A 57,301-nucleotide genomic window follows, 5' to 3' on the forward strand; every position below is an offset into this window, starting at 1 on the left:
CTCCTCCATGACTGCTCCGGTTGCTTCCGGCTGGAGCGGTTGCCGGGTGGGCCTCGCACCCACTGGAAAGCGCCGCCTTTCCACGGCGCACACCCGTTATCAGACATCGAATTCTCCCGTCCGGCAGGACAAGCAACGCGCCGGCACGTAATCGCTCAAATCACCCAGCTTGAGAGACTTCGACGCGATGCCGCCCCGATTGCCGGTAATGCCGACAGACGCCTCAAGCCCTGGACGTTTCTATTGATTAAAATACCATTAAAATGCAACGCCGTACAATCGTTGGTTGACGGATGGTTAAGATGTCATACGGCCGATCGCGTCTGTGTGAGGTGGTTCACAGGAATCACGGGTTGTTGCTGTTTTTTCGCTTTTGGTTAAAGGAGGTTGTGGCCAATTCCGGCCCCGGAATAGGCCCACTGTCGGCGCCGCGTTCGTAAGGGAAGGCCAGATGACGACCGACATTGCCCAGTTGACGGCGGCCGATTTCGAACGCCGGATCGAGGACGAGTTTCGCGTTTCCGCACCTGCCGGCGAAGTCTCACTCAGGCTCGTCGAGGTTCGCAGGCTGGGAAAAGGGCTTCGGCAAGGCGATGCCTTTTCGCTGACGTTCCTCTCGCCTCCTGGCCCCTTCCTGCCGCAGGCGATCTATCCCCTGCAGCACCCCGGATTCGAGACGCTGGATCTGTTTCTGGTCCCGATCGGCCCGAAGGATGGCGGCAACAGCTACGAGGCCGTATTCACGTAGAGCTACGTTACCAAAGTTTGGATCATATCAGGACGCTTCTCCTCCCTCATCCCGGGAGGTTGTGAAGCTGAGAGGACGTGAAGCTATTTTGGACGTCACCTGAGAGGACGTGAAGCTATCTCGGCCGTCATCCTGAGGTGCGCGTCGTCTTCGACGCGCCTCGAAGGATGGTGTTCAGCATCGTGCTTGCGGCCATCCTTCGAGGCTCGCACCGGACAGCGCAAGTGCGCTGCCGGGAGAGCTCGCACCTCAGGATGACGGCCGAAATGGCTTCACAGACTCTCGCGATGGGGCCGAGTATCAACCATTCGGTTTTACGGAATCGATCTACTGGGCGCCGCGCTCCAGTGCATCAGATCGTAAACGCCCTTGTCCTCGACGGTCTGGAATCCGAGCCGCCGATAGAGGTGCATGGCGGGATTGAATTTCTCGACATGGATCGCCAGCCGCTTGCCGGCACGGCCGGCCTCATCCATCAGATCGCGCATGATCGCGGCGCCAAGCCCGTGGCCGCGATGTTCGGGCAGCAAAGCGATATCGATCACGCAGTGCTCGATATTGCCGCGACCGAGATAGAGCCGTCCGGCCGGTTCGCCGGCCCGCAGGATCACGAGCCACGCGGCATCGGGATAGCTTCGCTGATATTCGGTATGTTGCGCCTGAAACTGCATGGTCAGGAACGCCGCCTTCTGCGCCTCGGACCATGGCACGGGCGCAAGCTCCTCGGCGCGGGTCGAGGCATAGACCCGATACAGGAACGGCAGGTCGGCCTCCGCAATGGAGCGAAAACGCACGCCCGAAGCAGCCGCACGTTGCCAGCCGAACGGTGCCGGCGACGCGGCGTCGAGCGTGCTCATCGGGATGCGATCGTCAACCGCGCGGCGGGAATATGCCCTGCAACGCGATGCAGAAGTTGAGCGTGAGATATGGCATCATGTTGTTGTGCGGCTGACCGCCACCGGCCGGTGCGATCGTGTTGGCGGACATGGTCGCGTTGGCGCTGGTGCTGGTCTGATAGGGCGCACCGCTAGCAGTGCGCGAAAACGCTGCGTTTGGACTTGGCGCGCCGGTGTTCGCGTCAAACCGCGCTTCGGAATTCAACGCGTGCCCGTGTGACGGCATCTCCGACTGCAGCAGCGTCACCGTGCTCGATCCGCCGGTTTCGCCGAGATCGTGCAGCGTCAGACCCGGACCCTGGCCCGGATGCATCGGCGCATTGCCTTGCATGTTGGGCAGCCCGAAAGTGGTCCTGCCGTCGCCGCCATAGGTGGTTCCGAGCAGCGAGAAAAGGGCAGTGTTCTGCGAGAGCGGCAGGAGCTGCCCGTTGCAGAACGCCCATCCCTTGGGGGCGAAGTTGAACGGAAAGATGCGCACCTCGGCAACAAATTGGTTGGACATGGTCTGGTCCTAGGTTGGGGAGGGGAAGATGCCGAACAGCGAAATGATAAAATCGAGACAGAGATATGGCTGGAAATTATCGTGCGGCTGGCTGCCGCCTGTGGGTGCGATGCTGTTGGGTCCCATGGCGTTAGTTGGAATCGCCTGATAGTAAAGCGCCACGGTGGTCGCTTTAGCGGCCACGTTGGCCACCGGCGTGCTGGCGTTGCCGTCCGCGGTAGACGCCAGAAACGCATGCGAATGCGCCGGAATTTGCTGCGTGGTCAACGTCACCGTCTCGACGCCGCCATTTTGCGACAGCCCAAAGCCGCCACCTTGATGGATCGGGACACGACCGCGCAGGTCGGGAAGCTGGAAAGTGTTTTGGCCGTCGCCACCATAGGTGGTGCCAATGAGATTAAACAGGGTGTCGTATTCGTTGATCGGCAACAACTGGCCCTGGCAGAACATCCAGCCGGCCGGCGCAAAATTGCCGGCAAATATGCGTATCTCGCCGACGTAAGGCTGTGACACGGGTGCCCCCTCTTAAGTCTGTGACGGAAAAATGCCCTGGAGGGCGATGCAGAAATTCAGGGTCAGATAAGGCTGCATATTATTGTGAGCCAGACTGCTTCCGGTCGGGCCGACTGTGTTCGGCTGCATCGGGGTCAAAGTCGCCGCGGAATGGTAGAGATTGTTGAAACCGCCGAAATAGTTGTTGGCCGGATTGAAGCCCCCATTGGTGGAGACCGACGACACATTTACCGAATGCACATGGGTCGGCAACTCGGAGATTGTCAGCGTATGGTTCTGCTCTCCGCCGAGCTCGCCCAGCGTCAGGCCGCCGCCCATGTGGGTTGGCGCGCGTCCCTGCAGGTTGGGCAGGCCGAAATTGGTTCGCCCGTCGCCCCCATAGGTCGTGCCCAACAGCGAAAACAAACCCTGGTTCTGATTGATGGGCAACAACTGCCCGTTGCATTGCGCCCATCCCCTTGGCGCAAATACAAAGGACATGATCTTGATTTCGGACAAAAATGGCTCGCTCACGCCGTCCCCCCTGTGCCAACAACCCCGCGCACAAACCTATCGTCGAAATTCTTTTTCCGGACTAATTCTTGTTCCACGCCACTTGTCGAGGCAAGGTGTGCCTTTGTCAAGATACAACTAAAGCCATATTGGCCGCATTCGTAACGGACGGCGCCGCACTCCAAAACAAACGATCAGAACAACTATCAGAAAACGTGCGTCAATCGTGTAACGGCAGTGAGCCTTACAGGATTTTTAGTCGGCGCTGTCCGCTCGAGCTTACGGCAAACCGGTTGTCATTCGCTGCAACTGCCGAAGCGGGATTGAGCGGCGCCAGGGGAATAAGCTCGAAGCTCATCAGATGAACGCCTGACAGTGGGCCGAAGCGTATCCGGATGCGAAGGACGGCATCATGCCGGTTGTTGCCTTTCCGACCAAGGTGTCGGGACGCAATCTGCTGTGGCGTCGGATGGTCGCAAACGCGATCGAATCCGACCCGGATTGGAACGGCGGAAACTACCTCCATCAGCCGCGCAGTCTGGCGGAAGGCTACGGCGTTCTCCGGCTCATGATCGACGGCGTTCCACGCCTGCAATCCGCCATTCCGGACGAGGCGGCCGCGGACAAGTTCGTCGCTTCGATCCGAAAGCAGGCGGAAAGCCTCGATGCGAACGACGATCCGGAGCGTGATCTCGCAAAAATAAAGACCAGGGTATATGCGCTGAATTTCGATGACGACGAGTTCAATCCGGCGCGGCTGCTCATCCTCGAAAGTTTGCTGAAGCGTGTTCCACAGGCGAAATATGCGGTGCAAGCCGGCTCGGAAAAGTCATATGGCCATCTCACGATGGCCTTCCCCTCGCTATGGGCGGATCATGTCGCAGCCTTCACCCGATTGCTCGGCGATGACGGCACTTCAGGCAAAGCAAAGGACTGATGCAGCAGGCTGCAGAACTCGTCCGAAAGTATGAGGGATCGCGTTTGCGTTCGCCCGACCCACAGGCCGGCCCTCGGTGGACCGGCAGAATGCGACCGGACAGGCCGTGGGATCCCGTTTCGGCCTGCGTTGCCAGCGAATCCTGCCCGGATTGCCGGGATCGACCGCAAAACCACGATTCGGGTAAGTCGTGCTGACATAGATCTCGCCATTTGCCGACGCACGGGGCGTTTCCCCGCAACCGCCGGGAACCCGGTTGAGGATAGCAAGGCCTTCTCCAAAGCCCTGTCTCAACGAGAGGTTTTCCTTGACGCCGCCTGAACTTGGTCGGAGGATCGATGAGGGAGGCGGAGCTGCTTCGCGATCCCGGCTGGCTCCGTTAGATGCTCCGTTAGATATCATTTCCCGTGACCGGCCGCGAGCGCCGCGCGGTTGACCTCAAATCGGTGGTGAGAAATGTCCGACGCTGTCCATTCGCTCAGCACTGTCGGGTTGGGGCCGAAACGGCAGATCCAAATCTGGTCGGATGCGCTGGCGGATCTCTGCGGCCATTTCGACATCGACCCGCTCGAGAGCTCAAAGCTGGACGCGCGGATCAACTACACCATCGTTTCGCAGCTGAAGCTGTGCCAAATCGAGGTAAGCCAGCACAGAATCGCTCAAACGGTTTCGCGCAGCAAGGGTAGCAAGCATCCCTATGTCAAACTGCTGTTCCAGACCTACGGCGTCTCCTACTTCGAGCAGAACGGCTGCCAAATCGAGATCAATCCCGGCGACTGCCTAGCCTACGATGTTTCCTGTCCCCATACCATCGTCAGTCCGGCGCTGACGCGGCATGAGGTCGTGATCGTGCCGAAGGCATTGCTGCGTGAACGCGGCTTCCAGTTCGGCAAGATGCATGCGTGCAAGCTGTCGGCGCGCACCGGCACCGGCCGGATCGCCTATGACTTCGTGCATGCGGCATTCAACGAAGCCACCAAATTGTCGGCGAACAGTGCGGTCGGCGTCGCTGATTCGCTGATCGATCTGCTGCTGTTGCCGCTGCGCGAAGCCGACTCGTCCTTTGACCGCGCAGGCCCCGAGGCGATGTATGTACGCGCGCAGGCCTTCATCAACGAGCATTTGCGCGATCCGGATCTCAGCATCGACCAGATCTCGTCGGCGCTCGGTTGCACCAAGCGCTATCTGCACATGCTGTTCAGCGAGCGAGGCATGACCGTCAGCGATCATATCTGGCGGGAGAGACTGTTGCATTGCCGCCAGGAACTGGAAGCGCATGCGGGCAAGACGATCACGGACGTCGCTTTCTCCTGGGGTTTCTCCAGTTCCTCGCACTTCAGCCGCGTGTTCCGGAAATGCTTCGGCATTGTCCCGTCCGCGGTCCACAAGAGCCTGCATGGCGGTCTGCCCTCGGACGCCGCCTGATCGCGAGCGACCCATCACTCGGGAAACGCTCTAATTCGGCAAACACTCTAGGTCGGGAAACGCTCTAGGTCGGGGAAGGCTCTAGGTCGGGGAAGGCCTGGGCCGGGGAAGGCCTGGGCCGGCGCCCGGTCGCGGCCTGGTGCCGCGCCTGCCGATCGGCAATTGTCCCGCAAATCTTTATCGGATTTGGCCGCTGCCGGCTGGTAGACTTGCGAAAACAGGTTGCAGCGGAGGAAACGATGAAGGCCCCCCAAGCCCTCAAGGGTACGGGCGAACATGATATCACGCCCGCCGTGCTCGCGATCGGGCGCCCCTTGTTCCCGCAAGCCCTGATCGGTGCGCTACGGCGCGTCGGCGGCGTCGGCCACTGCATGGTCTTCACCTTCGAGGGCGAACGTTCCGCGCGCTGCCTGCTCGACATCGGCAATATCCCGAGCGGACCGGATCTCGGCGCGGCCTATTCCGAACATTTTCATCTGGCCGATCCCAACCGCGACACGATTTTTCGCGAACGCAGCAGCGCGCCGTCGATCGTGCTGCCGACATTCGCGCGCCGCATGTACAGCACGAGATACGCCAAGATTTTCTTTGAAGACGCCGAGATCGTGGACAAGTTCGCCACCGCGATCTGGGCCGAGCGCGCATGTTTCTACGTCAATTTTTACCGGACCGTGGCTCAGGGCCGCTTCAGCTCCGAGCAGGTCGAACGCCTCAACGGGATTGCGCCCGCGATAGGTGCTACCGTGGCGCGGCACTTTCAGGCGGTGAACCCGCCGGACCACGACCCCTATCGCAAACTTGAACTGCTGTTCTCGACCAGCGATCCACTCACCCGCCTGACCCATCGCGAAAGGCAGGTGAGCCTGCGCATTCTCTCCGGCTTCAACTCCGAAGCGATTTCGATGGATTTGGGCATCAGCCTGCAGTCGACATTCACCTATCGCAAACGCGCTTACGCCAAACTCGGCATCTCCTCTCAAAATGAACTGTTCGCCATCGTGCTGCGTCTGTTGGCGTCGCCACACCGGCTGAATTAAGCCCAACGCGCGTTCAACGCTGATAGCGGCAAGCGGAGCGGTGCCTGTCCCTCTCCTTGGGTACAGACGCGCCGCCGTTCCGGCTTTAATATGGCCCGGAACAGGGAGGACCGGACTTGAGCACCGCGCCGCATATCGATATCGACGTCGCCGCCTTCTGGAATGACCCCTATCCGACGCTCGCAGCGCTGCGCAAGGAGGCGCCGATCGCCTATGTGCCACAGCTTGGCAGCACGTTGTTGTGCCGCCGGGACGACATTTCCGTTTCCGAAAAGCAGATCGACGTTTTCAGCTCCGATCAGCCGAACGGGCTGATGACCCGGCTGATGGGCTACAACATGATGCGCAAGGACGGCGCGGCGCATAGCGTCGAGCGAAACGCGTTTTTCCCAGCGGTCTCGCCACGCACGGTCAAGAACCATTGGAGCTTGCAGTTCCAGGCGCACGCCGACCGTCTGATCGATACGCTTCCTTCGTCCGTGACGATGGACTTCATTGCCGATTTTGCGCTGCCGTTCTCGGCAGAATGCCTGAAGTCGGTGACCGGTTTGACGAAGATGCGCTACCAGGACATGAACGCCTGGTCGCAGGCGATGATCGACGGCATTGCCAACTACGTTGGCGATCCGAAGGTGGAAGCAAGGTGCCATGAAGCGACGGCCGGAATAGACGCCGCGATCGACGATATGCTGCCCAGCCTCGAAGCAGACGACAAAAGCCTGCTCGGCGTCATGGTTGCTTCCGGCATGCCGATGGACGGCGTTCGGGCGAACATCAAGCTCGCCATCAGCGGCGGACAAAACGAGCCGCGAAAAGCGCTTGCCGGGACATTATGGGCGCTGCTCACGCATCCCGAGCAGCTCGACCTCGTTCGAGCCGGAGCGGTGTCTTATCTACAGGCGTTCGAGGAATTCGCACGCTGGATTTCGCCGATCGGCATGTCGCCCCGACGGATCGCAAGACCATGGACCATTCGCGATGTCGATTTCGAGCCGGATGACCGGGCATTCCTGATGTTTGGCTCCGGCAATCGCGACGAGCAATATTTCGCAGGCGCGGACCGGTTTGATATCCGTCGCGACGCTTCGAAGAGCATCGCATTCGGCGCGGGACCGCACTTCTGCGCCGGCGCCTGGGTGTCGCGCGCCATGATCGCCAACATTGCGCTGCCGACGGTGCTGGCGCGCTTGCCGAATCTGCGGGTCGTCACTGACGCGCCCGTCGAGATCGGCGGCTGGGCGTTCCGCGGCCTGCTCAATTTGCCGCTGGCCTGGGATGCCGTATTGCCGCGCGCCTGACGCCGCATGCCGTGCTGACGCATCGGCGCCAGCAAGCGCGCCAGACTCTGATCCCATATCAAATCCTGTTTCAATGGAGGCATTTGGTTGTTACGTTTCGAGCCATGAACCATCTTTCCTGCATTCGCATTTTCAAACGGGTGGTCGAGCTCGGGAGCTTTTCCAAGGCATCCGACGAGCTCTCGATCTCGCAATCGAGCGTCACCAAGTCCATCACGCAGCTCGAACAGCACCTTGGGACAAGGCTGCTCAATCGCAACACCCGCGGGATAAGCCTCACCGAAGATGGGCTGACCTACTACGAACGCTGCACCAACATCATCGCCGAGATTGACGATGCCGATGCCGCGGTCGGCCAGCGCAGCAAGACCCTGGTCGGCACGCTGCGCATTTCGACCTCGGTGGCGTTCGGGCGCAGGATCCTGGCCCCGCTGCTGATGGATTTCATGCGGCAGCAGCCTCATCTGAAGATCGACCTCACCTGCGAGGACAGCTACCTCGACCTGGTGACCCACGGCATCGATGTCGCGCTGCGGATGGGCCGGCTGACCGATTCGTCGATGGGCTGCCGCTATATCGGCCACAATCCATGGGTGATGGTGGCCTCTCCCCGATACCTTGCCGGCCGGCCTGCGCCCCAAAACCCTGCGGACCTCAAGGCGCATGATTGCATCGTGTATTCCAGCGTTCAGGGCGATGCGGTTTGGCAGCTTCGACCGCGAACCGGCGATCCGCAGTCCGTCGTCGTCGACGGGCCCTTGCGCTCGAACAATTTGTCGACGCTGCTTTCCGCGGCGAGGTCCGGCATGGGCATTGCGATACTGCCGCGCTACGTGGCGTCGGCGTCATTGGCCGCCGGCGAGGTCGTGACCGTGCTGGAGGACTTCAGCCTGCCCGGTCAGGAACTGCACGCGGTGTTCCCGTCGCCCAAGCAAGTGCCCCGGAAAGCGCTGGCCCTGATCGACTTCCTGATTCCGCAGTTCAAGGCGGACTGGTGGGAGCGTCGATCACCGGCCAAGGCCGTCGAAACTCCGAAGCACAAACGGCCGCCTAAGACTCGCCAATCTCGTGGGAAGCCAGGCATTCAAGCGCCTTGACCATCGCGGAGTGATCCCACGATTTGCCGCCGAGCGCCGTGCACGAATTGAATAATTGCTGCGTGGCGGCGGTGTTCGGCAATGCCAATCCGAGGGCGCGCGCGCCCTCCAGCGCCAGGCCGAGGTCTTTTTGATGCAGTTCGATTCGGAACCCCGGTTCGAAATTGCGTTTGATCATGCGCTCGCCGTGCACTTCGAGCACACGCGACGAGGCGAAGCCTCCCATCAACGCCTTCCGCACCAACGCCGGATCCGCGCCGGCCTTCGATGCGAAAAGAAGTGCCTCCCCGACCGCTTCTATCGTGAGCGCGACGATGATCTGATTGGCCACCTTGGTGGTCTGGCCGTCACCGTTGCCGCCAACCAGGGTTACATTCTTGCCGAGCTTGTCGAACAACGGCTTCACCGCGTCAAAACTCTGCTGCGAGCCGCCGACCATGATGGTGAGGGATGCCGCCTTGGCGCCAACCTCACCGCCCGACACCGGAGCGTCGAGATATTCAGCGCCGAGATCGTTTATCTTCCTGGCGAACTCTTTTGTCGCCAATGGCGAGATCGAACTCATGTCGATGACGATCTTGCCTTTTGAAATGCCCTCCGCGACGCCATTGCGGCCGAATAGAACGTCGCTCACCTGCGGCGTATCGGGCACCATGATGATGATGACCTCCGCCTGTTCCGCCACAGCCTTGGCGGATTTGCAGGCGATCGCGCCGGCCGACACGAAATCTCCGGCGGCGGCGGACGACTCCAGGACAAAAAGCCGATGTCCCGCAGCCTGCAGATTGGCGGCCATGGGCCGGCCCATGATTCCAAGGCCGATAAAGCCGACGTCGCTCATGTCCCGGTTTCCTTCAGCAATTATGCCGCCGCGGTTGCAGCGATGTGCCAACGCATACCGTCCATGGTATTCGTCTTCGGCTTGTACTCGCAACCGACCCAGCCGCGATATCCGATCGCATCGAGATAGCGGAACAGGAACGGATAGTTGATTTCTCCGGTACCCGGCTCGTTGCGCCCGGGATTATCGGCGAGCTGGATATGGGCGATCCGATCGAAGTGCCGCTTGATCGTGGGCGCCAGATCACCCTCCATGATCTGCATATGGTAGATGTCGTATTGAATGAAGAGATTGTCCGAGCCGACATCCGCGACAATGGCAGCCGCCTGCTCCGTGCCGCTCAGGAAGAATCCGGGAATGTCGCGGGTGTTGATCGGCTCGATCAACAGCTTGATGTGGTTCTTCCGAAGAACTTCGGCCGCATAGCGCAAATTCTCGAGCAAGACATTGCGCAATTCCGCAGGATCCGCCTCTTTGGGCGTGATGCCCACGAGGCAATTGAGCTGCGGGCAATTCAGCGCCTTGGCGTATTCGATGGCGCGCTGCACGCCTTCGCGAAATTCCGACCTGCGCTCCGGCAATATGGCAATGCCGCGCTCGCCCGCCGCCCAGTTGCCGGCGGGAAGATTGTGAAGCACCTGGGTCAAGCCATGCTCCCGCAGCAGTCCTGCGAGCACGTTCGGTTCGTACTCGTACGGAAACAGGGATTCCACGCCGGCAAAACCCGCTTTTCTTGCCGCCGCGAAGCGATCAAGGAACGGCATCTCGTTAAAAAGCATCGTCAGATTGGCGGCGAACTTCGGCATGACGGTTCTCTTGCATGTATTCGAGTTTGATTCAGGCCGGCTCGACGAGGGATTTGTCGACAACGCCATCGAGCGGCAGATCGAGCACCTCCTCGAATTCGATGACGTTGTCGATCTCTGTCCCCATCGCGATATTGGTCACCCGCTCGAGAATGAATTCGACGACGACCGGAACGCGATGTTCCGCCATCAACTCGCGCGCCCTCGCAAAGGCCGACTGGGCGTCGCGGGGATCCGTCACCCGGATCGCCTTGCAGCCGAGACCTTCCGCAACCGCGACATGGTCAACGCCGTAACCGCCGAGTTCGGGCGCGTTGATGTTCTCGAACGACAATTGGACGTGGTAATCCATCGCGAAACCGCGCTGCGCCTGACGAATAAGGCCAAGATAGGAGTTGTTCACCACGACGTGGATGTAAGGCAGCTTGAACTGGGCGCCGACCGCCAGCTCCTCGATCATGAACTGAAAATCATAGTCGCCCGAAAGCGCGACGATTTCCCGTTCCGGATCTGCCACGCGCACGCCAAGCGCGGCCGGCAATGTCCACCCAAGCGGACCCGCCTGCCCCGCATTGATCCAATTGCGCGGGCCGTAAACTTTAAGAAACTGGGCCCCGGCAATTTGCGACAGGCCGATCACGCTCACATAACAGGTGTCACGGCCGAAGGCCCTGCTCATCTCCTCGTACACACGCTGCGGCTTGATCGGCACGTGGTCGAAATGACTTTTGCGCAGCATCGATCGCTTGCGGTCCTGGCATGCCGCCGGCCAGGCCTGACGCTTCCTCAGCTTACCCGACCCGCGCCATTCCTTCGCGACCGTGACGAACAGCTCAAGCGCCGCCTTGGCGTCGGAAACGATGCCGAAGTCGGGATTGAAGACGCGACCGATCTGCGTCGGCTCGATGTCGACGTGAACGAAGGTGCGATCCTTGGTGTAGGTCTCGATCGAACCGGTATGACGGTTGGCCCAACGGTTGCCGATGCCGAGCACGAAGTCGGACTCCAGCATCGTCGCATTTCCGTAGCGATGGCTGGTTTGCAGCCCGACCATTCCCGCCATCAGCACGTGGTCGTCCGGGATGGCGCCCCATCCCATCAGCGTGGGAACCACCGGCACATTGACGGTCTCCGCGAACTTCACCAGCAACTCGGAAGCGTCCGCACCGATCACGCCACCCCCGGCGACGATCAGCGGCCGCTCCGCCGCGTTGAGCATGTCGAGGGCTTTTTCGATCTGCTGGCGCGTCGCCGCCGGCTTGTAGACCGCGAGCGGTTGATAGGTCTCCTCGTCGAACTCGATTTCGGCAAGCTGAACGTCCAGCGGCAGGTCGATCAACACCGGACCTGGCCGGCCCGATCGCATGATGTGAAAGGCTTGGGCGAACACCCGCGGCACCAGTCCCGGTTCGCGCACCGTGACCGCCCATTTGGTCACCGGCTTGGCGATCGATTCGATATCGACGGCCTGAAAGTCTTCCTTGTAGATCCGGGCGCGCGGCGCCTGGCCCGTGATGCACAGGATCGGAATCGAGTCCGCGATCGCCGAATAAAGCCCGGTGATCATGTCGGTGCCGGCAGGCCCGGACGTGCCGATGCAGACGCCGATGTTTCCCGCCTTGGCCCGGGTGTAGCCTTCCGCCATATGCGAGGCGCCCTCGACATGCCGGGCCAGGATGTGACTGATCGAACCGCGCTGCTTCATCGCGGAATATAACGGATTGATCGCAGCACCTGGGACGCCGAAAGCGTGAACCACGCCTTCCTTTTCCAGCACCCGTACCGCAGCGTCGATTGCCCGCATTCTGGCCACAGCATTTCTCCCCTGGGGTTTACCTACCCATCGGGATGCGCCCTGCGGCTCGAAAAGAGAATGCGCGCGCGGCGATTTTACTTATTCCTTTTTGGAAACCGGCCTAAGGCGGCCGGAGATCGTGCCTCTCCCGATGAATGAAATTGTCGGCTACCAAGCGGATCGCGGCCGCATGGATGCATTGATATACACGCACTACTCGATCGACGCGCCGCCGGTCTATACGTCACCGTCCGGATCGCCCGGCGACCCACGGTCGCATGAGTTGAGCCCGGATTTCCTCCGGTCCCGCCATCGATGCCGCGATCTGATTTCTCCATCCATCGCTTGAGGCGTCATGACCGAGATATTACCAGGCACATGGTTCATCCATCCCGGCTGGTTCGCCGCGGTAGCCATCGTGCTCTGGGCCACCAACGCGCTGCCCGAATATCTGACCGCGCTGCTGTTCTTTGCAGCACTGACCATATTCCGATCGGCGCCGGCCAGCGTGGTGTTCGCCGGCTTCGAGTCGGCGGCGTTCTGGCTGGTGCTGAGCGGCTTCGTCCTCGGCGCCGCGATCAAAAAAGTCGGACTCGCCGACCGCATCGCCAATTCGCTATCCGCCTTCCTCACCCAATCCTGGCCCTCGATGGTGCTCGGCGTGGTCTGCCTGACCTACGCGCTGGCGTTCGTGATGCCGTCGAACATGGGACGCATTACGCTGCTGATGCCCATCATCATGGCGCTCGCCGACCGCACCGGACTTGGCGAAGGAACGCGCGGCCGGATCGCGCTGGCGCTCGCGGTCGGGCTTGGCACCTACGAATTGTCGGCCAGCATTCTGCCGGCCAACGTACCCAATCTGGTGATGACTGGCGCGGCGGAGCGCGCCTACGGCCTCCATTTCGGCTACCTGCCATACTTCATCTTGCACGCGCCGATCCTCGGCATCGTCAAGGGCGCGTTGATCACGGGCTTTCTGGTCTGGATGTTTCCCGCACAGCCGAAGCGCGTCGAAAGCGCAGCTTCCCAGGAGAAGATGAGCCCGGCGGAATGGCGGCTGTCGATCATCCTCCTGGTCACGCTGGCGCTGTGGATCACGGATTCCCTGCACGGGATTCAACCGGCCTGGGTCGGGCTGGTGGCCGCGTGCATCTGCCTTTTGCCGAAAGTAGGCTTCCTGACCGGCGAGGAGTTCGCCGTCGGCGTCAATGTCCGCACCTGTATCTACCTCGCCGGCATTCTCGGGCTCGCGGCTGTCGTCGCCTGGTCGGGGCTCGGCGACCTGATCGGAAACGCGATCATTCCGCTGTTGCCGCTCGATCCCGCCTCGCCGGCGAAAAGCTTCGCATCGATGGTCGGGCTGGCGAGCCTCCTGAACTTCGTCGTGACGGCCAACGGCCTGCCTGCGGTATTCACGCCGCTCGCTAAATCGCTTGCCGATCACAGTGGTTTCCAGCTTGTGACGGTGCTGATGTCCCAGGTGCTGGCCTACGCCACGCCATTCCTGCCCTATCAGGCGGCCCCGATCGTGGTCGCCGCCGGCATCGCGAGGGTACCGATGCGCTACGCCGTCCTGACCTGCGCAGCCGTCGCCATGATCTCCTACGCGGTTTTGGCGCCGATCGATTTCTTCTGGTTTCGCGCGCTCGGCTGGATCAACTAGATCGGCGCTAGATGCTAATCAGGGCGATACCCAGCTCGGGGCGTTTCTTCCTGCGCAGATGCGCCACCGTTTCCCGGATCGTCACCTCGAGGGTCGGACACACCGAGCCGGAAAGAAGATGGCCTCCTCGCACCGTGCCGTCCTCTAGTCCAAGCACGGCGTGAAGATGGAGGCTGGCCTTGCCGTCGTCACCCTGCGCCACGTCACCGAGCAAACTCAGAACCTCGCATTGCTCGCTGACGCCGATCGGCCGGTAGGTTTTGGCCGAGAGGTCGAACCAGCCGACTTTGGCTTCGGCAAAGGCGCCGACCGCCGACACCGAGGCGCCGCTGATGTTTTGCGTGTTGGCGAAGTCGGTGATGGCCTTGAAGGCTTCCTCGCCCTGGTCGAGGATCAGCACAAAGGTCCGCTCCTCGCCACTCGCGACGGATTTCGATCTCATCAAACGCTCCCGAAAAAGACGAATTCCCGCCAACGCGCATGTGGCACCTCAAGGTCCGCCCCGGCGATAAACGCCGCCGGGGCGATCCCTGGGATCTCCGCCGTTCCGGGGGGACGAACGGCGAAGTCGCCGGGGTTACGCTTGGCGACGGCAAACGTTCCAAATCTTCCGCGACTCGGAAACTGGGTTCCGTCGGAACTTCGTCGTGGAGCTGACGTTGGATTGCGATCGAACCATTTGGAGGACACAGCATATGAAATATTTAGTTATCGCAGCGCTTCTGGTGGCCCCGGCTTTGGTCAGTCCCGCATTGGCAGACGAAGTCGGCGTGCATGTCGGCCCCGTCGGAGCCGGCGTGACCGTGGGCGAGGCCCCCGATCGTGACCGCGATCGCGATCGCACCACGGTGATCAAGGAAAACCAGCCGCGCGATACCGATCGCACCACGGTGATCAAGAAGGAACGGGATGACGGTAGCGAAACCAAAACCATCATTCACCACGACAACTGATCGAACCTGACAAGCGAACAAAACTTAAAGGCCGTACGCCAACCGCGTGCGGCCTTTCGCTTTCGTCGATCGATGCCGGGCGATCGGCCTCAATGTTCCGCGTAGACTTTCGATGCAGAGCAGTTGGTTCTAGATATCGAGCACGAGTCGCTTCTCGCGACTGAGCGAGCAGCAAATCATGAACGTCTTGCGCTGCTGATGTTCTTCCGGGCTGCGCACCGCGTCGCGGTGCAGCGGCGTGCCTTCCAGCACCGTGGTCTCGCAGGCGCCGCACACGCCCTCCTCGCAGGAATAGGCGACGTCGATGCCGGCGGCGATCAATGTGTTGAGAATGGTCTCGCCGGCCGCGACTTCGATGTCGCGTTTCTTGCGCGCCAGATGCACCGTGAATCCGGTAACGCCATCCTGCGGCTCGGACGCGCCTAGATCCTTTGCCGCATTGGCAAAGCGTTCGACATGCAAATGCTGCGGCCGCGGGGCGCTGGCGATGCACTGGTCCAGCATGCGGCTCGGTCCGCAGCAATAGATCTCGGCGCCAGGGGGTGCCACCTTCAGGACGTCGCTAGCCGAAACAGCGCGGCCGCCTGACGAATGGATCAAGGTCGCGTCGGGGTGACGTTCCAGCCGTTCGCGAAACAGCGCATGCTCCGCCGAGCGGCTCCAGTAATGCAGCCGTACCGGGCGGCCGAGTTGTTGCAGCCGCTCGAACATCGCGTAGATCGGCGTGATGCCGATACCGGCGGCCAGCAGCACGGTTTGTTCCGCCGTCTCGTCAAGTTCGAAATTGTTCCGCGGACGCCCGATCAATAATTCGGCGCCGACCCGCGCCTCATCGTGCAGCCAGACCGAGCCGCCCCGGCCGGTCGCCTCGCGCTTCACCGCGATGACATAGCGCGTTGCCGAGCAGAGCGGCGTGACCAGCGAATATTGCCGCAGCCCGCCACTCGGCAGATGCACGTCGATGTGCGAGCCGGGCGTGGCCGGCGGCAGCGGCCCCTGCAACGATGCGAATTCGAGCAGCCGCGCATCTGTTGCGATCGGGACGCTGCGTTCGAGCCGAACCGCAAGGCCCGCGGTTTCGTCGCGCGCTTCAGAGATTGCCAAAGGTGCCATAGGTCACACCCATGTTCTTCAGCCAGCTGCGGTACTTCTGGCCGATCAGATCGCTGCGATGGTGCAACTCATAGCGAAGATCGACGGGAATACGCTCCGGCCGCTGCGTATCGACGATCGCACCGTCCTGCGCATAGACCAGGTCCTGGCGCCGCCGCACGTCCGCGTCGGAGGGCTGCGGCGAAAAATTGGTCCCGCAGACGATGCGCACGATGCTGGTGACTTCGTCGACCGGCTGCGCGGTCAAATACGTGCAAAACCGATCGTTCGGATTGCCCTCCGCCTCGCGTGCCGGATCCGAGATCACGAGCCGCTTCTTCAGATAAGCCACCAATGGGCGCATCAACTTGTAACTATAGTAGGAGATCACCGGCACGCCGCGCGGATCGCCATAGGGCTGCGTCACGCGCACTTCCGTCGAAGACAACCCCTCCTCGCTCTCATGCACCTCGTAAGGTGCGATCGGATCCGGATCGCTGAAAACACCGTTGACGCCGGCATGAACGAACGGAAAGTGCGTCGGATCGACGAAATTCTCCACGGCACGGTACCCCGACCGGAATGGGTAGGGGCCGCAGGTCACCTTCTGGTAGCTCGGGTCGTCCCATTCGGCGAATTCGGGAATCGCGCGGGCCGGCGTGCCGATGCACGCCCAGATGAATCCATACTTGTCCTGGGCGTGATGCGGTATAGCGCGCGCCTTCTTGAGCGGCGTTTCCTGCGGCGCCGCCGGCATCAGCACGCATTTGGCGGAGCCGTCGTAATTCCAGCCGTGATACGGGCAGACCACCTTGTTGTCCTGGATAAATCCCTTGGAAAGCCGGGCGCCGCGGTGGATGCACAAATCCTCCCAGACGTGAATTTGCCCCTCAAGATCGCGCCACGCGACCAGATCCCGCTCCAGCAGGGTGACCGGGTGCAATTTTCCGTAAATGACTTCTTCCGAAAACGCGACCACGTGCCAATCATTGAGCAGAACCTGATCCTGGCATCCGTCGGAAGGCAGTAACCCTGGCTTTGGATTTGGGCCGGAAGAACTTGGGCCGGAGGGATTCGGGCTGACATAGTTCATCGACGTACTCCGCTCTGTGTCGTCATCGGATGGTTTTGGCGGCGCTGACCGATGCGGCTGCCGAGGTGGCAACGGCCATACGGTGAAAGGTGATGCTCCGGATCTCGACCCGGGATGTTTCGATATGGCGCCGGATCAACCGCTCGGCTTCGACACCATCGCGGTTTTCCACCGCGCGCAGGATCTCGGCGTGTTCCTGATAGGCCTTCACGATCCGCGCCGGGCTGACGAAATCGAGCCGGCGGATGATACGGATACGGTCGGTCAGTTCGTCGAATGAGCGAAGCATCGCGCGGTTGCCAGCGAATCCCACCAGGGTGCTGTGAAACACCTCGTCATGCTGGGCGACGAGATGGCCCTGCAATTCGCGCTTTGCCTTCGGCACGCACCAGAAGGCCCGCAGCGCCATCAGCGGCGGTGGGCTATCCGCCGCGCAGAGCCGGCGCAGCGCGAGCGCCTCAATCTCCACGCGGTAATCATAGAGATCCTCATAGAACGCAAGATCGAGCGGGCGAACCTGCCAGGACGAATGGCCGCCGACATTTTGCAGATAGCCTTCGTGGGCGAGCACATGCAACGCCAGTCGCAGCGGCGTTCGCGACACCTGCAGCGTCGCGGCCAATTCATGCTCCGAATAGCGCTGACCGGGCGGCATCCGGAAATCGAAGATGTCTTGCTTCAGGCGGCCGTAGACTTCCTGCGACAACGTGCTCTTGGCGCCCGCGGTATCTACGGCGGCATTGATCGGCGTAACGATCGTCGGATCAGATGTCATCTAGCTAAACCCAATTGGGATCCCAATTGAGATGCAAGGCTAAACCTAGATGTGGAACTGACAAGGCCGTAGTTTGAGCAAGTCCTGCCCAGGATTTGCTCAAACAGGAAAACGCAATCGGGAAAGATATTCGCGGTGGCCGAGCGAGCGAGCCTTTAGCTCGCACTCTGCCGCACGATGTCGTCCACCGTCTGGCGCGCGCCGAGCATGAACTGATGGACGCCATCGGCGATCACGACATGGCGCTCCTCGCCTTCCGGAACCGGCGTGCCGTACACGAACTTGCGAACTGCGATGTAGAAGATACGGCCGTGCAGGCCCCAGAACAATTCCTGCTCCCGCGAGGTGATCGGCAACTGCGACGGCGCGGCCAGTCCAAGTTCATGCCGCATTTCCAGCATGGCCGGCGCGCCGATCGTCTCCATCACCACTTTGAGATAACGCGCATTGATGTCGAAGGATTTCAGGCCTGAGAAAACGAAGATGCGGACCCAGTCGAAGTTGAAGATCCGATCCGAATATTCACAGTAGAACTGCGTCAGCCGGGATTCCAGCGGACGCGACCGGTCCAGGATCAGCCCGGCCCAGTGCTTTTGCCAGCCGCCGAGATAGACGTGCTCATACACCCGCTCGATCAGCGCCTCCTTGCTCGGAAAATGCCGATAGATCGCCGAATGAGTGATGCCGATGCGCTTGGCGAGTTCACGCGTCTGCCCCCCGAAACCATGTTCGGCAAAGAAGCGGATCGCCTGATCGAGAATGACCTTCTCACGCTCGGCCGCCCGCATGTTTTTGCGAGGCGGTGCGGCTTTCCGGGCTGCACCGGTTTTCGCCACGCGCTTGCTCAGCGGCCGCTTTTTGACCTTTACAGCCTTAGCCTTGCGCATCGTCGCCCGAATCCGTTTTGAGTTTCATATTTATCAACATTTTCAAACTCTTGCTATAGATAAAGGAAAACAGACCAAATGGTAATTTCTGTTGACATGAGGCGGAAGCGGCTCCAAACATAATTTGAGACCGATTGGTTACAAAGTCTGCCAGGGATTGGGAGGCCGTGCGTGAAAGCCCGCGCTTTCAAATATTTTCGAACGCAATCTCTAGAGGATGCGTTGCAAGCCTTTGATCGGGCCGGCGGCGAAGGCTGCTATCTGGCCGGCGGCCAAAGCCTGGTGCCGTCTCTGTCATTGCGGTTGCAGGCGCCGGAACTGCTGATCGATATTTCGCGCATCGAGAGCCTGACTGGAATATCGCGGTCCGGCAATGTGCTGCGCGTCGGCGCGCTGACGCGGCACGCGGAAATGCTGACGTCCCCGGAGATCGCGCGCCACGCGCCGTTGCTGCGTCGGGCCGCACCCTTCGTGGCGCATCCCGCCATCCGCAACATGGGAACGTTCGGCGGCACCATCGCGCTGGCCGACCCCTCCGCCGAGTTTCCCGCGATGACCTTGGCGATGGATGCCGAATTCGAGATCGCAAGCCTCGCCGGCACCCGAACCACAAAGGCCGACGGTTTCTTTCGAGGGCTTTTCGAAACTGGCTTGCAGCCCGGCGAAATCCTGACCGCGATCAACATTCCATGTTTTGGGAACGCCGATCGCTGCGTGTTTGACGAACTGGCGCGTCGGCGCGGCGATTACGCGCTGGTCGGCGCCGGGGTCCAGGGAAATTTTGCGCAAGATCTGGTCTCCACAATCCGGATTGCGTTTCTCTCGGTCGGTTCGACGCCGCTGCGTGCCCGCCACGCCGAAGCGGCGATCACTGGGCGCGCGCTTTCGGCCGACGCGATTTCCGACGCCCAGGCAGCACTCGGCGACGATCTCGATCCCGAGGACAATGAAGAAACCAGCGCGACCATGCGGATGCATCTGGCGCGGGTGTTGCTGGGGCGGCTGCTCGGCCGCTTGAGCCAACCCGATTGTATGCGCCAAGACGAGGTCACATGAACGAACGTGTCCCGATCGAGCTCGAGGTCAACGGCGAAGCGGTCGCGAAATATGTCGAACCGCGACTGTCGCTGGCGGATTTCCTGCGCGAGGAGTTGGAGCTCACCGGCACGCATCAGGGGTGCGAGATGGGGGCGTGCGGCGCCTGTCTGGTTCTTCTGAACGGAAAAGCCGTGCATTCCTGCCTGATGTTCGCGGTGCAGGCCCACGGCGACCATGTCGAAACGGTCGAGGGGCTGAGCCAGCGCAAGGCGATCGCCGATATTCAGCAGGCGTTTCACAACAACAACGCGCTGCAATGCGGATTCTGCACCGCGGGCATGCTGGTCACCGCGCATGAATTGTTGAGCCGCAACACGACCCCGACCCGCCATGAAATTCGCGACGGCCTGTCTGGCAACTACTGTCGCTGTACCGGTTATCAGGCGATCGTCGACTCGATCGTATCAGTAGCGCGGTCAAGAGCCGGGAATGTCGACACGCCTGCGAGCCCAGGTGAGCGCGGGACAGCATCATGAACAATGCCCTTGGCAAGCTCGACCGTCCCAACAGCTACATCGGACGCTCGGTGACGCGTCCGAACGCCAAGCGTTTGCTGGCCGGCAAAGGGCGATACGTCACCGACATGAAGCTGCCGCGAATGCTCCATGCGGCCTTTGTGCGCAGCCCCTACGCCCACGCCAAAATCATGTCGATCGATATCAGTGCGGCCGCCGCGATGCCGGGCGTTCATCTGGTCGCCACCGGCGCGGATCTCGCCAAACTGTGCAAGCCATGGGTCGGAACCCTCGACCATTTCCGCGGCATGAAATCGTCACCGCAACTGCCGCTGGCGATCGACAAGGTGGTTTGGGCCGGACAGGCCGTCGTCGCCGTGGTCGCGCAGAGCCGCGCGTTGGCGGAAGACGCCGCCGAGCTCGTCGAAGTCGCCTATGAAGAACTCGGCGTGGTGACCGACATCGACTTGGCGCGCCAGGAGGGCTCCGAGATCATCAATCCCGATCTCGGAACCAATTTGTCGTTCACGCTCAAAGTGGAAAGCGGAGATGTCGAGGCCGCTTTCAAGGACGGCGCCGTCGAGATCGAGGATGTCTTTCATTTCGGCCGCCATACCGCGGTCACGCTCGAGCCGCGCGCCATCATCGCCGACTACAATTCCAGCGAAGAGCAACTGACGGTTCATCACGCGACCCAGACGCCGTACCAGTTCCAGGATCTCTATAGCCGCTACTACGGAATTGCCGAATCCCGCGTCCGGGTAGTCGCCCCCGACATTGGCGGTTCCTTCGGCATGAAGCTGCATGTCTATCACGAGGACATGGCCGTCGTCGGCCTGAGCATGCTGACCGGTCGGCCCGTCAAATATGTCGCGGATCGGATGGAATCGTTTCTTTCCGACATTCACGCCCGCGACCATCGCGTCACGTCCAGCATGACGGCGGACGCTTCGGGAAATATCCTGGGCATGAAAGTAGATGACGTCACAGCGATCGGTGCCTTCTCCAGCTTTCCGCGCACCAGTGTCGTCGAAGGCAACCAGGTGGTGCGGCTGATGGGAGCGCCGTACCGGTTCAGGAATTATCGCGGCGATTTGAGCGTGGTTTTCCAGAACAAGGTTCAAACCAGCCAGTATCGCGCGGTCGGTCACCCGATCGCCTGTTCGGTAACGGAGTCGCTGATCGACGGCATCGGCCGGCGTCTCGGGCTCGATCCCTTTGAAATACGCCGGCGAAACATCATCACCCAGGACATGTATCCGTACACCTCGCCGACCGGGTACAAATTCGAGCGGCTGTCGCACGAGGTCTGCCTGGACAAGCTCCACGCCGAGATGGATTACCCCCGGCTGCTAAAACAGCAGGAGGAACTTCGCGCCAAAGGTGTCTATCGCGGTATCGGGATTGCGATGTTCGTCGAGATCACCAATCCCTCGCCGGCGTTTTATGGCGTCGGCGGCGCGCGCATTTCTTCGCAGGACGGCGCCATCGTGAAGATCACGCCATCAGGGGAAGTGCAGTGCCTGGTCAGCATCGGCGAGCATGGCCAGGGCACCGAAACCATCATCGGCCAGATCGTTGCGGAGAATTTGGGCGTCGATCGCGAGACCGTGCGCGTCATCACCGGCGACACCGATGTGACGCCGTATGGTGGCGCCAACTGGGCCTGCCGCGGCGCCGGCATCGGCGGCGAAACCGCGTTTCAGGCGGCAAAGAAACTCAAACAGAATGTGCTGGCGGTAGCCGCCGCGATCCTGCAAGCCAAGCCGTCCGACCTGGATATCCAGAACGCCCAGATTGTCGACGCCGGGACCGGCAACATCCGCATCGCCTTGTCGGAGGTCGCCCGCATCTCCTACTTCCGTTCGGATACGCTGCCGGATGATGTCTCGCCACAACTGACCGTGGCTCACCATTATTCTCCGAAAGGATATCCTTTCGCGTTCACCAACGGCGTTCAGGGATGCCACGTCGAGGTCGATGTCGAGACCGGATTCGTCAGGCTGATCGATGTCTGGGTGGTCGAAGACTGCGGGCGCATCATCAATCCGATGCTGGTGAACGAGCAGGTCCGCGGCGGCGCCATCCAGGGCCTGGGCGCGGCGTTGTTCGAAGAGTGCCGCTATGGCGAGACCGGCCAGCTCGAGAACGGCTCGCTCGCCGATTATCTGGTGCCGATGGCCTATGAGATGCCGGACATCAAGATATTCCATGTCGAAACGCCGACGCGTGATACCGAACTCGGCGCCAAGGGATGCGGTGAAGCCGGCACCGCCGCGGCGTCGGCGGCCGCGATGAATGCCGTCAACGACGCGATCGCGCCGCTAGGCGCACATGTCTCGCAAATTCCCATGACGCCTCAACGCCTGCTGCGAGCTTTGGGCAAGGTCTGAGCGATCCGTTTGCGCGGCCGAACGTGGGCGGCAATTAGGTTGTGACTACGATATCGTCGCCGCTCAGCGCCTGGAAATCGACCGTCACCCAGGTGGCGAACTTCACCGGCAATGTGGTGGTGGTTCCCGGAGCGGGCTTGGTGCCGAGCAAATCATAGACGATGGCGTGGCTCTCGCAGTTGGTGATCTCCAGCGAGAACGTGTCCCAGAGCAGGCCGCCACCGATGAAGCGCGTCATTTCGATCGGCGAATCCACGATCGCCTGGAAGCAGGCGCTTTGCGGCGCACCGGCGGCGCGAAACTGCTTCAACACCACACTGGGAAGCTGCGGTTGCAGCGCATCGAGAAGATCGCCCGCAAGGCTGCCGAAGATGCCGCCGATCAGTCCGGCCCGCGCTTCGCCGGCGCTTTGCCAGACCGGCGGCTGTTGCGTCGCCGCCTGCTGCTGGACGATCCGATAGAGAACCCCGTGCTGGCCTTTGGTGGTGGCCGCCATGGTCGGAAAGAATGTCGTCGTGCAACTGAATTGCGGATTGGTCGGCGTATCCGATGCGACACCGATTTCGGCCAGCACCTTGGGCCAGCCCCAGGCCTCACGCCCGGTCACCATGCCGATGGTGTAGCTGATGAAAATATAGGGCGACCAGAACACCAGCCGGCTCGGCAGCAGATGTCCGTCGCGAAATTCAAGCAGCGGAATCCAGATCGCGCATTCCCGTCCGGGCAGCCAGCCCAGGATGTCGGTCGACGACGTGCATTGTGCGATGTCCATGAAACTCAGCATCGCCACCGGCAATGCTACCTGGTAACGAACCTTGCCGGCGCCCGCGGGATTGAGCAGCGTATCGACGGTCCGCTGCATGGCCTTGGTATCGGCATCGATCACGAACGCATTCGCCTTGGCGTCGGTGAATACGCCTGATGGCGCAAGGCTCGCCGCGCCGTGGCCCAGCCACGAGATGAACGGCACGTTGCTCATGCGCCTGGACCTTGCGAAAACCGGCGTTGCAGGAAATCGTAACCGACGATCCTGGTGGGTTCGCCGCAGATCGCCCGCGATGCGGCGGCGCCCGACATTACCGCGCCTTCGAAGGTCGTGGTGTTGAAGCCATGCCGCGTGCCCTCGCCGGCAAGGATGAGATTCGTGAAGCCGGATTGATCGGGATGCAGCCGGTACTGCGTGGTTCCCGCGGCCGACAACGTGCAACACTCCGTCGGATCGATATTGGCGCGCCAGAACTGGGCGTCGAAGCGCGCCTCGCCCACCGCGCCGGCCGGCGCGGTCAGCACGTTCCAGTCGAACTTGCCGCCGACATCGGCCACCGGCCACACCGCGCCGGAGGATGCGTTGAGCCAATCGATCGATTGCTGGCGTATTTCGGCGCGCGCCGTCGCCGGCACGCCGGTGTTGGATGACGGCTGCTGGTACAGGGTCGTTTTATAGGTCCCGGTCAAATAATGAAGCGAGAGCGGCTTCGGCGCCGGCCACGGTTCGAAGCCGAGCACCTGGGTCATGTCGGCCCAGATGTTGAGATATTCCGGGCCGGCCACGGTCGCCGGCTTGCCGGTGGTCCAACCGAGCTGGCTGGTCGTGCAGTTGCACCAGAGCTGAAGCGCCTGCGACGGCACGATGCCGATGTTTCGAACGAACGCGTCGAAGGCCGGGCTGCGCGTCATCAAGCCGGCGCACATGCTGACATCCTGGGTGTTGAGCGGCTTGTAGGCCCCGAGCGAAATCGCCTGGATGACGATGTCGAAATCCACGCCGCGGGTCAGCACCACCTTCCCGGCCGCCGGCCAGTTGGACCAGTAGCTCTCGAAATTGACTCCCGCCGCCTGCATCGCGGCGCCGTTCTGAAGCTGGTCCCAGAATGGCTGCGAAGGCCAGAAGGCCGTGCCATCCTGGCTGGTCGTCGGCGCATAAGCGCCATTGAGTGTGTCCGCCTGTCGATCGAGCCGGATGGTTTGCACCGCCGGCCTGTCCTCGGCCGGCTCGACACTCGTGATCTTGGAGAAAAACTGAAACTGAACCCCTGCATCCAGCAGATGTTCATAGAGCGGGGCAACGATCACCTCGCCCATGCCGGCCTGGACGTCCCACATCATCGACCCCTTGTAGGTGCCGACCAGGCGCATGATGACGCCCAACGCGGTGCCGGCGGCGTAAGACGGGTCGGCGGTGTCGCCATCCTTGTACTGGAACATGGTGTCGTAGAGCACGCGCACGACGCTGGATGACGCAACGACTTTCGGATCGGCGCCGTGATCGAGCAGCCAGGCGCGGAAATCGCTGCCATCCAGCGATTCCAGCGTGGCATCCGGCAACCATAGATCCACCATGATGCCCTGCGCGACGGCGGCGAACACATCGAGCACTTCGAAGATGATGGCGTCCTTGCTGCCCGCCGCGGCCGCGGCCCCGCGCGTTCTGGCATGCGCATCGCGCACCCAGCGCAGGATATCGGGCAGGCGTTGCAGGTCCTCGTCGGCCTGCCCTTCGAGATGAGGCCCCAGCGCGCGGAGATGATCGATCGCCGCCTCCAGTACGGAGCTGGGCTGCGGCAGCGTCGGCGTCCGCGTTGGCGGTGGTCCCGCCACGGCCGTGGCCTCCGCCGGGCTGGGCTCGTTGCCGTTGTCAAAAATTTCCTTGAGCCAGCCGATGACGGTTTCCAGCATTTGCGCGATGGTCGGCATCAACGTGCCGTCGCCCGGCGTGCCGCTGTTGGTCGGCCAGGTCAGCGGCAGATAGTGCCAGCCGCCCTTGTCGTCCAGCATGCCGATCGGCGTGTAGTCCTGCGGCTTCACCGCGTCCTGCCAGATCCGCAGCTTCGAACCCGGCGGCGGGGTGCGCGCCGCGTAGATTTCCTGAAGCATCTTGAAGGTGTTCTCGTAACAGCCGAACCAGACATGCAGCCCGTGTTCGAGGTTGCGTCCGATCGCATCCCGCCCGCTCGCCGCCTTGCCGCCGAGCCGCCAGCCGAGCTGATAGATGGTCACCTCGTATCGATCGCGCAGCGCCTGGGTCTTGCTGAGCTGGTAGGCCGCACTGAGGCCGGCCATCCCGCCGCCGAGTATCGCGATTTTGGTTTTCGACATTGCTTCCCCTTCGATCGGCGAATGGCGCAGGCGGGCTAGGCGCGAATTGCTTCAAATTCGTCCGGACGCCGCAAGGCCACACTGGATACCCCAAGGATCTGCGCCCAGTTCCTGGAGCACCGCCGCGCCGCGCGCGGCATGGCACTCCCGGACCGGCGTTTCGCCCGGTATCTTTGCCAACCACAGGTAGCATATTCCCCGTTCGAGTGGCATAGCCAACCGCTCGGCTTCCACAAGTGCTAACCGGAATTGTGCCGCGGCACGGCGGTTGCGATGACCCAGCAGCGCCAACCTTCCCGTCAGCAGATGAGCACGCGGGCGACAGATTCGGGTCTTCGCCGCGTATTGCCAAACGCGGCGGCAAGCCTCGCGCGCTTGCGCCGTCAACGCCTCATGCGGTGCACCTTGCAGCATCGCCTGCTCCGCCAGCGCCAGATGCACCTCCGCCACCGCGCAGACGCTGAAGAACGCGATGCCCATGGTGCAAACGCTTTCGCGCATGCTGTCGAGTGCCCTTGTCGCGGCGTGCCCGGCCTGCTCGAACTCGCCCGCGCGCAGCCGGGCCGCCGCCTCAAGTCCGTCGCACAACAGCCGCTCCGCGGGATGCAGGGTTTCATCGGCCGCCGCCTTCATGTGCTCGAGCGTGCGGCGCGGCGGCAGCCCTCGCAACATATCCAGGATTCCCATGCCGGCCAGCACCCAGGCACGAACCGGCGCGTTGTCGACCGCTTCGGCCAAAGGGCCGAATGCCTCCAGTTCCAGCGCGGCGCGTTCGAACTCGCCGGTCACCAGCGCGGTATAGCCGACCAGCACATGGCAGGTCTGATAGCGAAAGCGATCGCCCAGCCGCTCGAAGATCGAACTCCCGCTGGCGCAGTAGGCCCGGGTTGCGTCCCAATTACCCGCCTGGAACGAATAGACCGCGGCGAACAACTGGGCCACGCCCTGGTCGGCCAGTTCGCCGGCCTGCTCCGCCAGCCCGATGGAGCGGTCGCGATAATAGCGGGCCGCGCCATGCATGCCGGCAATCCCGAGACCGATCGCCAGAGCGCCATAAGCCCCGGTTGCTTCCGTGACCGAGCCGATGCTTTCCGCCTGGTTCAGCGCGGTCAGATTTGCATGCACCATCGAGAGCGTGTCGTTCATGAAGTAGGCATGCTCGGCAAAGCGGGTATGAACGTGGGCCGAGAGTTTCAACCGATGCCGGCGCATCGGGTCGCTGGACTTTCGTATCGCGCCGAGGCGATGCAACCCTTGCAGCACCGCCTGTGCAAGCGCTGCAACCACCATTTGCGCCGCGGTCGCGGGGCGATGGACGTCGCTCAGTTGCAGGCACTCGCTGAAATGCTTGGCCGATTCCGGAAAGCGCGACAATGCGTGCAAGGCCTCACCCCGGACATACGCCAGCTGCGCGCGTTCGGCAGTCGGAAGCGCGAAGCTGGTTCGCGCGGCCAGCCGTTCGGCGCGCTCGACATGCATCAGCGCGTCGTCATTGGCATAGCCGCGGATCGCGAGCGAAGCGGCTTGCAGCCGATAGTCCAGCGCCTTACCGGTATCGGAAGCGCGCTCCCAATGATGCGCCAGCTCGGCGAAATGCGGCTGCAAGGCCGCGTGGCGCCGCTCGATCGATTCGGCGACCTGCCGGTGCAACGGCCGGCGCTGGGCGAAACTCAGCAGATCGTAGGTTGTTTCCTGGGTGATGACATGACGAAAGGCGTAACCCGTGCCGGCGTTGCCGTCGGCGGTCGCAAGGAAGCCGGCGAGCACCAGGCCCCGCATGCTTGCATCGAGATTGCCGGGCTCGGTCGGCACCGGAAAAATTTCCCGCAGCGCCTCCACGTCGAACACCCGGCCGATCACGCTCGCCACCTTCAAGGCCAACTGGTCGGTCTGGCTCAGTCCGTCGATACGGCTGACGATGATATCGCGCAGCCGGTGCGGCACCGCCGCGGTGGCAAGATCCGCAGCCCCGACGCTGCAGCGCTGGTCGGCGGTCTCGATCAGCCCGAGCCGCAACATCGATAGTGCCAGTTGTTCGGCATGAAAGGGCAGGCCTTCAGACTGCTGGTGCACGAACTCCGCCAGTCGTCGCGGGATCGATCGCACCTTCAGCACTTCGGATATTATCCGCGCGGTCGAGCCGGCGTCCACACGCCGAAGCGCGATGCGCTCCGACGCACGCAGCAGCACGCGCGCTCCGGGTGCCGAGCCGGCGCCGTCGAGAGGCCGCGATGCCGCGGCGATCAGGAGCTTCGGCAACCGGCGCCCCACCGCCAGCAGCAGATCGGCCGATGCGGCGTCGATCCAGTGCAGATCATCGACCACCAGCATCAGCGGTCGTTGCGCAGCCCGGCGCGTCACCAGGATGACGATGATGTCCTCGATGCCGGTCTGGCGGGCCGCGCCTCTGATCTGCGATGCCATACCCGGATCCTCGATACCGAGCTGCACGATATCCTCGACCAGCGCCGCGCGCGGCGCGAGGCTGGTTTCCGCCAAGGCATCGGCGAGGCGCTCGCGCAGCAGCGCCGGCGCGGCATCGTCGGGATCGCCGGGCTCGCACAACAACTTCCGCAGAATCTGGCGAAAGGTGAAATAGGCGGTGGCCTGATCGATCTCGCGGGTGCCGGTCTCGACGACGGTGCAACCATTCCACCGGGCGGAATCGGCAAACTCGGCCAGCAGCCGCGACTTGCCGACGCCCGGTTCGCCTTCCAGCGCGGTCAGGCCGCCTTCGCCGCCGCGAAAGCGCTCCAGCACCGCCGCGAGCCGGGCCAGCTCATCGTCCCTGCCATGCAACGCCGTGGCCTGGGTTTCCGGCAGCCCCGGCGCGCTTCGCGGCTCGGCAAGCCGGTAGACCGTCAGGGGCTCGCTGCGCCCCTTGAAGACAATCGCTTCGGGCGGCGAAAAATCGAACTGCCCCCGGGTGACCTCCATCGTCGCGGCGTCGTACAACGCCTCGCCGCCGGCCGTCTGCATCAGGCGGGCGCCGTAGTTCATCAGCGGGCCATTCAGCACGTATTCGCGCCGGATCGCGTTGCCGACGTCACCGCAGAAGGCGCGTCCGGTGGTCACGCCCACCGAGCAGGGAACGCCGAGGCCGGCCAGCGTTGCGCTGATGCGCCGGGCAATCTCCACCGCGCGCGCGGCGTTATTTTCGAGACTGAACGGCGGGATACCGCAAGCGATCCGCGCGGTGATGCCCTTTTCGCTGGCCATCACGTCGAAGATCTCGACGCCCAGCGCCTCGGTGACCTGCTCCACCAGACCGAACGTCGCGAGCAATCGTCCGGCGGCCGCGGCGTCCGGCATGTCGGACTCACCGAGCCGGGCATAGACCATGCTCAAGACGCGGAATTCCGCGAGCCACCCCGACAGCTTCGAGGCGCCACGTTCGATGACGATCCGCGGAACGAAGGCAGCGACCGAGGCCGGCTCGAGCGGCACAGCTTGTGGCACCGTTTGCGGCGGCAACGCGACAGGCGGTGGCGCCGTCGCATCGAGCAGATCGTCGCGCCGCAGATCGTCCAACCGAACCGCGCGGTGTGCCGCCGCGCCCGCGACCGGCTCGATCACGGCCGACGGCCCGAGCCTGCGGGCGATGGCTTCATCCATCGCGACCTCGCCGGGCTCGACGCTGTGCAAGATCTCGCCGATGGTCCGTAATGCCTCGCCGGCGAGGACAAGAAAGCTGCGTTTGCCGCGGCCGCGCAGGATCACCGTGCTGAACGTACCGGCGGCCAGCGCCAACCGATGTTGCAGCGGTCCCAATCCGACCGGCCATTGGTGGCGCAATCCCCGCAATGCGAGCGCGGCGCGCGCCGCCTGAAGATGCGGCGTCTGCGACGGCGTGTCGTCGCGCCATAGCGCGATCACGGCGTCCCCATCGATGCGGATCACGTCGCCGCCATGCGCCAGAACGACGTCGATCACGTCGCTGAAATAATCGCTGAGCGTGCCACCGAGCAGTTCAGCGCCATCGGGCCCGGAAGCTGCGACCAGATCGGTCATCGATGTCGAGCTGACGATATCGATAAACAGGACGACCCCGCGGATATGGTCGCTATGCGGCTCCTCCGCGTGACCGGCGATACCGATCTGATGGCCGAGAAGCTGGGAAACAAAACTGCCGAGCGGCGGCAGCCTCAACGGCTCCGCCGCGGCGCTGTCCCGGCGTTCGCCGACGGACGCTCCGGCGTGGATGTTCGGCATGACGGCAGTCCCTGGCCTGCGGCACCTCGCTACCATCAAACACAGGCAATTCCACGATACAAGTTGACCCGAAGCTAATTAGTTCAACAAAAGCCGCCATTTGTAGGCAATCGAAGCCGCATCACAGGTTGCGTCAGTGTCGTGATGCGCGGTGACGGCGACAGGTTTTTTTGTCGGTGACATCCGCGCAAATGCCGGCTCCCGCCACGGCGCAATTTCGCCGCAGGCCAAGCCCCCGCTAGGGTATCAAGCACCCGCGAAGGGTATTAAGCGGCGGCTATGACGCCTTGATTTCAGTCGGAAAGCCGCTGATCCCGCGCGACGCGAGCATCGCCGACTCGATCGCGGACTCGAAACATCCGCCGCTGAACCGCGTCTTGGTCCAGTCACCAACCACGTAAAGGTTGGAAAAACCCGCCACCGCGCCCGGGTCGAAACGACTTGCGACGTTGTTGCCGGCCGGCGTCTGCACGTATTGATCCGAGATGTCGAAATTTGCCAGATCGTAGCGGCCGGCAATTTGCGGGTCCGGTCCGGGCGCGGTGACGGCATTCGGCCAGAGGGTTTGTATGTTCGTCGCCAACCAGCCATCCGCCAACTGGGTGGCCAACTGGTTCATCTGGTCAGGCGTGACCGGACCGGTGGAAAGCTGCATGCAGCCACAAAAATAGCCGAGCGACTGCGGTGCGTTCGGACCGCTCCATGTCTCGCGACACAACAGATGCGACATATCCGCCCATGAGTCGTAAGGCTCGACGAAGGATGTGAGCACGGTCGAACCCAGGGTCCAGCCAAGCTCGACCATGGTAGGCTGCATCCAGAGCTGCAACGACTGGGTTGCGACCGACCGGCTGCTGTCCAGCGCACCCTGCCAGGCAACACTCGCGGCCGCGAGCGGAGCAACCACTGGCTTGAGCGCCAGCGGGGGGATGGCAACGATGGCGATGTCGAAATCCGTTCCGACCGCGAGCGTTCGCGTGCCAACCGAGACCGTGCAGTAACTGGACTCGAAATTGACTTTGGCCGCTTTCAGATGCGCGCCATCGACCAGTTGCGACCAGTCCGGCTGGTTCGGCCAACAGTCGAGGCCGAGAACATTCACCAGCGGACGATAGAGGCTGCCATCCACCGTCCTGGCCTGTTGCATCAGATCGATCTCGCCGATCCGGCCGTCGCCAGTCGGGCGCAGTTGCGTCACCCGGCTGAACAGCTGGATCGATACCCCGCGCGCCGTCAGCACGTCATAGAACGGCGTGAACACCGTATCTCCCATACCGGCGGCCATCCGCCATAGCGGCGCATCCCGATAGCCGAACACCAGTTCCAACAGGAAGCGCAGCGTGGCGCCCGCGGCCATCGAGCCGTTGTCGAGACTGCCCGCATTGCCCGCAGCATACGCAAAGGCGAGGTCATAGGGCGCGCGGACCAGCGCCGAGTCGAGCGTCTCGTCGCTCGCCAGACACGTCTTGAGCCAGGCCCGGAAGTCCTGGGTGTCCAGCCTGTCATAGGCGCTCGACCCGCCGAAATGGATGTCCCTCGCATAACCAAGGCCGATCGCCAGCCCCAAATTGGCAAGGATCAACAGCCGACGGATCGACCATCCTGCTTCAGCCGCCAATTCCGGACGCTCCGGGCCGGCGATGGTCGTCAGCGACGATTGAAGCGCGTTGTTCGCCTCGACCAATCCTGTCAGGGCGTCGACGGCCACTTCCGCGATCAGACCGGGACCGCTCGGCCGCAATGCCTGGCGGAGGATGGCCAGACCCGCGGTCAGCGGCAGGTCGAGCGGCGCCGGCAAACGCGCCCGAACCCACTCGTCCAGAAAATCGGCCATGGCGAGGATCAAGCTTGGATCGTTCATCTCGGACAGCGCGGACTCCAGCGCGACGATGGCGGCCGAAGGCTCGTCACCCGGCAGGCCCGGCAATTTTGGAAAATCGGGAAAATTCCATGGCGCCCAGCTCGGCATCCCGCCCGGCGCCAATGGCGGGCCGTCCTGCTGCATCAGGGTGACCTGCCGCTGTGGAAGGAAAGCGTCCTGCCAGTTCTGAAACGGATTGGTCGGCCCGGGCTTCCACACGCCGTAGCAGGCGCGAAGCGTAGCGAAGGCGTTCTGGTAACACCCCATCAGCATGTGCAGGCCATGCTCTTCGATGCGGTTGTCGAGGTCCGCATTGCGGCCACTCGCGCACTTGCCACCCAGCCGCCACCCCTGGGTATAGAGTGTCACCTGATAACGGCCGTTCTGCTCCGGAGCACTCAACCAGAAGGCGGCCGCCACGGCGGCGGCGCCACCGCCCAGAATGGCGATTTTCTGCTGATGCGTTGACCCCGTCGGCTGCGCTGTGGACATCTGATCGCCCCCTTGCGATTACGCCCCGCCCGAAAACCAAACCCCAACGCAATGGTGATCGAGGGCGCCCCCGCACAGCTTCGAGGCGTCGCGCGATCGTGTCAATTCAATTCAATTCTAGGATGTGGATGGACGCTGAACACGTGCCTGATGGATTAGGGTTGTCCCGCCGTCGACGACAACCCGCTGACCGCCATATCCGATCGTCTTCGACAACAACGTGCCGACGAACGGCACAGCTTCGATCTGAAATCCACCGGCGACGATATGCTGATCTTTCTTGCCGCGCAGATCGCGGCGTCGACGGGGTCACCGATCTGGCTCAGCCAGCAGAAGCAAGGCACATTCCCTGTCTGGGGTAGACCAAAACCGATACCGCGACGATGGGTCTCGCCTGGCAACTCACGACGGACAGCCAGGGTCATACGGTTCTGACGGCGATGTTGAAAGCGACAAAAGCCCGACGGACCACGCGGCGACGCCGCTAGTAGCCCCTTTTCGGAGTCTACCGCGTCATACACTTGAGCTTGTTTTGCAGTGGTTTATAAGGCCGCTCAGTGTGCCTGCGTGGTCTTGTCAAAACCGAGCGCAGCGCTCGGCAGCAGGTACGGCAACCGATTGAATCTGTTATATATCTTGGTCGGAGTGGCAGGATTCGAACCTGCGACCCCTGCGTCCCGAACGCAGTGCTCTACCGGGCTGAGCCACACTCCGACAAGAAGGCGGCTTATAGCCTTGGGTTTCGCATACCGCAAGAAGGCGAATTGAGGATATCGATCCCTGTGAATGTGGGCCTGAAAACGCAGATTTTGCCCGCTGGCGAGGCCGCCACGGCGGCCGCCGCGCATTGTCTGGCGCAAGGGGGCCTGATCGGGTTCCCGACCGAGACCGTCTATGGGCTCGGCGCCGACGCCAGCAACGCTGACGCGGTCGCCCGGCTGTACCAGGCCAAAGGAAGACCCGCTTTCAACCCGCTGATTGCCCATGTCGGCGATCTCGCCGCCGCCCGGCGGATCGGCCAATTCAACGCGCAGGCCACAGCCCTTGCCGAAGCGTTCTGGCCGGGACCGCTGACGCTGGTGCTGCCCAAAACGGCCGGCTGCACGGTGTCAGATCTTGCCACCGCCGGGCTCGATACCGTTGCGATCCGGATTCCGGCGCATCGTGTCGCGCGAGACATCCTGCGCGCGTTCGGCGGGCCGGTGGTGGCGCCGTCGGCCAATCTGTCGGGCCACGTATCGCCCACCACGGCGGCCCATGTGCAAAGCGACCTCATGGGGCGCATCGACCTGATCGTCGACGGCGGCGCGGTCGCGGTCGGCGTCGAATCCACCATTGTCGGGTGTTTCGAGACGCCGATGCTGCTGCGACCCGGTGGGCTGCCGCGCGAGGCGATCGAACGCGTGCTGGGCCGCGGGCTTGCCGGGGTGCCGGAGTTGGCAGCCCACGAATCTGCCGCGCCGCTGGCGCCGGGCATGCTGGCGTCGCATTATGCGCCGCGCACGCCGGTGCGGCTCGATGCCGCCCAAATTGAGGCTGGTGAGGCGCTATTGGCGTTCGGGCCGCTGACCGTGGCGGGATCGGAAGGCGCCAAGGCCGTGATGAATCTGTCCACACGCGGCGATCTCAACGAGGCCGCGGCCAATCTTTTCGGCTATCTTCGCATGCTCGACACCAAAGGTGCGCATACCATCGCGGTGATGCCGGTGCCGCATCACGGCCTCGGCGAGGCGATCAATGACCGGTTGCGCCGCGCCGCGATCGGCCGGGCCTGACGTCACGCAACAAAAGCACAAATAAAAAGAGACGCGACCATGAATATCGTTCAACCCGCCGCCCCACAGCTTCCGCCCGAATTGCTCGCAGCTTTCCGCGCGATCGTCGGCGACAAATATGCGGTGACGGATGCCGCCGATATCGCGCCCTACCTCACCGAGGAGCGCGGCCTGTTCCATGGCCGTTCGCCGCTGGTGCTGCGCCCGGGCTCGACCGCGGAAGTTTCCGCGATCTGTAAGCTCGCCACCGAACACAAAATCGCGCTGGTGCCGCAGGGCGGCAATACCGGGCTGGTCGGCGGGCAAACCGCGCATCATGGCGAGGTGGTGATTTCGCTGCGGCGGCTGGACAAAATCCGCGAGATCGATGCGGCCTCCAACACCATGACCTGCGAAGCCGGCGTGGTGTTGCAGATCGCCCAGCAAAAAGCCGCCGAGGCCGACCGGCTGTTTCCGCTGTCGCTCGGCGCCGAAGGAAGCTGCACCATCGGCGGCAATCTCTCCACCAATGCCGGCGGCACCGGCGCGCTCGCCTATGGCGTGGCGCGCGAAATGGCGCTCGGGCTCGAAGTGGTGCTGGCGGATGGCCGTGTCCTGAACCTATTGTCGAAGCTGAAAAAGGACAACACCGGTTACGACCTGCGCAACCTTTTCATCGGCGCCGAGGGCACGCTCGGTATCATCACGGCGGCCACGCTGAAATTATTTCCAAAACCGCGCGCGATCGAGACCGCCTATGTCGGCCTGAAATCGCCCGCCGATGCGCTGAAGCTGTTGGCGATTTCGCAGAGCATGGCCGCCGGCAGCCTCACCAGTTTCGAGTTGCTGGCCGACATCGCGGTGGATTTCAGCATCCGTCACGGCATCGATATCCGCGATCCCCTCACCAGCAAGCACCCCTGGTACGTCCTGATGGAGCTGTCGTCGTCGCGCGACGATGCCCGCGACGCGCTCGAATCGATCCTGGCCAAGGGCATGGAAGACGGCATTGTCGACGATGCCGTGATCGCGGCGAACCTGTCGCAACGGGCTGCGTTCTGGAAACTGCGCGACGAAATGTCGGCGGCGCAGAAGCCGGAAGGCGGCTCGATCAAGCACGACATTTCGGTGCCGGTCGCCTCCGTGCCCGCCTTCATCGCCGAAGCCGATGCCGCCGTGGTCAAATTGATACCGGGTTCGCGGCCGGTGCCGTTCGGCCATCTCGGCGACGGCAACATCCACTACAATGTGAGCCAGCCGATCGGCGCCAACGCCGCCGATTTTCTGGCGCGCTGGCACGAGCTCAACGCCGTGGTGTTTGCCATCGTGATGCGGATGGGCGGATCGATCTCCGCCGAGCATGGCATCGGCGTGCTCAAGCGCGACGAATTGCCCGACGTCAAGGACAAGGTCGCGATCTCGCTGATGCGCGGCATCAAGGCGCAGCTTGACCCGCTCGGCATCATGAATCCCGGCAAGGTGCTGTGATCGTAACGTCGGGGGCTCTCGCGATCGCGCCGATCGCGGACGCTGAGGTCGTGGCCGTCGCTGCGCTGTGGCAGCGTTGTGGATTGACGCGGCCCTGGAATGATCCCACGTCCGACATCGCGTTCGCCCGCAAGGGACCGAATTCGGCCGTGCTGGTCGGGCGCGACGGAAACGCCATCGTTGCCTCTGTCATGGTCGGCCATGACGGCCATCGCGGGTGGGTCTATTACGTCGCGGTCGATCCAGATCATCGCCAGAAGAAATATGGCCGCGTCGTCATGGATGCTGCGGAAAACTGGTTGCGCCAGCGCGGCATCGAAAAACTGATGCTGCTGGTGCGATCCGACAACACCAAGGTCCAGGCGTTCTACGAACAGCTCGGCTACGACGCGCAGGAACGCGTGATCTACGCCAAATGGCTCGATGGCCGCGAGCCCACCCCCTAAAATTTAAGCAGGCACCGCATGACCATCTCCGACCGCGTCCGCGTCAAGGACGTCCGCTTGCTCTCTGACGAGCACTATATCCTGAAGACCACCACGTTCGACTACCGGCGCGCCGATGGCGAATGGCAGACCCAGCACCGCGAGACCTATGACCGCGGCAACGGCGTGGCGCTATTGCCCTACAATCTGGCGCAACGCAGCGTGGTGCTGGTGCGCCAGTTTCGCTATCCGGCCTTCGTCAATGGCTACGACGATCTCCTGATCGAGGTCGCCGCCGGACAACTCGACAACGCAGCCCCTGAGTTTCGGATCCGCGCCGAAGCCGAAGAGGAAATCGGCTACCGGCTCGGCACAATCGAAAAGGTGTTCGAAGCCTTCATGTCTCCGGGATCGATCACCGAGAAACTGCATTTCTTCGTCGCCGAATATGAGCCGTCGATGCGGATCGGCAGCGGCGGCGGCATCGCTTCCGAAGGCGAGGACATCGAGGTGCTGGACCTGCCGATCGATCAGGCGCTCGCCATGATCACCGACGGCCGCATCCAGGACGCCAAGACCATCATGCTGTTGCAATATGCCGCGCTGAAGATTTTTGTCTAAACGCTCCTGAAAATGTTTTGTTGGACTCGCGGGATGCCGCTACACTGAGTTGCGGCGGGTGCATCCGCAACTCGACGCCAGAGACCGCGAGGTTTTGGACGATGAATCAAGGCAGTTGAGAGAAGCCTACGGGACCTGATCCGCGAGCCCATGGCTCGCCGCGGTTCTGCGTGCCGTGGCGTTCACAACACACCTGCCCTCCTTCATCGGATTTCAATCGTGAAAGACCTGACCCAAGGCTCCATCGTGAGCCACGTCCTGACCATGGCTGCCCCGATTTTCGTCGGCATCGTCATCACGATGCTCTGTCAGTTGATCGATTTGTATTTCGTGGCCGGCGTGGGGGACGCCGCCATCGCCGGTGTCGGCGCCGCCGGCAATGCCGGATTCCTGATCAACGCGTTCACGCAGGTGCTGAGCGTGGGCACCGGCGCGCTGGTCTCGCACGCCGTCGGGCGCAAGGACCCTGCCGACGCCAATCTGGTGTTCAACCAGTCGCTCGGTCTGTCGGTGCTGTGGGGGACTTGCGCGCTGGCCGCCGGATGCATGCTCGCGCGCAGCTACATGCGATCGCTCGCGGCCGACGAAGCCACCATCGAAGCCGGCACGACCTATTTGCTGTGGTTCATGCCGGCGCTGGCGTTGCAGTTTCCGCTGCTGGCGGTATTCGCGGCGTTGCGTGGCACCGGCATCGTGGCGCCGACGATGGCGATCCAGGCGTTGACCATGCTGATCAACATCGCGCTGGCCCCGGTGCTGATCGCGGGCTGGGGCACCGGTCGCGCGTTGGGGGTCGCCGGCGCCGGTCTTTCGACCTCGCTCGCGATGGTGCTGGGCGCGGTGATGCTCTGGATTTATTTTCGCTGGTCGAAAAACTATCTCGCGCTCGACCCTGCGCAGTTGCGTCCCCGCCTGGTGCAGTGGAAGCGCATCCTGCGCGTCGGCCTGCCGGCGGGTGGCGAATTCGCCATCCTGTTCATCTATATGGCCGTGATCTATTACGCGTTGCGGGATTTTGGCGCGGCCGCCCAGGCCGGCTTCGGCATCGGCACCCGCGTGCTCGGCCTGATCCAGGTCCCGGCGATGGCGATTGCGTTTGCGACCGGACCGATCGTCGGACAGAATTTTGGCGCCGGCAACAGCGCGCGCGTCAGGCAAACCTTCAGGCAGGTGTTATGGCTGGAAGCCGCGATCATGCTCGCCGCCACGATCTTTGCGCAATGGCAACCGGAATTATTGCTGAAGGCATTTACCGGCGATCGCGAAACCATAGGGGTCGGCACCATGTTTCTCACCATGGTCTCGTTGAACCTGGTGGCGCAGGGAATGATCTTCCTGTGTTCGAGCATTTTTCAGGGCCTCGGTCACACCACGCCGCAACTGATCAGTTCGACCGCGCGGCTCGTCACCTATGTCGTGCCGATCGTGTGGCTGTCGGCGCGGCCGGGCTTTCGCATCGAACAAATCTGGTACCTGTCGATCGCAACCACCACGCTGCAAGCGCTGTTGAGCCTGTGGCTGCTGCGGCTGGAGTTTTCCAGGCGGCTGCCGCCGATCGCGGCGTGAGGCTGATTTAGAACGGGATGATTATTGATTGAATCGGCCGAGCTTTCGCTTCACGCTGGGAGAGGTCGGCGCGCAGCGCCGGGTGAGGGGTTCGGGCCTCTCGTTTGGCATAGAGCCCTCACCCGATTTGCACCGGACGATGCTTCGCATCGCCGGGAGCAAATCGACCTCTCCCCGCCGGGGAGAGGTGAAGTGAAGCGCGTGGATAGCCCTGGCTCAAACTAATCTCATCACGATCTAGAACAGCGACCCCTGCTCATCGTCGGGGGCGGCGGCCGGCTTGCGCGGTGCCGCGCGCTTGGCGGGGGCCGGCGCCTCGGCCGCGATCTGTTCGGCGGTGATCGGCAGCACCAGTTGCGCGTCGTCATTGGCAACGTAGTTGACCCGGATTGAAACCTCGTGCCAGGCAAACTCACCTTCCGCGGGCGCCGCCAGCAAACCCATCGCCGCCTCGACATCATCGTCGCGGCAATTCAGCCAGCGATCGAAATCGCCGGGAGCAATCGTCACGGGGACGCGGTGGTGCAAGGCCGCGAGATCGGCGCTGGCCGCGGTGGTGACGATCGCCACCGTGTCGAGTTCCTCGCCGTTCGGGCCCATCCAGGTTTCGGCCAAACCGGCAAACCCGATCGGCGCGCCGTCACGGCGATGGATGAAATATGGCCGCTTGCGATTGTCCGAGGTGTGCCATTCGTAATAGCCATCCGCGGGAACGAGGCAACGCCGCCGCTTGAACGCGTTCTTGAACGCGGGCTTTTCCAGCAGCGTTTCCGATCGCGCATTGATCAACAACGTAAATCTACGGGGGTCCTTGACCCAGGCCGGCAGCAGCCCCCAGCGCATCAGACGAAAATGATGTGTGGCATTTTCGATAATTACCACAGGTATCGGTTGGGTCGGTGCAACATTAAACCTGGGCGGGAAATTTGGCTGCTCGGCATAACCAAAAACCTGCCGCAAAGCCGCCGGTGGTGAGGTTATGACGAAGCGTCCGCACATTCTGCGATCCCGATAGGCATCCGTTCAGCACCTTTTAACCCCGGACGTTAACAGTGCAACGGATGACCGCAACGGCCGCCCCACGATCCGATCGCCAGATGACGAGCCCTCAGGACGAGGCGCGGGCGGCGCGCTTGCGCGCGGCCAATATCAACCCGCGCACCGGGCTCGCCACCGACTATCTGAACCACTTCAACGAAGCCATCATGCTCTTGGAGATGATTCCGGATATGCCGGAATGTGCGGAAGACTTTCTGGGATGGCAGCCGCTGTCCTATTGCGAGCATTTCACCGCATCGAACTTCAAGGCGCGCGACCTTGCGATCGAAGCCTATGATTCCGCCGATCAGACCATTCGCGCCGAATTCGACAATCTTACTTCGGCGATGACATCGATTCTGACCGCGGTCGGTGACGCCATGCGCCAGGCCAAGCAGGACAAGACCCGCGCCACGCTCGCCGAGCAGGCGACCGGCTGGGTCAAGCCACTGGTCATGCTGGCCGGCGGCGTCATCAACGGCTCTACCGAGGCCGACGTCGAAACCATCATGATGGGCCATTAGACCTCTACGGTTCGATCGGGCATGATATCGCGGTCAACGCCATCGCGTTTGTCCCGAGCCAACACCAGCTCCTGCCTTTTCCGGATCCTGCCTTGATCGATTCAATTCCGCCGTCGCATCCCCAGCTTGCCGTCAGCGCCGCGATCTTTCGCGACGGCAAGATCCTGCTGGTGCGGCGGGCGCGTTCGCCGGGCAAGGGCTTTTATTCGCTGCCCGGCGGCCGGGTCGAATTCGGCGAAGCACTGCTCACCGCGCTCACGCGCGAGATCGATGAAGAGACAGCACTTCGGGTAGAGATTGTCGGGCTCGCCGGATGGCGCGAAATACTGCCGGGAACCGGCGGCGGCGGCCACTACCTCATCATGTCGTTCGCGGCGCGCTGGAGCGCCGGCGAGCCGCGCCTGAACGATGAACTCGATGATTTCAAATGGCTGGCGCCCGATGCGCTCGGCGACCTCACGGTCACCGACGGCCTGGAAGACGTGATTGCCGCCGCCGGGCGGCTGATCGAACCCTGATCAGAACCCTTTTCGCACCTTGCTTCGAACGTCCCGAGAAGGCATATCACAGCGCACACGCGTGCGCGCGCACCCCTTGGGCACATCGGGGTCCCGGACCCATTTCATGTCGAAACATTTTCTCGCCGCCCTCCTCGTGATCTCGCTTTGTAGCCTTGGCCCGGCGCGGGCCGAGGATGCCGCAGCACCGTTCGACGGCGACCTGCAGCGGCTGGCCGAAATCCTCGGCTCGCTGCATTATCTGCGCGGCATTTGCGGTACCAATGACGGCGCGAAATGGCGCAACCAGATGCAGGCGCTGGTCGATGCCGAAACCCCGTCGGGCGATCGCCGGACCCGCCTGATCGCGGGCTTCAACCGCGGCTATAATGGCTTCCAGCAGACCTACCGGACCTGCACCCCGGCCGCCACCGTCGCGATCCGGCGCTATGTCGAGGAAGGCGCGAAAATCTCGCGAGACCTCACCGCGCGCTACGCCAATTAGCCTGCGATCGAAAAACCATGGACGCGATTTTCTTCGACCTCGACGGTACGCTGACCGACCCCAAGCCCGGTATCACGCGCTCGATACAGTACGCCCTCGACAAGCTCGGCCAGCAAACCATCCCGACCGAGGACGAACTGACCTGGTGCATCGGCCCGCCGCTGCGCGCCAGTTTTGTGAAACTGCTGGGCGAGGCTTCCGCCGATCTCGCGGTATCGCTCTATCGCGAACGATTTTCCGACATCGGTCTGTACGAGAACGCCGTCTATGCCGGTGTCGAGGATGTGCTGACCGCACTTCGCCAATCCGGCCACCGGTTGTTCGTCGCCACCAGCAAGGCGCATGTTTTCGCCGATCGCATCATCGATCATTTCGATCTGCGCCGGCATTTTGAGCGCGTGTTCGGCTCCGAGCTGGACGGCACCCGCGCCGACAAATCCGATCTGTTGGCCTATGCGCTGAAAACGACCGCGGTCGAATCATCGCATGCCGTGATGATCGGCGATCGCAGCCACGACATGATCGGGGCGCGGAACAATGGCATCAAAGGTATCGGCGTGCTCTATGGCTATGGCAGCGCGCAGGAACTGACGGCAGCCGGCGCTTACCACCTTTGTGCGACACCGAGCGCCATCCTCGACTGCATTTCGTGATTGTTTCCCGGAAATGATTGAAGAAATCACCGCGGCACGAAGCGGAACTTGAAGGCCAAAACGGACCATCGAGAACCGTCTTAAATGCCGAAAGCGCCGTTAACCTTTCTTAAAGAACTCGCTCGCGGAAGCGTTACCACATGCTACATCTGTTGCATTCGAAGCGCGCCGTCCTGGATTGCGCACACCATCCATCGAGTTTCATGAGCCATCCAGTGACCTTCACGACCGCCCGCGACCCGCTGCCCGATCACGAACAGAAACAGGCCGCGCTCAGCTATCTCAACGAAGCCTGGGCGGAAGCACGGCACGATGGTGTCGACGGCGATTGCCTGGCGCAGGCCAGCCTGTTCGCGGCGTTCGCCGAACTGGTCGGAACCTACGGCGAGGACGCGGTGGCGAAATTCGTCGAAGGCCTCGCCGCGCGCGTGCGCAACGGCGAGTTTTCACTGGCGCTGTCGAAGCAGTAAAACTCTCGCAACCAGCAAAGCCGTCATCCTGAGGTGCTCGCCGTCTTCGGCGAGCCTCGAAGGATGTTGTTCATCGTCGTGCTTTGCGGCTGTTCAGCGCTGTGCTTGCGGCCATCCTTCGAGGCTCGCAAGGGCTCGCACCTCACGGGTGAACGCAATTGCGTTCATCCCGGGGATGACGGCAACGATGACGCTGCCTCATCAAGCCTTCAGCGTTTCCAGAAACCGCACCGGTTCGCCGTTCGATGGCGCGGTCAGTTCGCCCTGCCACATCACGCGGCGGCCGCGCACGAAGGTGCCGACCGGCCATCCCGTGACCTCTACGCCGTCATACGGCGTCCAGCCGGCTTTGGAAGCCACCCATTGATTGGTGATGGTCTCGCGGCGCTTGAGGTCGACCACGGTGAAGTCGGCGTCGTAGCCCGACGCGATCCGGCCCTTGCAGGCGATATTATACAGCCGCGCCGGACCGGCGCTGGTGAGATCGACCAACCGCGCCAGCGACAACCGCCCGGCATTGACGTGATCCAACATCACCGGCACCAGCGTCTGCACGCCGGTCATGCCCGAGGGCGACGCCGGATAGGTTTTGGACTTTTCCTCCAGCGTGTGCGGCGCGTGGTCGGAGCCGAGCACGTCGATGATGCCCTGCTCGATGCCGCGCCAGATCCCCTCCCGGTGATCGGCCGAGCGCACCGGCGGGTTCATCTGCGCGAGCGTGCCGAGCCGCTCATAGCATTCCGGGGCCACCAGAGTGAGGTGATGCGGCGTCGCCTCGCAGGACGCTACATCCTTGTGGTCGCGCAAGAACTCGATCTCCTGCTTGGTGGAGATGTGCAGCACGTGGATGCGCTTTCCCGTTTCACGGGCCAGCGCCACCAGCCGCTGCGTCGCGATCAGCGCCGCGGGCTCGTCGCGCCACACCGGATGCGAGCGCGGATCGCCCTCGATCCGCAGCGGCTTGCGCTCGTTGAGGCGATATTCGTCCTCGGCGTGAAACGCGGCGCGGCGCTGGATCACCTTGAAGATCCGCCGCAGGCTTTCGTCATCTTCCACCAGCAGGGCGCCGGTGGAGGAGCCGATAAAGATCTTGACGCCGGCGCAACCGGGCGCCCGCTCCAGCTCCGGCAGATCCTGCACATTGTCGCGGGTGCCGCCGATGAAGAACGAAAAATCGCAATGCATGCGGTGATGGGCGGCCTTCACCTTGGCGGTGAAGGCAGCCTCGGTGACGGTCAAGGGGTCGGTGTTGGGCATCTCGAACACCGCGGTGACGCCGCCCATCACCGCGCTGCGCGAACCGGTTTCCAGATCCTCTTTATGAGTCAGTCCCGGCTCGCGGAAATGCACCTGGGTGTCGATCACACCGGGCAGGATGTGCAGGCCCTTGCAGTCGATCACCTCATCGGCCGAGGCGTGCGCCAGCGCGCCGATCGCGGCGATGCGGCCATCGGCAATGCCGATATCGCGCACGCCCTCGCCGTCCTGATTGACCACGGTGCCGGATTTTAGAATGGTATCAAATCGCTGAGTCATCGGTCCTCGTATTCAGTCTTCGTCATCCTCGGCCGTCATCCTGAGGAGCGGCGTCTTCGCCGCGTCTCGAAGGATGGTGTTCAGCGCAGTACCTGCGGCCATCCTTCGAGGCTCGCAAGAGCTCGCACCTCAGGATGACGTCCGCACGGGGCCTTGTCGTTTATACCTTGGCGGCTTACGTTCCGTCGTAACATGCCGCAAGAGATTTTTGAATGAAAGCAGCGTTTCTTCCCGATCGGGGCGTGGTCAAGGTCAGCGGCGAGGATGCCCGCGACTTTCTCAATGGCCTGGTCACATCAGACGTGACGCTGGTTCGCCCGACGCTGGGCCGCTTCGGCGCGCTGCTGACGCCGCAAGGCAAGATCACCATCGATTTCCTGATCACCGAGGCGCCGGCCGGCCATGGCGGCGGTTTCCTGCTCGACACCCCGCGCGCCCTCGCCAAGGGCCTCGCCGACAAGCTCGGCTTCTACAAACTGCGCGCCAAGGTCGCGGTCGAAAACCTGTCCGACAGCGCCGATCCTGCCAATAGCCTCGGCGTGATGGCGGTGTGGGACGGTGAACCCGCGGTAAAACCCGATTTGACGTTTGCCGATCCGCGCCATCCGGCGCTGGGCTGGCGGATTCTGGTGCCCGAGCAACTCGCGGCGAAAGTGGCCGGCCTGATCGGCGCCGATCTGGTCGACAGCACCGCCTATGAGGCGCACCGCATTGCCTGCGGCGTGCCGCGCGGCGGGCTCGACTTCATGTACGGCGACGCGTTCCCGCACGAAACCAATATGGACCGCCTGCACGGCGTCGATTTCGACAAGGGCTGTTACGTCGGACAGGAAGTGGTGTCGCGGATGCAGCATCGCGGCACCGCGCGCACCCGAACCGTCCAGGTGATTCTGGATGGCCCTGCTCCGGAAGCCGGCACGCCGGTGGTCGCCGGCGACAAGCCGGTCGGCACCATGGGCTCGGCGGCCAATGGCACAGGACTCGCGCTGATCCGGACCGACCGCGCCGTGGACGCGCTCGATGCCGGAACGCCCCTGACATCGGGCGGCCTCGCGCTGCGCATCGCCGATCCCGACGCGTTGCGTTCCGGGCCGAAACAGACTGTGGCGTGAGCGAGCTGTCATGAGCCGATCCGCGCGCGTGCATCCCGACGGCCTGACGCGATGCCCGTGGCCGGGTGAAGACCCGTTTTACATGGCCTATCACGACACCGAATGGGGCGTGCCGGAATATGACGACCGCGCGCTCTATGAAAAGCTGATCCTCGACGGTTTCCAGGCCGGGCTGTCCTGGATCACGATCCTGCGCAAGCGCGAGAATTTCCGTAAAGCCTTCGACGATTTCCGCCCCGAGAAGATCGCCCGCTACAGCGAGAAAAAAGTTCACGCGCTGATGAACGATGCCGGCATCGTCCGCAACCGCGCCAAGATCGCGGGCACGGTCAACGGCGCCAAGGCCTACCTGAAGATCATGGAAGAAGGCGCCGGATTTTCAAAGTTCCTGTGGGATTTCGTCGACGGCAAACCGAAGGTCAATCAGTTCAAGACCACCGCCAGCGTGCCGGCATCCACACCGGTGTCGATCAAGGTTTCCAAGGAACTGGCCGCGCGCGGATTCAAATTCGTCGGCCCCACCATCGTCTACGCCTTCATGCAGGCGACCGGCATGGTCAACGACCACCTCGTCACCTGCTTCTGTCATCAGACCTGCGGCGGCAAGCCCCGCGCGCCGCGTCTCAAAACCAAATGACGGCGCGTGCCGCGCCGCCGCGCGTTTGGCAGCGGATGCTGTCGGGACGCAGGCTCGATCTGCTCGACCCCTCGCCGCTCGATATCGAGATCGCCGACATCGCCCACGGCCTGGCGCGGGTCGCGCGCTGGAACGGACAGACCAGCGGCGCGCACATCTTCTCGGTGGCGCAGCATACGCTGCTGGTGGAAGCCGTGATGCGCGAGCAGATGCCGCGGGTCGATGCCAGGTTCCGGCTAGCGGCGCTGCTGCACGATGCGCCGGAATATGTCATCGGCGACATGATCTCGCCGTTCAAGGCGGTGCTCGGCGGCGACTACAAGGCGGTGGAGAAGCGGCTGTTGTCGGCGATCCATATTCGTTTTGGATTGCCGCCGGAACTGCCCGCCGAAATGACGCGCCGGATCAAGGACGCCGACCGCGGCGCGGCCTATCTGGAAGCGACGCATCTGGCGGGATTTGCGCAAGCCGAAGCCAAGCGCCTGTTCGGCAGCGACCCATCTTTGCCGCCCGCGACGCAAGCCGACTACACCACCCCCTGGACCGCCGCCCGCGCCGAGAAGCAGTTTCTGGAACGGTTCGCGAAATTGTGCCCGTGAAGCGCGGGATTTGTGGGGCGACCCACCCGGCGATGCAGTAGCGCTTTCCTTGCTGCACAACCTTCGGCATGATATGGGTTCAGCAACAATTTTACGAAAATCCCGAGACTGCATCAATGACACCGATCGCGCCAAAAGCCGTGCTCGATGGGGGACGTTATTTCGAGGGCCCGCGCTGGCACTCTAATCGGCTTTGGTTCGTTGACGTTTTGAATCGGACACTCCTGAGCCTGGAGCCCTCCGGTGAGTGCAAACAGCACGCGAAGGTCGATGACGACACGCCTTGCGGCCTTGGTATCTTGCCGGACGGCAAGCTCATCGTATTGACGATGTTCCGCAAGCGTCTGATGACATATGCGGACGGCGGGCTTTCGCTCTACGCCGACCTCTCCGGCATAGCGACAGGTACGATCGACGACATGATCGTCGATGGCCTGGCGCGCGCTTATGTCGGCGATCTCGGCTTCGATTTGCCGCCGCCGCCAGATCGAGGCTCGGTCGGCCGCATCATTTTGGTGATGCCGGACGGCAAGGCACGTGTGGTGGCCGAAGGATTGCGGTTTCCCAACGGCATCGCGGTCTCGGCCGATAATCGCCGGCTCGTCGTGGCTGAGATGGAGGGCGATTGCCTCGCTGAATATGAGATACAGGACGACGGTAGCTTGAACTTTCATCGTCGATTCGGAAACATGAAGGCCCCTGATGGCATTTGCCTCGATCACGAGGGGGCCGTCTGGGTCGCTTCCTACGACGAGGACGCCTTCATTCGAGTGAGCCGCGAAGGGCACGAGTTGCAGCGAATAAAAGTCGCGGGCCGACGCGCCATCGCTTGTGCTCTCGGCGGCCCGGAGCGGCGAACACTCTTCTGTCTTAGTGCGGCAACATCCCATGAAGAACTGCGGCAGCGCAAATCGTCTGCCCGCATCGACATGGTCGACGTCGAAATTGCCGGCGCCGGTTATCCCTGAGCTCACCTGATCTTGTTGATCCGCCGCAAATCCTGATCAATCCATTAGTTACAGTGCACTTAATATTTCGAATCGCGGCGGCCGCCTCCTCATGGCACGATCGAGGAATAAGTTAAGTGCACCGTAATTCGATCCTCATTTTCGCATCGCGAAGAAGGCGCCGATATCAGGCGCCGGCGACTTGATCTCGACCACAACGGAGTCTTCGATGGCCTCCAATCCGTGGAGGATTCCTTTGGGGTGCCGGCAAACATCGCCTGGTCCCATGATGAATTCCTCCGAGCCGACAGTCGATTTCATTTTGCCCTTCACAACGTAAGCAATCGATTCATGCGTATGGGTGTGAAGCGGAGCGCCGACTCCCGCCGCGTAATGGATCTCGATGAATGTCATTTCGTCGCCCTTGATAAGCGGCTTGACGAGCATATGGCCGCCGTACACAGGCTTGCCCTCGACGGCACTTACGGCCACAGCCTCGATGTCAGCATTTCTCGACTTGATCACACTGGTCTCCCTTGGGTAACAATCTCAATCACTGGGAAACGGCGAGAGCCGCACACCATTTCAATTCCTGCAATATTTAGCGGGGAGAATTATCGCCTTGCAAGTTAGCTCATTGGTTCATCACCTGATCTTGTTGATCCGCCGCAAATCCTGATCAATCCGCGACTGCCAGCCGGGGCCATCGGCCTTGTACTTCTCGATCACCTGCCCGGACAGCCGCAATGACACCAGCTTTTTCGTCGGTGCCTTGTTCGGCCCGCGGCCACGCCGGATCGAAGCCGCGAGAGCCGGGAGGGCTTCGGCAAACGGCTTTGCTTTTGAAAGTTGCTCGTCGGTGAGTTTGGGATTGTCGGAAACCGCATCCCAATCCTTCCTGCCATAGCCTTTTCCGGCCTTGAATTTTTTAGCCATCGAGAAGCTTCCTTTCCCTGGCGTTCGCGGGGCGCATGCTGATGACGCTCAAGCCCTCCGAGCCGAGCGTGACAAACACCACGACCACCACGCCGTCGGCGAGACGCCCTACGGCGATCAGGCGATTACCTCTGCCCGGAACGATCATGGATCGCTCGAAGAACCCTTCGTCCAGATCGGCGAAATCAAGGCCGCCATGTTTGGCGATATTGGCGAGGCGCTTCGGTTCATCCCAAACGATCTTCACGGATTATAACGTATCTACAATTTAATAAAGTGTCAACGGGCGAGCCCATCATCCGCGCGGCCCCTCGTCGGCTTTGGGGCAATCGCGTCGATTGATCGTCGGCCAACTACTTTCGCTCTTCCCTCGAACAACGAACGTGAGGCGACCGACCCGGCGCGTCAGAGCAGTGCCATTATCGGAAGTCGGCGGCTAACGGTCTGACGGCTTTTTCAAGTCACCTGCAACCAGAACGCTTTCTCCGGGTTCATTTCAGATTGCATTAATTCGCATGAGCTACCAACGAGCTAACAGAGCGACCCGATTTCGCGATAGGTCGCACGTGGATCATGCGAGCATAAGCATGCCGAAAACGCGTATCATGTATGTCGAGAATAAATCCGCATCGCTGAATGGACCAGCGCGCATTGGCCGCGTCACGTTCTCGAAGACGGGCAAATCTATCAGCTATGGAGGGCGCACTTTCCAAAGCCTGAAAGGTAGTGGCTTCAAGGCAAACTATTTCGACCTTGAGACTGGAGAAAGGTTTTGGATTTCAGGTCCGCGAAAAGATGGCAAAGATCGCCTCTATGCTGAAACCTCAGCGCCTATCGAAATTGACCCCGACGTCGCGGAAGAATACTGGCGCGACATTAGGGGAAAGCTCTCCGAATGAGTTTCGCGAGCGGTACGGTCTGGGGTCGCCAGCAAGCCGTTATGTCCGCTTCCGGTCGAAATCCGAAGTCGCGCCCGCTCTGCTCCGCATTCGTTTTGCCCCGAGATCGAACATCCTCCGGCACGCTCGGCAGGTTCGAGAAGTGCCACAAACTGACGTTTGATCGCGCGTCAGGAGCCGGATTGCCGAAAAACCTCAAAACTGATTTACCCTACCCATCCCGGCACATCTCCACGAAATTTCTGATTTTCAGAAATTGTCCTTGACTCCAGACCCAACTCAGTTGCTTATTCCTCGCCATCCCGTCCCGAGAGAGGGGGCGTTGGCCATCGTCACTGACGTTGGGGCGGGGAGCGATGGACGCGGATGCGCTTTTGACGAACGGCGCGTGAGGCGGACGGCAAAGGCGTGTGGTCCTGACGCCCCAATGGCAGGTGTCAAGTCCGCCAGAGGCTCACGCTTCTTGCGGGCGACGGTGACAAACAAGCTCTGGTCTCACCGGGGAGAGCACGAAATAAGCTGTAAAACCATTGCGCAGGGAAGGCCGGACTGCTTCCGCTGAACCTGTATGCTCGTGTGCGCTTTGCTATGTGTATCTTGGCACGCGAGATCGCGGGTGCAGCGCGCACCCGGTCTTCCCTGCGCCCTCTCTTGAGGGTCGCCTGCATCCCTCTTGGGATCGCACTGCGCCCTCTCGTTTTTGGGGCGGAACTGCTTGGACAACCTCGGGCGCAACGCGCCGCGGGATCGCGTTTTCACGTCCAGCCTCCCACAACATGCGACGGCTGGGACCTTTTACCGCGCGACGCACAGGCCTATAATCAGGGGCGAAAAAAGGAACCCCATGATTCACGTCTGCTCGCTCGCCGCCCTCCCCGATACCGTCACGGCCACCGGGGCCAGCCACATCCTGACCGTGATGGCCAAGGTCGATCAGGTGCAGCGGCCGCCATCGGTGCTCGAGGCCAATCATCTCAGGGTGCAGGTCGACGACATCACCGAGGATATCGATGGTTTCATCGCGCCGAACGATACGCATATCCAGCAGGTACTGGGCTTCGTGCGTGGCTGGGACCGCCACGCGCCGCTGGTGATCCACTGCTATGCCGGCATCAGCCGCTCCACCGCGAGCGCGTTCGCCGCGGCCTGCATGCTCAATCCGCATCGCGACGAGATGTCGATCGCGCGGCAAATCCGCGCCGCCTCGGCGCTCGCACAGCCGAACCGGCTGATGGTCAGCCTGGCCGACAAGGCGCTGGGGCGTGAGGGGCGGATGCTGCGCGCGCTCGACGAGATGGGTCCCGGCAACATGCTGGTCGAAGGCCGCCCGTTCCGCGTCGACCTCGACTAACGATGAACCCCGCGCGATGAGCGACAAGCCGCTGACGCCGATCGAAATCGGACTGACCGCGGCCATCGTCGCGATTGAAGACAACGAGCCCTTGATCCTGATCGCGTCGAGCGGCGATGGCGACAGGCTGGCCGGCCTGCCGTTCGGCCCGTTCGAAGCGGTCTCGCACCGCACCTTCGAGATCGGCCTGCGCGCCTGGGTCGAGCAACAGGCGGGATTGCGTCTCGGCTATGTCGAACAGCTCTATACGTTCGGCGATCGCGGCCGCCATACCGAGCCCGGCGACACCGACGTCCATGTCGCCTCGATCGGCTACCTCGCGCTGACCCGCGCCGCCGACAACGCGGCGCGTCTGCCGGGCGCCACCTTCGAGCCCTGGTATCGATTTTTCCCGTGGGAAGATTGGCGCGAGGTGCGCCCCGAGATGATCGAGCGCGACATTTTGCCCGAACTGACCAACTGGGCCGCGCAGGCCGAGGAGCCCGGCACCACGCGCGCGCTCGGCCGCAAGGATCGCGTGCGGCTGTATTTCGGCACCGAGGGCGCGCATTGGGACGAGGAACGCGTGCTCGACCGTTACGAGCTGCTCTACGAAGCCGGACTGGTCGAGGAAGCGCGCCGTGACGGACGGCCCGCGGCGCTGGCGCGGAAAAAGGTCCCCCGCCTCGGCGTCTCGATGCGGTTCGACCACCGGCGCATTCTCGCCACCGCGATCGCGCGGCTGCGCGCCAAGCTGAAATATCGCCCGGTGGTGTTCGAGCTGCTGCCGCCGGAATTTACGCTGACCGAACTGCAACGAACCGTGGAAGCGATCTCGGGGCGGCATCTGCACAAGCAAAACTTCCGACGGCTGGTGGAAAACGGCGCGCTGGTCGAACCAACCGGCGTGATGTCGACACAAACCGGAGGACGGCCCGCCGCGCTGTTTCGCTTCCGGCGCGAGGTATTGCAGGAGCGGCCCGCCCCCGGTCTGCGGGTCCGCGGCCGGCGATGAGGCTCAAAAAATCCATTAGAACGAAGTGATAGAAGCACCTGACAAAACCAAGCTGACAAAACCCAAACGTCGGGCCGATGGCCTGGAGGCTCGATGTTCGATTTCTTTTCATTCCTGATCGCCATTGTCGCGCTGATCGTCGCAGCGAAGGCGTTCAACCAGGTCGCAGCACTCCGCCAGCGGATCTACACGCTCGAACGGGCCGCGCCCCTGGCGCAGGCCGCGCCGCCCCCACTCGCACCCTATCCGGAAGCCGATCAAGCCCTCCCCGCCGCATCGCCCGACATCGCGGGTGAACAACCACCGCCTGTGCCCGAAATTGAACCGGCTACGACCACGGCGGAAAGCCCGGACATCGCACCGGAGTACGACGCCGCGGATACGGCGGTGCCGCCTCCGCCGCTGCCTCAACCGGTGGCCACGCCGAGCTTCGAAGAGCGCATCGGCACCCGCTGGGTGGTCTGGGTCGGCGGTCTCACCTTGGCGCTCGGCGGATTCTTTATGGTGCGCTATTCGATCGAGGCCGGACTGGTCGGGCCGGGCGTGCGCGTCTTGCTGGGCGGAGCCTTCGCGCTGGCGCTGCTTGCGGCCGGCGAATGGCTGCGCCGCAAGGAGAGCGTCTCGACCATCGAAGCGCTGCCGATCGCCAACATTCCCGCCATTCTCACCGCCGCCGGAACGGCCGTGGCGTTCGCGACCGTCTATGCCGCGTATGCGCTGTACGATTTTCTCGTTCCCGCGACCGCGTTCGTGCTGCTGGGGCTGGTGGCGCTGGGCACGCTCGCCGCAGCATTGCTGCACGGGCCGGCGCTGGCGGGCCTCGGCGTCGCGGCGGCCTTCGCCACGCCAATTCTGGTCTCTTCCGACAAACCGAATTTCTGGGCGCTGTACATCTACCTCGCCATCGTCACGGCCGCTTCATTCGCGCTGGCGCGGATCCGGCTGTGGAGCTGGCTCGCCATCACCACCATCGTGTTCGCGCTGGCGTGGACGCTGCCCTGCCTGCAATGCGAAGACCCGATGGTCGGTGCGCATGTCTTCCATGTCGTCGCCGGTTTTGTTCTCGCCGCTCTGCTGGTGGTGAGCGGCTTCGCGTTCGGCCCGCCCCTGGAACAAGATCGCATCGAGCCGATGTCATCGAGCGCGCTCGCGGCCTATTTGCTCGGCGCCACCGCGATCGTGATCACGAGCCTGCATGCCGACGCTGCGATGACGGCGTTTGCGGTCTTGGTCGCCGGCACCCTGTTGATCGCGTGGCGCGCGCCGGCCGCGACCGGCGCGGTCGCCGCCGCCGCGGTGCTGGCCGCTGTCGTGTTCCTGGAATGGGCCGTGCTGGCCAATCCGGACATGCTGGTGCTGCCGGGCGGCGCTCTGCCGGGCATCGGCCCGCATGCCACCGACGGTTCGGTCTCGCTGCATCTGACATCGGCCGCGATCTTTGCGATAGGCTTCGGCGTCGCCGGATTTCTGGCGCAGGGGCGTTCGACCACCGCGATCATCCCGGTGGTCTGGTCGGGGGCGGCGGTGTTCACGCCGCTCGCGCTCCTGATCGCGCTCTACGCCCGGATCGCGCATCTCGACCGCTCGATACCGTTTGCGATCCTCGCCGTGATCCTCGCGGCGGCCTTTGGTGCGGCGACCGAGCTGCTCGGCAAACGCGATAACCGGCCGGGACTGCCGATCTCGATCGCCTTGTTTGCGACGGGCACGCTGAGCGCGCTGGCGCTGGCGCTGACCTTTGCACTCGACAAGGGCCTGCTCTCGATCGCGATCGCGTTGATGTCGCTGGGCACGGCGTGGGTCTCGATGCAGCGGCCGATCCCGTTCCTGCGCTCGCTCGCGGCTATTCTGGCCGCCATCGTCGTGATGCGGACCGCCTACGAGCCGCGCATCGCCGGCGATGCGATCGGCACCACGCCGATTTTCAACTGGCTATTATGGGGCTATGGCGTGCCGGCGTTGTCGTTCTGGGCCGGCAGCATCTTCCTGCGCCGCCGCGGCGATGACCGGCCACAGCGCGCGGTCGAGTCGGCGGCGATCCTGTTCACCGTGCTTTTGGGTTTCACGGAAATTCGCCATGCGGTGAACGGCGGCGACATCTATCGCGATACCGCGGACCTCACCGAAGTGGCGCTGCAAGTGTGCACGGCGCTCGCGATGGCGATCGGGCTGGAACGCTTGCGCATTCGCAGCGGCAGCGTGGTTCACAATGTCAGCGCGGTGCTGCTGACGGTCTATGCCGGCCTTGCCACCGTGTTCGGCCTGATGTTGTGGGAGACGCCGATCTTCTGGTCGATCGATGTCGGCGGCATCTTCGTCAACTTGCTGTTGCTCGGCTACGCCTTGCCCGCGGTGCTGGCGCTGTTGCTGTCCTATGCGGTGGCGGGTCGCCGCAGCGCCTGGTACGGCAACACGATCGCGGCCGGCGCGCTGCTTCTGGCATTGACCTATCTCACCTTCGAAATCAGGCGGTTCTATCACGGCCCGGTGCTGACCGACGGCGCCACCGGCGGCGCTGAGCAATACACCTACTCGATTGCGTGGCTGGCGTTCGGCGTGGTGCTGCTCGGCATCGGCATTCTCGTCAATTCGCAGCGCGCCCGGCTTGCGTCCGCTGTCGTGATCGCGCTGACCATCGGAAAGGCCTTCCTGATCGACATGTCGACGCTGACAGGCGTCTATCGTGCGCTGTCATTCATGTGCCTGGGACTGGTGCTGGTGGCGATCGGCTGGCTCTACCAGCGGATCCTGTTTCGCCGGCAGGCGCAGCCCGCGCCCGTCACGCAGCCGGGTGGCTAAGCGGTGCTAGAGCGTTTTCGAGCGAAGTGGATACCGGTTCGCGTCAAGAAAACGCGTCAAAAAAAGAGTCTAGAGCCCGGTTCTGATTTCATCAGAACCGGAAATGCTCTAGCAGCCCGGCGATTCCGCGACCAACCGGATTCGAAACACCGGCTGCTTCGCCTCATCCAGCAGTTCCATCTGCCATTCGGCGTTTTGTTTCAGGCTGCGGGAAATGCCGCTAACCAGGTTGGCGCAAACCTTGGTCATCTCGGCCCAGGCGGCTTCGCGGCTTTCGAATTCCGATCCCAGATCGGCGGCGCCGGAAAATCGGCCGTTACTGATCCGGAAATAATAAAGCGACATGACGAATCCATGCGTGAGGCCGCGCCGGGCTTGCCCATTATCGGCAAAACTGCGGCGGAAGTCGCTACCAACACATGAAAGTAGGGGCCCGTAGAACTACGGCATCACCGCTGCGGCGATCACGGACCATTGAATATGGCGCATCGTCGCCGCAATCATCACTCGGTCGAGTGGCGCAATTCCGGAGCACTCTCCGATTTCTCCGGCGCAGATTTGGTCTCGGATTTGACCGGTTCGATTCCAGCGCTCTCGACCCGCGGGGTTTCGACCCGCACGGAAACCTCGGTCCGCGGCGCTTCGACCGATTGCTCCGACCGACGCATCGAACGCGGCCGCGCCGCGCGGGCCATCAGCATCTGGGCCGCGCCCTGGTGATGGAAATCGCAATACGCGAAGCCCATCCCGGAAACCGATCCGCGGAAGCTGACTTCGTCCTTCTTGTCGAGATTGAAGCAGGGCTCGAATGGAATACCCTTGATCGAGGCACACACCGCCTGGCCGCGAATCTGAAGCGTGTTGCCCGGCAGCCGGAGGTGGCGCACCGGACCGGAGCCGGAAAATTGCACCGCCCCGATCGCGCCCATGTCGTCGAGAATCCGGCCTGCGCCACGGGTGCCGTCGAAACAGGTGAAGGCGAAGACTTTGCCGGCCACGAACCTGCGGGCTTCGTCGGCGTTCATGGCCCCGGCCAGCGCAGGCGCGACCAACGCAGCGGCAGTAATGGTTCCCAACACAAAACGCGCAAGCATGCCGTAACTCCAACTCACCGAGCGCGGGTACCCGCCTTAAGGCCTCTTTACCCGCTGCTTACCATACTAACCATGGCAACATTGGAGCAGGTTGGTTGGTAAAGTCTGAACGCCGTTACAGAATTTTTACCACGATTCGACCGCGGACCTGTCCGGCAAGGATTTTGGCGCCCGCGCCGACAACTTCGTCAAGGCCGATTTCTTGAGTAATTTCAGTAAGTTTTCCCCGATCCAAATCGCTGGCCAGCCGGCTCCAGGCGATTTTGCGCCGTTCGATCGGACACATCACCGAATCGATGCCCAACAGACACACGCCGCGCAAAATAAACGGAGCCACCGAGGTCGGCAGGTCCATGCCGGCGGCAAGGCCGCAGGCGGCGACAGCGCCGCCATATTTGGTCATCGAGAGCACGTTGGCCAGCGTGGTCGAGCCGACGCTGTCGATACCTCCCGCCCAGCGCTCTTTTGCCAAGGGTTTGGCCGGCCCCGACAGTTCCGCCCGATCGATCACCTCGGCGGCCCCAAGGTCTTTCAGATAGTCCGCCTCCGCCATCCGCCCGGTCGAGGCGACGACGCGATAGCCGAGCTTGGAGAGGATCGCGGTCGCCACCGAGCCGACGCCGCCGGCAGCACCGGTGACGACGATTGGGCCATCGCTGGGCGTCAGGCCGTATTTTTCCAACGCCAGCACCGACAGCATCGCGGTGTAGCCGGCGGTGCCGATCGCCATCGCCTCGCGGGACGACATGCCCTCCGGCAGGCGGACCAGCCAGTCACCTTTGACCCGCGCCTTCTCGGCATAGGCGCCAAGATGGGTCTCGCCCAAGCCCCAGCCATCGCAGATCACCTTGTCGCCGGCCTTCCATTGCGGATGCGACGACGCTTCGACCGTACCGGCGAAGTCGATGCCCGCGATCATCGGAAAACGCCGTACCACCGGTGCCTTGCCGGTGACGGCAAGGCCATCCTTGTAGTTCAGTGTCGACCATTCGACCCGGACCGTGACGTCGCCCTCCATCAATTCGGCTTCGTCGAATTGGGTGAGCGCGACGGTCGTGCCTTTTTCTGCCTTGTCGATCCTGATCGCCTTGAACGTTGCCATGGCAGGCTCCCTGAATTTCGAAATTTCGGAGGGATGTTTACCGGATCAGGCCGGTTGCGCAACCGGCCGCGCGACAGGCGCCTCGACGATCGGCAGGTTGATCAGCGCCGACAACACGCCGAACAACGCCGACAGCCACCAGATCGACGTGTAGGAGCCGAATTTCTCGAACACGATGCCGCCGAGCAGGACGCCGAGGAAGCCGCCGACCTGATGGCTGACGAAGGCAAAACCATACAGCGTCGCAAACCAGCGCGTGCCGAACATCAGCGACACCAGCGCCGAGGTCGGCGGCACCGTCGAGAGCCAGGTCAGGCCGCTGACCGCGCCGAACATGATGGCAGAGGTCGGGCTGATCGGAAACGAGATGAAGGCGACAATCGAGATCGCGCGGATCAAATAGATCGCCGACAGGATGTAGCGTTTGGCAAAGATGTTTTGCAGCCAGCCAACGCCGAGCGATCCCACGATGTTGAACAGGCCGATCGCGGCGATCACCCAGCCACCGGTCGACGCCGGTATGCCGCGATCGACCAGATAGGCCGGCAGGTGCACCGTGATAAACGCGAGTTGAAAGCCGCAGGTGAAGAAGCCGAGCACCAGCAACACATAGGAGCGATGGCCGAACGCCTCCGCCAGCGCCGTCCTGAACGACTGCTGGTCCGGCGCCGGCACGTGGTCCGACGCCACCGGCGGCGTGCTGAGCGCGAGCGACAACGGCACGATCAACAACATCAGCCCGGCAAACACCAGGAGCGCGGTCTGCCAGCCGAAATTGTCGATCATCGCAACGCCGAACGGCGCGAACAGAAACTGCCCGAACGATCCGGCCGCCGTTCCCGCGCCGAGCGCCACGCCCCGCCGTTCCGGCGGCAACAGCTTCGAAAATGCCGACAGCACCAGATTGAACGAACAGCCCGACAGACCAAAGCCGATCAGCACACCGGCGCCGATGTCGAGCGACAGCGGCGTCGCCGCGTAACGCATCAGCACCAGACCCGCGGCGTAGAGCAATGCGCCCACCAGGATCACGCGCAAGCTGCCAAAACGATCGGCAATGGCACCGGCGATCGGCTGACCCAATCCCCACAGCAGATTCTGAAAAGCCAGCGCGAGGGCGAAGACATCACGGCCCCAGGCAAATTCGCGGCTCATCGGCTGCACGAAAAATCCGAAGCTCGAGCGCGGCCCGAAGCTCAACAGTGCAATCGCGCAGCCGCAGATGACGATCTCCAGCGGCGTCCGCCAATTGGCCGCGCCCGGAGCCGGACCAGGATCGTCCGCGGTTGCCGAC

Annotated in this window: 54 protein-coding genes and 1 tRNA gene (1 of these 55 cut by a window edge); 29 read left to right on the forward strand and 26 right to left on the reverse strand. The window is 62.7% G+C overall.

From position 1 onward, the window contains the following. The first annotated feature begins 451 nt into the window (after positions 1-451). Complete coding sequence (locus tag GSQ88_RS31220; protein ID WP_159011864.1) at positions 452-748, forward strand: DUF6916 family protein; 297 nt, start codon at positions 452-454, stop codon at positions 746-748. 314 nt (positions 749-1,062) lie between these two features. Here GSQ88_RS31220 and GSQ88_RS31225 read toward each other — a convergent pair whose 3' ends face one another. The 4 genes from GSQ88_RS31225 to GSQ88_RS31240 are packed head-to-tail and all read right to left on the reverse strand — an operon-like array spanning position 1,063 to position 3,172. Then, complete coding sequence (locus GSQ88_RS31225) at positions 1,063-1,605, reverse strand: GNAT family N-acetyltransferase (RefSeq protein WP_159011866.1); 543 nt, start codon at positions 1,603-1,605, stop codon at positions 1,063-1,065. 13 nt (positions 1,606-1,618) lie between these two features. Next, positions 1,619-2,146 carry a phage tail protein gene (locus tag GSQ88_RS31230; protein ID WP_159011868.1) on the reverse strand — a complete coding sequence of 176 codons (528 nt, stop codon included), beginning with the start codon at positions 2,144-2,146 and terminating at the stop codon, positions 1,619-1,621. A 9-nt stretch (positions 2,147-2,155) separates the two neighbouring features. After that, complete coding sequence (locus tag GSQ88_RS31235) at positions 2,156-2,659, reverse strand: phage tail protein (RefSeq protein WP_159011870.1); 504 nt, start codon at positions 2,657-2,659, stop codon at positions 2,156-2,158. 12 nt (positions 2,660-2,671) lie between these two features. Further along, positions 2,672-3,172 (reverse strand): phage tail protein, encoded by a 501-nt coding sequence (locus tag GSQ88_RS31240; protein ID WP_159011871.1) that lies wholly within the window; start codon positions 3,170-3,172, stop codon positions 2,672-2,674. 391 nt (positions 3,173-3,563) lie between these two features. Here GSQ88_RS31240 and GSQ88_RS35425 point away from each other — a divergent pair, with 391 nt between their 5' ends. The 5 genes from GSQ88_RS35425 (at position 3,564) to GSQ88_RS31265 (ending at position 8,945) form a co-directional block, all read left to right on the forward strand. Next, a complete protein-coding gene (locus GSQ88_RS35425; protein ID WP_210253942.1) occupies positions 3,564-4,088 on the forward strand; it encodes an alpha/beta hydrolase family protein in 525 nt (174 codons plus the stop codon). Positions 4,089-4,544: 456 nt separating this feature from the next. Continuing rightward, entirely contained in the window at positions 4,545-5,513 is a 969-nt protein-coding gene (locus tag GSQ88_RS31250; protein WP_159011873.1) for a helix-turn-helix domain-containing protein, read from the forward strand. Between the two features lie 239 nt (positions 5,514-5,752). Further along, a complete protein-coding gene (locus GSQ88_RS31255) occupies positions 5,753-6,550 on the forward strand; it encodes a helix-turn-helix transcriptional regulator (protein ID WP_159011874.1) in 798 nt (265 codons plus the stop codon). 116 nt (positions 6,551-6,666) lie between these two features. Beyond that, the gene (locus tag GSQ88_RS31260) at positions 6,667-7,848 is read left to right on the forward strand and encodes a cytochrome P450 (RefSeq protein WP_159011881.1); all 1,182 of its coding nucleotides are present in this window, start codon (positions 6,667-6,669) and stop codon (positions 7,846-7,848) included. 104 nt (positions 7,849-7,952) lie between these two features. Further along, positions 7,953-8,945 carry a LysR family transcriptional regulator gene (locus GSQ88_RS31265; protein WP_159011883.1) on the forward strand — a complete coding sequence of 331 codons (993 nt, stop codon included), beginning with the start codon at positions 7,953-7,955 and terminating at the stop codon, positions 8,943-8,945. On the opposite strand, the gene GSQ88_RS31270 is transcribed toward GSQ88_RS31265, so the two are convergent. The 3 genes from GSQ88_RS31270 to gcl are packed head-to-tail and all read right to left on the reverse strand — an operon-like array spanning position 8,899 to position 12,405. Continuing rightward, positions 8,899-9,786, reverse strand: coding sequence for a 2-hydroxy-3-oxopropionate reductase (locus GSQ88_RS31270; RefSeq protein WP_159011885.1), 888 nt, complete (start codon positions 9,784-9,786; stop codon positions 8,899-8,901). The two genes, GSQ88_RS31265 and GSQ88_RS31270, sit on opposite strands and share 47 nt — an antisense overlap. Positions 9,787-9,806: 20 nt before the next feature. Further along, positions 9,807-10,592: a hydroxypyruvate isomerase gene (gene hyi / locus GSQ88_RS31275; protein ID WP_159011887.1), complete on the reverse strand. Its 786-nt coding sequence runs from the start codon at positions 10,590-10,592 to the stop codon at positions 9,807-9,809. 31 nt (positions 10,593-10,623) lie between these two features. Continuing rightward, positions 10,624-12,405 (reverse strand): glyoxylate carboligase, encoded by a 1,782-nt coding sequence (gene gcl / locus GSQ88_RS31280; protein ID WP_159011889.1) that lies wholly within the window; start codon positions 12,403-12,405, stop codon positions 10,624-10,626. 337 nt (positions 12,406-12,742) lie between these two features. On the opposite strand from gcl, the gene GSQ88_RS31285 reads away from it, so the two are divergent. Further along, positions 12,743-14,053, forward strand: a complete 1,311-nt coding sequence (locus tag GSQ88_RS31285) for an SLC13 family permease (RefSeq protein ID WP_159011891.1) — start codon at positions 12,743-12,745, stop codon at positions 14,051-14,053. A gap of 7 nt (positions 14,054-14,060) precedes the next feature. Here the strand turns inward: GSQ88_RS31285 and GSQ88_RS31290 are convergent, their stop codons facing one another. After that, positions 14,061-14,495: a PPC domain-containing DNA-binding protein gene (locus tag GSQ88_RS31290; RefSeq protein ID WP_159011893.1), complete on the reverse strand. Its 435-nt coding sequence runs from the start codon at positions 14,493-14,495 to the stop codon at positions 14,061-14,063. A 253-nt stretch (positions 14,496-14,748) separates the two neighbouring features. Here GSQ88_RS31290 and GSQ88_RS31295 point away from each other — a divergent pair, with 253 nt between their 5' ends. Continuing rightward, a complete protein-coding gene (locus GSQ88_RS31295; RefSeq protein WP_159011894.1) occupies positions 14,749-15,006 on the forward strand; it encodes a hypothetical protein in 258 nt (85 codons plus the stop codon). Between the two features lie 129 nt (positions 15,007-15,135). Here GSQ88_RS31295 and GSQ88_RS31300 read toward each other — a convergent pair whose 3' ends face one another. The 4 genes from GSQ88_RS31300 to GSQ88_RS31315 all read right to left on the reverse strand — a co-directional run bounded on the left by GSQ88_RS31300 (position 15,136) and on the right by GSQ88_RS31315 (position 18,754). Then, the gene (locus GSQ88_RS31300; protein ID WP_159011896.1) at positions 15,136-16,119 is read right to left on the reverse strand and encodes a PDR/VanB family oxidoreductase; all 984 of its coding nucleotides are present in this window, start codon (positions 16,117-16,119) and stop codon (positions 15,136-15,138) included. Continuing rightward, complete coding sequence (locus GSQ88_RS31305; protein ID WP_159011898.1) at positions 16,097-17,191, reverse strand: Rieske 2Fe-2S domain-containing protein; 1,095 nt, start codon at positions 17,189-17,191, stop codon at positions 16,097-16,099. The genes GSQ88_RS31300 and GSQ88_RS31305 overlap by 23 nt, the downstream gene beginning before the upstream one ends. A 22-nt stretch (positions 17,192-17,213) precedes the next feature. Beyond that, positions 17,214-17,966, reverse strand: a complete 753-nt coding sequence (locus GSQ88_RS31310) for a GntR family transcriptional regulator (RefSeq protein ID WP_159011899.1) — start codon at positions 17,964-17,966, stop codon at positions 17,214-17,216. A gap of 155 nt (positions 17,967-18,121) precedes the next feature. Continuing rightward, entirely contained in the window at positions 18,122-18,754 is a 633-nt protein-coding gene (locus GSQ88_RS31315; protein WP_159012032.1) for a TetR/AcrR family transcriptional regulator, read from the reverse strand. A gap of 270 nt (positions 18,755-19,024) precedes the next feature. Here GSQ88_RS31315 and GSQ88_RS31320 point away from each other — a divergent pair, with 270 nt between their 5' ends. The 3 genes from GSQ88_RS31320 to GSQ88_RS31330 are packed head-to-tail and all read left to right on the forward strand — an operon-like array spanning position 19,025 to position 22,799. Continuing rightward, complete coding sequence (locus GSQ88_RS31320; protein ID WP_159011901.1) at positions 19,025-19,909, forward strand: FAD binding domain-containing protein; 885 nt, start codon at positions 19,025-19,027, stop codon at positions 19,907-19,909. Continuing rightward, positions 19,906-20,427, forward strand: coding sequence for a (2Fe-2S)-binding protein (locus GSQ88_RS31325; RefSeq protein ID WP_159011903.1), 522 nt, complete (start codon positions 19,906-19,908; stop codon positions 20,425-20,427). Before GSQ88_RS31320 ends, GSQ88_RS31325 begins: the two co-directional genes overlap by 4 nt. Continuing rightward, on the forward strand, positions 20,424-22,799 hold the full coding sequence (locus GSQ88_RS31330; RefSeq protein ID WP_159011905.1) for a xanthine dehydrogenase family protein molybdopterin-binding subunit: 2,376 nt from the start codon (positions 20,424-20,426) through the stop codon (positions 22,797-22,799). Before GSQ88_RS31325 ends, GSQ88_RS31330 begins: the two co-directional genes overlap by 4 nt. A gap of 34 nt (positions 22,800-22,833) precedes the next feature. Here the strand turns inward: GSQ88_RS31330 and GSQ88_RS31335 are convergent, their stop codons facing one another. The 5 genes from GSQ88_RS31335 to GSQ88_RS31355 all read right to left on the reverse strand — a co-directional run bounded on the left by GSQ88_RS31335 (position 22,834) and on the right by GSQ88_RS31355 (position 33,174). Then, a complete protein-coding gene (locus GSQ88_RS31335; protein ID WP_159011907.1) occupies positions 22,834-23,778 on the reverse strand; it encodes an acetoacetate decarboxylase family protein in 945 nt (314 codons plus the stop codon). Beyond that, positions 23,775-25,895, reverse strand: coding sequence for an FAD-dependent oxidoreductase (locus GSQ88_RS31340; RefSeq protein WP_159011909.1), 2,121 nt, complete (start codon positions 25,893-25,895; stop codon positions 23,775-23,777). The genes GSQ88_RS31335 and GSQ88_RS31340 overlap by 4 nt, the downstream gene beginning before the upstream one ends. A 51-nt stretch (positions 25,896-25,946) precedes the next feature. Further along, complete coding sequence (locus tag GSQ88_RS31345) at positions 25,947-30,107, reverse strand: AAA and adenylate/guanylate cyclase domain-containing protein (RefSeq protein WP_159011911.1); 4,161 nt, start codon at positions 30,105-30,107, stop codon at positions 25,947-25,949. A gap of 277 nt (positions 30,108-30,384) precedes the next feature. After that, positions 30,385-32,460: an FAD-dependent oxidoreductase gene (locus GSQ88_RS31350; protein ID WP_159011913.1), complete on the reverse strand. Its 2,076-nt coding sequence runs from the start codon at positions 32,458-32,460 to the stop codon at positions 30,385-30,387. A 637-nt stretch (positions 32,461-33,097) separates the two neighbouring features. Further along, positions 33,098-33,174: transfer RNA gene (locus GSQ88_RS31355), tRNA-Pro, on the reverse strand. Positions 33,175-33,242: 68 nt separating this feature from the next. On the opposite strand from GSQ88_RS31355, the gene GSQ88_RS31360 reads away from it, so the two are divergent. The 5 genes from GSQ88_RS31360 (at position 33,243) to GSQ88_RS31380 (ending at position 38,314) form a co-directional block, all read left to right on the forward strand. Beyond that, positions 33,243-34,235: an L-threonylcarbamoyladenylate synthase gene (locus GSQ88_RS31360; RefSeq protein ID WP_159011914.1), complete on the forward strand. Its 993-nt coding sequence runs from the start codon at positions 33,243-33,245 to the stop codon at positions 34,233-34,235. 39 nt (positions 34,236-34,274) lie between these two features. Beyond that, entirely contained in the window at positions 34,275-35,702 is a 1,428-nt protein-coding gene (locus GSQ88_RS31365; RefSeq protein ID WP_159011916.1) for an FAD-binding oxidoreductase, read from the forward strand. Next, positions 35,702-36,148: a GNAT family acetyltransferase gene (locus tag GSQ88_RS31370; RefSeq protein ID WP_159012033.1), complete on the forward strand. Its 447-nt coding sequence runs from the start codon at positions 35,702-35,704 to the stop codon at positions 36,146-36,148. The genes GSQ88_RS31365 and GSQ88_RS31370 overlap by 1 nt, the downstream gene beginning before the upstream one ends. An 18-nt stretch (positions 36,149-36,166) precedes the next feature. Beyond that, positions 36,167-36,748, forward strand: coding sequence for an NUDIX hydrolase (locus GSQ88_RS31375; protein ID WP_159011918.1), 582 nt, complete (start codon positions 36,167-36,169; stop codon positions 36,746-36,748). Between the two features lie 219 nt (positions 36,749-36,967). Then, positions 36,968-38,314: an MATE family efflux transporter gene (locus tag GSQ88_RS31380; RefSeq protein ID WP_159011919.1), complete on the forward strand. Its 1,347-nt coding sequence runs from the start codon at positions 36,968-36,970 to the stop codon at positions 38,312-38,314. 237 nt (positions 38,315-38,551) lie between these two features. On the opposite strand, the gene GSQ88_RS31385 is transcribed toward GSQ88_RS31380, so the two are convergent. Next, positions 38,552-39,313: an SOS response-associated peptidase gene (locus GSQ88_RS31385; protein ID WP_159011921.1), complete on the reverse strand. Its 762-nt coding sequence runs from the start codon at positions 39,311-39,313 to the stop codon at positions 38,552-38,554. Positions 39,314-39,375: 62 nt separating this feature from the next. Between GSQ88_RS31385 and GSQ88_RS31390 the strand changes: the two genes are divergently transcribed. The 5 genes from GSQ88_RS31390 (at position 39,376) to GSQ88_RS31410 (ending at position 42,001) form a co-directional block, all read left to right on the forward strand. Beyond that, entirely contained in the window at positions 39,376-39,876 is a 501-nt protein-coding gene (locus tag GSQ88_RS31390; RefSeq protein WP_159011923.1) for a hypothetical protein, read from the forward strand. Between the two features lie 92 nt (positions 39,877-39,968). Beyond that, complete coding sequence (locus GSQ88_RS31395; RefSeq protein ID WP_159011925.1) at positions 39,969-40,394, forward strand: NUDIX hydrolase; 426 nt, start codon at positions 39,969-39,971, stop codon at positions 40,392-40,394. A gap of 106 nt (positions 40,395-40,500) precedes the next feature. Beyond that, positions 40,501-40,878: a TIGR02301 family protein gene (locus GSQ88_RS31400; RefSeq protein WP_159011926.1), complete on the forward strand. Its 378-nt coding sequence runs from the start codon at positions 40,501-40,503 to the stop codon at positions 40,876-40,878. Between the two features lie 17 nt (positions 40,879-40,895). Then, on the forward strand, positions 40,896-41,531 hold the full coding sequence (locus GSQ88_RS31405; RefSeq protein WP_159011928.1) for an HAD family hydrolase: 636 nt from the start codon (positions 40,896-40,898) through the stop codon (positions 41,529-41,531). A 203-nt stretch (positions 41,532-41,734) separates the two neighbouring features. Beyond that, the gene (locus tag GSQ88_RS31410; protein ID WP_159011930.1) at positions 41,735-42,001 is read left to right on the forward strand and encodes a hypothetical protein; all 267 of its coding nucleotides are present in this window, start codon (positions 41,735-41,737) and stop codon (positions 41,999-42,001) included. A gap of 201 nt (positions 42,002-42,202) precedes the next feature. Here GSQ88_RS31410 and GSQ88_RS31415 read toward each other — a convergent pair whose 3' ends face one another. Continuing rightward, positions 42,203-43,537, reverse strand: a complete 1,335-nt coding sequence (locus tag GSQ88_RS31415; RefSeq protein WP_159011932.1) for a dihydroorotase — start codon at positions 43,535-43,537, stop codon at positions 42,203-42,205. Positions 43,538-43,749: 212 nt separating this feature from the next. Between GSQ88_RS31415 and ygfZ the strand changes: the two genes are divergently transcribed. From ygfZ to GSQ88_RS31435, 4 genes are all read left to right on the forward strand, one after another. Next, a complete protein-coding gene (gene ygfZ / locus GSQ88_RS31420; RefSeq protein ID WP_159011934.1) occupies positions 43,750-44,649 on the forward strand; it encodes a CAF17-like 4Fe-4S cluster assembly/insertion protein YgfZ in 900 nt (299 codons plus the stop codon). A 10-nt stretch (positions 44,650-44,659) separates the two neighbouring features. Then, complete coding sequence (locus GSQ88_RS31425; protein ID WP_159011936.1) at positions 44,660-45,286, forward strand: DNA-3-methyladenine glycosylase I; 627 nt, start codon at positions 44,660-44,662, stop codon at positions 45,284-45,286. Then, positions 45,283-45,885, forward strand: coding sequence for a YfbR-like 5'-deoxynucleotidase (locus tag GSQ88_RS31430; RefSeq protein ID WP_159011938.1), 603 nt, complete (start codon positions 45,283-45,285; stop codon positions 45,883-45,885). The genes GSQ88_RS31425 and GSQ88_RS31430 overlap by 4 nt, the downstream gene beginning before the upstream one ends. A 116-nt stretch (positions 45,886-46,001) precedes the next feature. After that, complete coding sequence (locus GSQ88_RS31435; RefSeq protein WP_159011940.1) at positions 46,002-46,853, forward strand: SMP-30/gluconolactonase/LRE family protein; 852 nt, start codon at positions 46,002-46,004, stop codon at positions 46,851-46,853. A gap of 135 nt (positions 46,854-46,988) precedes the next feature. On the opposite strand, the gene GSQ88_RS31440 is transcribed toward GSQ88_RS31435, so the two are convergent. From GSQ88_RS31440 to GSQ88_RS31450, 3 genes are all read right to left on the reverse strand, one after another. Continuing rightward, positions 46,989-47,357 carry a cupin domain-containing protein gene (locus GSQ88_RS31440; protein ID WP_159011941.1) on the reverse strand — a complete coding sequence of 123 codons (369 nt, stop codon included), beginning with the start codon at positions 47,355-47,357 and terminating at the stop codon, positions 46,989-46,991. 120 nt (positions 47,358-47,477) lie between these two features. Next, positions 47,478-47,768: a BrnA antitoxin family protein gene (locus GSQ88_RS31445; protein ID WP_159011943.1), complete on the reverse strand. Its 291-nt coding sequence runs from the start codon at positions 47,766-47,768 to the stop codon at positions 47,478-47,480. After that, entirely contained in the window at positions 47,761-48,015 is a 255-nt protein-coding gene (locus GSQ88_RS31450) for a BrnT family toxin (protein ID WP_159011945.1), read from the reverse strand. The genes GSQ88_RS31445 and GSQ88_RS31450 overlap by 8 nt, the downstream gene beginning before the upstream one ends. Before the next feature lie 340 nt (positions 48,016-48,355). On the opposite strand from GSQ88_RS31450, the gene GSQ88_RS31455 reads away from it, so the two are divergent. The 4 genes from GSQ88_RS31455 (at position 48,356) to GSQ88_RS31470 (ending at position 53,811) form a co-directional block, all read left to right on the forward strand. Next, entirely contained in the window at positions 48,356-48,667 is a 312-nt protein-coding gene (locus GSQ88_RS31455) for a 1-deoxy-D-xylulose-5-phosphate synthase (protein WP_159011946.1), read from the forward strand. Between the two features lie 844 nt (positions 48,668-49,511). Beyond that, entirely contained in the window at positions 49,512-50,018 is a 507-nt protein-coding gene (locus tag GSQ88_RS31460; RefSeq protein WP_159011948.1) for a tyrosine phosphatase family protein, read from the forward strand. A 16-nt stretch (positions 50,019-50,034) separates the two neighbouring features. Continuing rightward, the gene (locus GSQ88_RS31465; RefSeq protein ID WP_159011950.1) at positions 50,035-51,012 is read left to right on the forward strand and encodes an NUDIX hydrolase; all 978 of its coding nucleotides are present in this window, start codon (positions 50,035-50,037) and stop codon (positions 51,010-51,012) included. Between the two features lie 93 nt (positions 51,013-51,105). Beyond that, positions 51,106-53,811 (forward strand): DUF2339 domain-containing protein, encoded by a 2,706-nt coding sequence (locus GSQ88_RS31470; RefSeq protein WP_159011952.1) that lies wholly within the window; start codon positions 51,106-51,108, stop codon positions 53,809-53,811. Between the two features lie 108 nt (positions 53,812-53,919). Here the strand turns inward: GSQ88_RS31470 and GSQ88_RS31475 are convergent, their stop codons facing one another. The 4 genes from GSQ88_RS31475 to GSQ88_RS31490 form a co-directional block, all read right to left on the reverse strand. Beyond that, complete coding sequence (locus GSQ88_RS31475) at positions 53,920-54,156, reverse strand: DUF6894 family protein (protein WP_159011954.1); 237 nt, start codon at positions 54,154-54,156, stop codon at positions 53,920-53,922. Positions 54,157-54,314: 158 nt separating this feature from the next. After that, on the reverse strand, positions 54,315-54,905 hold the full coding sequence (locus GSQ88_RS31480) for a hypothetical protein (RefSeq protein WP_159011956.1): 591 nt from the start codon (positions 54,903-54,905) through the stop codon (positions 54,315-54,317). Between the two features lie 115 nt (positions 54,906-55,020). After that, on the reverse strand, positions 55,021-56,007 hold the full coding sequence (gene acuI, locus GSQ88_RS31485) for an acrylyl-CoA reductase (NADPH) (protein WP_159011957.1): 987 nt from the start codon (positions 56,005-56,007) through the stop codon (positions 55,021-55,023). A gap of 45 nt (positions 56,008-56,052) precedes the next feature. Continuing rightward, positions 56,053-57,301, reverse strand: partial view of an MFS transporter gene (locus GSQ88_RS31490; RefSeq protein WP_159011958.1) — the 3' portion only. Its footprint extends 2 nt past the window's final position; the window shows 1,249 of its 1,251 coding nt (coding positions 3-1,251); the start codon is cut by the window's right edge — 1 of its three bases falls inside, at position 57,301; the stop codon is at positions 56,053-56,055.

The sequence above is a fragment of the Bradyrhizobium sp. S69 genome (assembly GCF_009766005.1).
Classification (GTDB): Bacteria; Pseudomonadota; Alphaproteobacteria; order Rhizobiales; family Xanthobacteraceae; genus Bradyrhizobium.

Coding starts and splice junctions, on each gene's coding strand:
- GSQ88_RS31220 (WP_159011864.1), top strand. CDS start 452: ATGACGACCGACATTGCCCAGTTGACGGCGGCCGATTTCGAACGCCGG.
- GSQ88_RS31225 (WP_159011866.1), bottom strand. CDS start 1,605: ATGAGCACGCTCGACGCCGCGTCGCCGGCACCGTTCGGCTGGCAACGT.
- GSQ88_RS31230 (WP_159011868.1), bottom strand. CDS start 2,146: ATGTCCAACCAATTTGTTGCCGAGGTGCGCATCTTTCCGTTCAACTTC.
- GSQ88_RS35425 (WP_210253942.1), top strand. CDS start 3,564: ATGCCGGTTGTTGCCTTTCCGACCAAGGTGTCGGGACGCAATCTGCTG.
- GSQ88_RS31250 (WP_159011873.1), top strand. CDS start 4,545: ATGTCCGACGCTGTCCATTCGCTCAGCACTGTCGGGTTGGGGCCGAAA.
- GSQ88_RS31255 (WP_159011874.1), top strand. CDS start 5,753: ATGAAGGCCCCCCAAGCCCTCAAGGGTACGGGCGAACATGATATCACG.
- GSQ88_RS31265 (WP_159011883.1), top strand. CDS start 7,953: ATGAACCATCTTTCCTGCATTCGCATTTTCAAACGGGTGGTCGAGCTC.
- GSQ88_RS31270 (WP_159011885.1), bottom strand. CDS start 9,786: ATGAGCGACGTCGGCTTTATCGGCCTTGGAATCATGGGCCGGCCCATG.
- hyi (WP_159011887.1), bottom strand. CDS start 10,592: ATGCCGAAGTTCGCCGCCAATCTGACGATGCTTTTTAACGAGATGCCG.
- GSQ88_RS31285 (WP_159011891.1), top strand. CDS start 12,743: ATGACCGAGATATTACCAGGCACATGGTTCATCCATCCCGGCTGGTTC.
- GSQ88_RS31290 (WP_159011893.1), bottom strand. CDS start 14,495: ATGAGATCGAAATCCGTCGCGAGTGGCGAGGAGCGGACCTTTGTGCTG.
- GSQ88_RS31295 (WP_159011894.1), top strand. CDS start 14,749: ATGAAATATTTAGTTATCGCAGCGCTTCTGGTGGCCCCGGCTTTGGTC.
- GSQ88_RS31300 (WP_159011896.1), bottom strand. CDS start 16,119: ATGGCACCTTTGGCAATCTCTGAAGCGCGCGACGAAACCGCGGGCCTT.
- GSQ88_RS31305 (WP_159011898.1), bottom strand. CDS start 17,191: ATGAACTATGTCAGCCCGAATCCCTCCGGCCCAAGTTCTTCCGGCCCA.
- GSQ88_RS31310 (WP_159011899.1), bottom strand. CDS start 17,966: ATGACATCTGATCCGACGATCGTTACGCCGATCAATGCCGCCGTAGAT.
- GSQ88_RS31315 (WP_159012032.1), bottom strand. CDS start 18,754: ATGCGGGCGGCCGAGCGTGAGAAGGTCATTCTCGATCAGGCGATCCGC.
- GSQ88_RS31325 (WP_159011903.1), top strand. CDS start 19,906: ATGAACGAACGTGTCCCGATCGAGCTCGAGGTCAACGGCGAAGCGGTC.
- GSQ88_RS31330 (WP_159011905.1), top strand. CDS start 20,424: ATGAACAATGCCCTTGGCAAGCTCGACCGTCCCAACAGCTACATCGGA.
- GSQ88_RS31335 (WP_159011907.1), bottom strand. CDS start 23,778: ATGAGCAACGTGCCGTTCATCTCGTGGCTGGGCCACGGCGCGGCGAGC.
- GSQ88_RS31340 (WP_159011909.1), bottom strand. CDS start 25,895: ATGTCGAAAACCAAAATCGCGATACTCGGCGGCGGGATGGCCGGCCTC.
- GSQ88_RS31345 (WP_159011911.1), bottom strand. CDS start 30,107: ATGCCGAACATCCACGCCGGAGCGTCCGTCGGCGAACGCCGGGACAGC.
- GSQ88_RS31350 (WP_159011913.1), bottom strand. CDS start 32,460: ATGTCCACAGCGCAGCCGACGGGGTCAACGCATCAGCAGAAAATCGCC.
- GSQ88_RS31365 (WP_159011916.1), top strand. CDS start 34,275: ATGAATATCGTTCAACCCGCCGCCCCACAGCTTCCGCCCGAATTGCTC.
- GSQ88_RS31375 (WP_159011918.1), top strand. CDS start 36,167: ATGACCATCTCCGACCGCGTCCGCGTCAAGGACGTCCGCTTGCTCTCT.
- GSQ88_RS31385 (WP_159011921.1), bottom strand. CDS start 39,313: ATGTGCGGACGCTTCGTCATAACCTCACCACCGGCGGCTTTGCGGCAG.
- GSQ88_RS31390 (WP_159011923.1), top strand. CDS start 39,376: ATGACCGCAACGGCCGCCCCACGATCCGATCGCCAGATGACGAGCCCT.
- GSQ88_RS31400 (WP_159011926.1), top strand. CDS start 40,501: ATGTCGAAACATTTTCTCGCCGCCCTCCTCGTGATCTCGCTTTGTAGC.
- GSQ88_RS31405 (WP_159011928.1), top strand. CDS start 40,896: ATGGACGCGATTTTCTTCGACCTCGACGGTACGCTGACCGACCCCAAG.
- GSQ88_RS31410 (WP_159011930.1), top strand. CDS start 41,735: ATGAGCCATCCAGTGACCTTCACGACCGCCCGCGACCCGCTGCCCGAT.
- GSQ88_RS31415 (WP_159011932.1), bottom strand. CDS start 43,537: ATGACTCAGCGATTTGATACCATTCTAAAATCCGGCACCGTGGTCAAT.
- ygfZ (WP_159011934.1), top strand. CDS start 43,750: ATGAAAGCAGCGTTTCTTCCCGATCGGGGCGTGGTCAAGGTCAGCGGC.
- GSQ88_RS31425 (WP_159011936.1), top strand. CDS start 44,660: ATGAGCCGATCCGCGCGCGTGCATCCCGACGGCCTGACGCGATGCCCG.
- GSQ88_RS31430 (WP_159011938.1), top strand. CDS start 45,283: ATGACGGCGCGTGCCGCGCCGCCGCGCGTTTGGCAGCGGATGCTGTCG.
- GSQ88_RS31435 (WP_159011940.1), top strand. CDS start 46,002: ATGACACCGATCGCGCCAAAAGCCGTGCTCGATGGGGGACGTTATTTC.
- GSQ88_RS31445 (WP_159011943.1), bottom strand. CDS start 47,768: ATGGCTAAAAAATTCAAGGCCGGAAAAGGCTATGGCAGGAAGGATTGG.
- GSQ88_RS31455 (WP_159011946.1), top strand. CDS start 48,356: ATGCCGAAAACGCGTATCATGTATGTCGAGAATAAATCCGCATCGCTG.
- GSQ88_RS31460 (WP_159011948.1), top strand. CDS start 49,512: ATGATTCACGTCTGCTCGCTCGCCGCCCTCCCCGATACCGTCACGGCC.
- GSQ88_RS31465 (WP_159011950.1), top strand. CDS start 50,035: ATGAGCGACAAGCCGCTGACGCCGATCGAAATCGGACTGACCGCGGCC.
- GSQ88_RS31470 (WP_159011952.1), top strand. CDS start 51,106: ATGTTCGATTTCTTTTCATTCCTGATCGCCATTGTCGCGCTGATCGTC.
- GSQ88_RS31475 (WP_159011954.1), bottom strand. CDS start 54,156: ATGTCGCTTTATTATTTCCGGATCAGTAACGGCCGATTTTCCGGCGCC.
- GSQ88_RS31480 (WP_159011956.1), bottom strand. CDS start 54,905: ATGCTTGCGCGTTTTGTGTTGGGAACCATTACTGCCGCTGCGTTGGTC.
- acuI (WP_159011957.1), bottom strand. CDS start 56,007: ATGGCAACGTTCAAGGCGATCAGGATCGACAAGGCAGAAAAAGGCACG.